The sequence below is a fragment of the Metabacillus sp. KH_069 genome (assembly GCF_057838075.1).
Genome location: NZ_CM174460.1, coordinates 3,951,670 through 4,007,453, shown reverse-complemented (window position 1 = coordinate 4,007,453; position 55,784 = coordinate 3,951,670). Strand labels below are relative to the sequence as shown.

Annotated in this window: 65 protein-coding genes, 1 tRNA gene and 1 other RNA gene (1 of these 67 running past the window's edge); 53 read left to right on the top strand and 14 right to left on the bottom strand. The window is 42.0% G+C overall.

Features of this window, described 5'->3' with window-relative positions:
* Positions 1-103: 103 nt before the first annotated feature.
* The 4 genes from AC3ISE_RS20235 (at position 104) to AC3ISE_RS20220 (ending at position 2,275) form a co-directional block, all read left to right on the top strand.
* Positions 104-424 carry a magnetosome magnetite crystal formation protein family gene (locus AC3ISE_RS20235; protein WP_489222361.1) on the top strand — a complete coding sequence of 107 codons (321 nt, stop codon included), beginning with the start codon at positions 104-106 and terminating at the stop codon, positions 422-424.
* Positions 425-610: 186 nt separating this feature from the next.
* Positions 611-1,699, top strand: a complete 1,089-nt coding sequence (locus tag AC3ISE_RS20230) for a DUF4097 family beta strand repeat-containing protein (protein WP_489222360.1) — start codon at positions 611-613, stop codon at positions 1,697-1,699.
* 5 nt (positions 1,700-1,704) lie between these two features.
* The gene (locus AC3ISE_RS20225) at positions 1,705-1,914 is read left to right on the top strand and encodes a PspC domain-containing protein (RefSeq protein WP_070876458.1); all 210 of its coding nucleotides are present in this window, start codon (positions 1,705-1,707) and stop codon (positions 1,912-1,914) included.
* The gene (locus AC3ISE_RS20220; RefSeq protein ID WP_070876457.1) at positions 1,907-2,275 is read left to right on the top strand and encodes a phage holin family protein; all 369 of its coding nucleotides are present in this window, start codon (positions 1,907-1,909) and stop codon (positions 2,273-2,275) included. The genes AC3ISE_RS20225 and AC3ISE_RS20220 overlap by 8 nt, the downstream gene beginning before the upstream one ends.
* A gap of 75 nt (positions 2,276-2,350) precedes the next feature.
* Here the strand turns inward: AC3ISE_RS20220 and mscL are convergent, their stop codons facing one another.
* The gene (mscL, locus tag AC3ISE_RS20215; RefSeq protein WP_070876456.1) at positions 2,351-2,740 is read right to left on the bottom strand and encodes a large conductance mechanosensitive channel protein MscL; all 390 of its coding nucleotides are present in this window, start codon (positions 2,738-2,740) and stop codon (positions 2,351-2,353) included.
* Between the two features lie 111 nt (positions 2,741-2,851).
* On the opposite strand from mscL, the gene AC3ISE_RS20210 reads away from it, so the two are divergent.
* Positions 2,852-3,757, top strand: coding sequence for a metallophosphoesterase (locus AC3ISE_RS20210; RefSeq protein ID WP_489222359.1), 906 nt, complete (start codon positions 2,852-2,854; stop codon positions 3,755-3,757).
* A 24-nt stretch (positions 3,758-3,781) separates the two neighbouring features.
* On the opposite strand, the gene AC3ISE_RS20205 is transcribed toward AC3ISE_RS20210, so the two are convergent.
* Complete coding sequence (locus tag AC3ISE_RS20205) at positions 3,782-4,474, bottom strand: N-acetylmuramoyl-L-alanine amidase (protein WP_489222358.1); 693 nt, start codon at positions 4,472-4,474, stop codon at positions 3,782-3,784.
* A gap of 391 nt (positions 4,475-4,865) precedes the next feature.
* On the opposite strand from AC3ISE_RS20205, the gene hprK reads away from it, so the two are divergent.
* From hprK to AC3ISE_RS20105, 20 genes are all read left to right on the top strand, one after another.
* The gene (gene hprK / locus AC3ISE_RS20200; RefSeq protein ID WP_070876453.1) at positions 4,866-5,801 is read left to right on the top strand and encodes an HPr(Ser) kinase/phosphatase; all 936 of its coding nucleotides are present in this window, start codon (positions 4,866-4,868) and stop codon (positions 5,799-5,801) included.
* A 24-nt stretch (positions 5,802-5,825) separates the two neighbouring features.
* Positions 5,826-6,644: a prolipoprotein diacylglyceryl transferase gene (gene lgt / locus AC3ISE_RS20195; RefSeq protein ID WP_489222357.1), complete on the top strand. Its 819-nt coding sequence runs from the start codon at positions 5,826-5,828 to the stop codon at positions 6,642-6,644.
* A 4-nt stretch (positions 6,645-6,648) separates the two neighbouring features.
* Positions 6,649-7,599, top strand: a complete 951-nt coding sequence (locus AC3ISE_RS20190) for a nucleoside recognition domain-containing protein (RefSeq protein ID WP_489222356.1) — start codon at positions 6,649-6,651, stop codon at positions 7,597-7,599.
* The gene (gene ppaX, locus AC3ISE_RS20185) at positions 7,589-8,230 is read left to right on the top strand and encodes a pyrophosphatase PpaX (RefSeq protein ID WP_489222355.1); all 642 of its coding nucleotides are present in this window, start codon (positions 7,589-7,591) and stop codon (positions 8,228-8,230) included. Before AC3ISE_RS20190 ends, ppaX begins: the two co-directional genes overlap by 11 nt.
* A gap of 2 nt (positions 8,231-8,232) precedes the next feature.
* Entirely contained in the window at positions 8,233-8,754 is a 522-nt protein-coding gene (locus AC3ISE_RS20180) for an acyltransferase (protein ID WP_489222354.1), read from the top strand.
* A gap of 1,067 nt (positions 8,755-9,821) precedes the next feature.
* The gene (locus tag AC3ISE_RS20175) at positions 9,822-10,997 is read left to right on the top strand and encodes an ATP phosphoribosyltransferase regulatory subunit (RefSeq protein WP_489222353.1); all 1,176 of its coding nucleotides are present in this window, start codon (positions 9,822-9,824) and stop codon (positions 10,995-10,997) included.
* Positions 10,990-11,628: an ATP phosphoribosyltransferase gene (gene hisG / locus AC3ISE_RS20170; protein WP_309193023.1), complete on the top strand. Its 639-nt coding sequence runs from the start codon at positions 10,990-10,992 to the stop codon at positions 11,626-11,628. Before AC3ISE_RS20175 ends, hisG begins: the two co-directional genes overlap by 8 nt.
* The gene (gene hisD, locus AC3ISE_RS20165) at positions 11,625-12,893 is read left to right on the top strand and encodes a histidinol dehydrogenase (RefSeq protein ID WP_489222352.1); all 1,269 of its coding nucleotides are present in this window, start codon (positions 11,625-11,627) and stop codon (positions 12,891-12,893) included. The genes hisG and hisD overlap by 4 nt, the downstream gene beginning before the upstream one ends.
* Positions 12,894-12,905: 12 nt before the next feature.
* Complete coding sequence (hisB, locus tag AC3ISE_RS20160; RefSeq protein ID WP_489222351.1) at positions 12,906-13,493, top strand: imidazoleglycerol-phosphate dehydratase HisB; 588 nt, start codon at positions 12,906-12,908, stop codon at positions 13,491-13,493.
* Positions 13,494-14,129: an imidazole glycerol phosphate synthase subunit HisH gene (gene hisH, locus AC3ISE_RS20155; protein ID WP_489222350.1), complete on the top strand. Its 636-nt coding sequence runs from the start codon at positions 13,494-13,496 to the stop codon at positions 14,127-14,129.
* Positions 14,126-14,863, top strand: a complete 738-nt coding sequence (gene hisA / locus AC3ISE_RS20150; RefSeq protein ID WP_489222349.1) for a 1-(5-phosphoribosyl)-5-[(5-phosphoribosylamino)methylideneamino]imidazole-4-carboxamide isomerase — start codon at positions 14,126-14,128, stop codon at positions 14,861-14,863. The genes hisH and hisA overlap by 4 nt, the downstream gene beginning before the upstream one ends.
* A complete protein-coding gene (gene hisF, locus AC3ISE_RS20145) occupies positions 14,860-15,618 on the top strand; it encodes an imidazole glycerol phosphate synthase subunit HisF (protein WP_489222348.1) in 759 nt (252 codons plus the stop codon). Before hisA ends, hisF begins: the two co-directional genes overlap by 4 nt.
* Positions 15,615-16,247, top strand: a complete 633-nt coding sequence (gene hisIE, locus AC3ISE_RS20140; RefSeq protein ID WP_489222347.1) for a bifunctional phosphoribosyl-AMP cyclohydrolase/phosphoribosyl-ATP diphosphatase HisIE — start codon at positions 15,615-15,617, stop codon at positions 16,245-16,247. The genes hisF and hisIE overlap by 4 nt, the downstream gene beginning before the upstream one ends.
* Positions 16,248-16,946: 699 nt before the next feature.
* Positions 16,947-18,416, top strand: coding sequence for a tetratricopeptide repeat protein (locus tag AC3ISE_RS20135; RefSeq protein ID WP_489222346.1), 1,470 nt, complete (start codon positions 16,947-16,949; stop codon positions 18,414-18,416).
* Positions 18,417-18,519: 103 nt separating this feature from the next.
* Positions 18,520-19,470 (top strand): thioredoxin-disulfide reductase, encoded by a 951-nt coding sequence (trxB, locus tag AC3ISE_RS20130; protein WP_133312656.1) that lies wholly within the window; start codon positions 18,520-18,522, stop codon positions 19,468-19,470.
* A gap of 382 nt (positions 19,471-19,852) precedes the next feature.
* A complete protein-coding gene (locus AC3ISE_RS20125) occupies positions 19,853-20,311 on the top strand; it encodes an 8-oxo-dGTP diphosphatase (protein ID WP_489222345.1) in 459 nt (152 codons plus the stop codon).
* A gap of 52 nt (positions 20,312-20,363) precedes the next feature.
* Positions 20,364-21,251, top strand: coding sequence for an RNase adapter RapZ (gene rapZ, locus AC3ISE_RS20120; protein ID WP_489222344.1), 888 nt, complete (start codon positions 20,364-20,366; stop codon positions 21,249-21,251).
* Entirely contained in the window at positions 21,252-22,211 is a 960-nt protein-coding gene (locus AC3ISE_RS20115; RefSeq protein ID WP_489222343.1) for a gluconeogenesis factor YvcK family protein, read from the top strand.
* Between the two features lie 128 nt (positions 22,212-22,339).
* Positions 22,340-23,290 (top strand): DNA-binding protein WhiA, encoded by a 951-nt coding sequence (whiA, locus tag AC3ISE_RS20110; RefSeq protein ID WP_309193010.1) that lies wholly within the window; start codon positions 22,340-22,342, stop codon positions 23,288-23,290.
* A gap of 25 nt (positions 23,291-23,315) precedes the next feature.
* Positions 23,316-23,573 carry an HPr family phosphocarrier protein gene (locus AC3ISE_RS20105; RefSeq protein WP_133312653.1) on the top strand — a complete coding sequence of 86 codons (258 nt, stop codon included), beginning with the start codon at positions 23,316-23,318 and terminating at the stop codon, positions 23,571-23,573.
* 100 nt (positions 23,574-23,673) lie between these two features.
* On the opposite strand, the gene clpP is transcribed toward AC3ISE_RS20105, so the two are convergent.
* Positions 23,674-24,273, bottom strand: a complete 600-nt coding sequence (clpP, locus tag AC3ISE_RS20100) for an ATP-dependent Clp endopeptidase proteolytic subunit ClpP (RefSeq protein ID WP_489222342.1) — start codon at positions 24,271-24,273, stop codon at positions 23,674-23,676.
* Between the two features lie 423 nt (positions 24,274-24,696).
* Between clpP and AC3ISE_RS20095 the strand changes: the two genes are divergently transcribed.
* Positions 24,697-24,772, top strand: a tRNA-Arg gene (locus AC3ISE_RS20095).
* A gap of 454 nt (positions 24,773-25,226) precedes the next feature.
* Here AC3ISE_RS20095 and yvfG read toward each other — a convergent pair.
* Positions 25,227-25,445, bottom strand: coding sequence for a protein YvfG (yvfG, locus tag AC3ISE_RS20090; protein ID WP_070878068.1), 219 nt, complete (start codon positions 25,443-25,445; stop codon positions 25,227-25,229).
* A 78-nt stretch (positions 25,446-25,523) separates the two neighbouring features.
* Between yvfG and rpoN the strand changes: the two genes are divergently transcribed.
* The 8 genes from rpoN to eno all read left to right on the top strand — a co-directional run bounded on the left by rpoN (position 25,524) and on the right by eno (position 34,377).
* The gene (gene rpoN, locus AC3ISE_RS20085) at positions 25,524-26,843 is read left to right on the top strand and encodes an RNA polymerase factor sigma-54 (protein ID WP_489222341.1); all 1,320 of its coding nucleotides are present in this window, start codon (positions 25,524-25,526) and stop codon (positions 26,841-26,843) included.
* A 14-nt stretch (positions 26,844-26,857) separates the two neighbouring features.
* Positions 26,858-27,115: a glutaredoxin family protein gene (locus AC3ISE_RS20080; RefSeq protein WP_489222340.1), complete on the top strand. Its 258-nt coding sequence runs from the start codon at positions 26,858-26,860 to the stop codon at positions 27,113-27,115.
* A 131-nt stretch (positions 27,116-27,246) separates the two neighbouring features.
* Positions 27,247-28,275, top strand: coding sequence for a sugar-binding transcriptional regulator (locus tag AC3ISE_RS20075; RefSeq protein WP_133312651.1), 1,029 nt, complete (start codon positions 27,247-27,249; stop codon positions 28,273-28,275).
* Positions 28,276-28,328: 53 nt separating this feature from the next.
* Entirely contained in the window at positions 28,329-29,336 is a 1,008-nt protein-coding gene (gene gap / locus AC3ISE_RS20070) for a type I glyceraldehyde-3-phosphate dehydrogenase (protein WP_070878074.1), read from the top strand.
* 134 nt (positions 29,337-29,470) lie between these two features.
* On the top strand, positions 29,471-30,655 hold the full coding sequence (locus AC3ISE_RS20065) for a phosphoglycerate kinase (RefSeq protein WP_309193002.1): 1,185 nt from the start codon (positions 29,471-29,473) through the stop codon (positions 30,653-30,655).
* A 114-nt stretch (positions 30,656-30,769) separates the two neighbouring features.
* Positions 30,770-31,531 (top strand): triose-phosphate isomerase, encoded by a 762-nt coding sequence (gene tpiA, locus AC3ISE_RS20060; RefSeq protein ID WP_489222339.1) that lies wholly within the window; start codon positions 30,770-30,772, stop codon positions 31,529-31,531.
* On the top strand, positions 31,524-33,059 hold the full coding sequence (gene gpmI / locus AC3ISE_RS20055; RefSeq protein WP_489222338.1) for a 2,3-bisphosphoglycerate-independent phosphoglycerate mutase: 1,536 nt from the start codon (positions 31,524-31,526) through the stop codon (positions 33,057-33,059). The genes tpiA and gpmI overlap by 8 nt, the downstream gene beginning before the upstream one ends.
* Positions 33,060-33,084: 25 nt before the next feature.
* Positions 33,085-34,377 carry a phosphopyruvate hydratase gene (eno, locus tag AC3ISE_RS20050; protein ID WP_070878081.1) on the top strand — a complete coding sequence of 431 codons (1,293 nt, stop codon included), beginning with the start codon at positions 33,085-33,087 and terminating at the stop codon, positions 34,375-34,377.
* 783 nt (positions 34,378-35,160) lie between these two features.
* On the opposite strand, the gene AC3ISE_RS20045 is transcribed toward eno, so the two are convergent.
* Positions 35,161-36,075 (bottom strand): nuclease-related domain-containing protein, encoded by a 915-nt coding sequence (locus AC3ISE_RS20045; RefSeq protein ID WP_489222337.1) that lies wholly within the window; start codon positions 36,073-36,075, stop codon positions 35,161-35,163.
* A gap of 95 nt (positions 36,076-36,170) precedes the next feature.
* The gene (locus tag AC3ISE_RS20040; protein WP_489222336.1) at positions 36,171-37,100 is read right to left on the bottom strand and encodes a DMT family transporter; all 930 of its coding nucleotides are present in this window, start codon (positions 37,098-37,100) and stop codon (positions 36,171-36,173) included.
* Between the two features lie 182 nt (positions 37,101-37,282).
* Between AC3ISE_RS20040 and secG the strand changes: the two genes are divergently transcribed.
* The 6 genes from secG to AC3ISE_RS20010 all read left to right on the top strand — a co-directional run bounded on the left by secG (position 37,283) and on the right by AC3ISE_RS20010 (position 42,444).
* On the top strand, positions 37,283-37,516 hold the full coding sequence (secG, locus tag AC3ISE_RS20035; RefSeq protein ID WP_070874455.1) for a preprotein translocase subunit SecG: 234 nt from the start codon (positions 37,283-37,285) through the stop codon (positions 37,514-37,516).
* Positions 37,517-37,684: 168 nt separating this feature from the next.
* Complete coding sequence (locus AC3ISE_RS20030) at positions 37,685-38,428, top strand: alpha/beta hydrolase (protein WP_489222335.1); 744 nt, start codon at positions 37,685-37,687, stop codon at positions 38,426-38,428.
* Positions 38,429-38,448: 20 nt separating this feature from the next.
* On the top strand, positions 38,449-40,833 hold the full coding sequence (rnr, locus tag AC3ISE_RS20025) for a ribonuclease R (protein WP_489222334.1): 2,385 nt from the start codon (positions 38,449-38,451) through the stop codon (positions 40,831-40,833).
* 115 nt (positions 40,834-40,948) lie between these two features.
* Positions 40,949-41,419, top strand: a complete 471-nt coding sequence (gene smpB, locus AC3ISE_RS20020; protein ID WP_070874458.1) for an SsrA-binding protein SmpB — start codon at positions 40,949-40,951, stop codon at positions 41,417-41,419.
* Positions 41,420-41,586: 167 nt separating this feature from the next.
* Positions 41,587-41,950, top strand: a transfer-messenger RNA (tmRNA) gene (ssrA, locus tag AC3ISE_RS20015).
* Positions 41,951-42,096: 146 nt separating this feature from the next.
* Positions 42,097-42,444, top strand: a complete 348-nt coding sequence (locus tag AC3ISE_RS20010) for a VOC family protein (RefSeq protein ID WP_489222333.1) — start codon at positions 42,097-42,099, stop codon at positions 42,442-42,444.
* Between the two features lie 44 nt (positions 42,445-42,488).
* Here AC3ISE_RS20010 and AC3ISE_RS20005 read toward each other — a convergent pair whose 3' ends face one another.
* Positions 42,489-43,607 (bottom strand): heparan-alpha-glucosaminide N-acetyltransferase domain-containing protein, encoded by a 1,119-nt coding sequence (locus tag AC3ISE_RS20005; RefSeq protein ID WP_489222332.1) that lies wholly within the window; start codon positions 43,605-43,607, stop codon positions 42,489-42,491.
* Between the two features lie 121 nt (positions 43,608-43,728).
* On the opposite strand from AC3ISE_RS20005, the gene AC3ISE_RS20000 reads away from it, so the two are divergent.
* The 12 genes from AC3ISE_RS20000 (at position 43,729) to AC3ISE_RS19945 (ending at position 50,117) form a co-directional block, all read left to right on the top strand.
* Complete coding sequence (locus AC3ISE_RS20000; RefSeq protein WP_489222331.1) at positions 43,729-44,463, top strand: PIG-L deacetylase family protein; 735 nt, start codon at positions 43,729-43,731, stop codon at positions 44,461-44,463.
* A 218-nt stretch (positions 44,464-44,681) separates the two neighbouring features.
* Positions 44,682-45,038: a rhodanese-like domain-containing protein gene (locus AC3ISE_RS19995; RefSeq protein ID WP_489222330.1), complete on the top strand. Its 357-nt coding sequence runs from the start codon at positions 44,682-44,684 to the stop codon at positions 45,036-45,038.
* A gap of 17 nt (positions 45,039-45,055) precedes the next feature.
* On the top strand, positions 45,056-45,316 hold the full coding sequence (locus AC3ISE_RS19990; RefSeq protein ID WP_070874466.1) for a metal-sensitive transcriptional regulator: 261 nt from the start codon (positions 45,056-45,058) through the stop codon (positions 45,314-45,316).
* An 84-nt stretch (positions 45,317-45,400) separates the two neighbouring features.
* The gene (locus AC3ISE_RS19985; protein ID WP_070874480.1) at positions 45,401-45,628 is read left to right on the top strand and encodes a sulfurtransferase TusA family protein; all 228 of its coding nucleotides are present in this window, start codon (positions 45,401-45,403) and stop codon (positions 45,626-45,628) included.
* A gap of 18 nt (positions 45,629-45,646) precedes the next feature.
* Complete coding sequence (locus AC3ISE_RS19980; protein WP_133312639.1) at positions 45,647-46,126, top strand: DsrE/DsrF/DrsH-like family protein; 480 nt, start codon at positions 45,647-45,649, stop codon at positions 46,124-46,126.
* Positions 46,127-46,153: 27 nt separating this feature from the next.
* A complete protein-coding gene (locus AC3ISE_RS19975; protein WP_489222329.1) occupies positions 46,154-46,513 on the top strand; it encodes a rhodanese-like domain-containing protein in 360 nt (119 codons plus the stop codon).
* Positions 46,514-46,526: 13 nt separating this feature from the next.
* Positions 46,527-46,814 carry a rhodanese-like domain-containing protein gene (locus AC3ISE_RS19970; protein WP_489222328.1) on the top strand — a complete coding sequence of 96 codons (288 nt, stop codon included), beginning with the start codon at positions 46,527-46,529 and terminating at the stop codon, positions 46,812-46,814.
* A 48-nt stretch (positions 46,815-46,862) separates the two neighbouring features.
* The gene (locus AC3ISE_RS19965) at positions 46,863-47,429 is read left to right on the top strand and encodes a sulfurtransferase TusA family protein (RefSeq protein WP_489222327.1); all 567 of its coding nucleotides are present in this window, start codon (positions 46,863-46,865) and stop codon (positions 47,427-47,429) included.
* A gap of 36 nt (positions 47,430-47,465) precedes the next feature.
* Positions 47,466-47,861 (top strand): DsrE/DsrF/DrsH-like family protein, encoded by a 396-nt coding sequence (locus AC3ISE_RS19960; RefSeq protein WP_489224395.1) that lies wholly within the window; start codon positions 47,466-47,468, stop codon positions 47,859-47,861.
* Between the two features lie 49 nt (positions 47,862-47,910).
* Positions 47,911-49,038, top strand: a complete 1,128-nt coding sequence (locus AC3ISE_RS19955) for an MBL fold metallo-hydrolase (protein ID WP_489222326.1) — start codon at positions 47,911-47,913, stop codon at positions 49,036-49,038.
* A gap of 25 nt (positions 49,039-49,063) precedes the next feature.
* Positions 49,064-49,291 carry a sulfurtransferase TusA family protein gene (locus tag AC3ISE_RS19950; RefSeq protein ID WP_489222325.1) on the top strand — a complete coding sequence of 76 codons (228 nt, stop codon included), beginning with the start codon at positions 49,064-49,066 and terminating at the stop codon, positions 49,289-49,291.
* A 49-nt stretch (positions 49,292-49,340) separates the two neighbouring features.
* Positions 49,341-50,117, top strand: coding sequence for a sulfite exporter TauE/SafE family protein (locus AC3ISE_RS19945; RefSeq protein WP_309192969.1), 777 nt, complete (start codon positions 49,341-49,343; stop codon positions 50,115-50,117).
* 401 nt (positions 50,118-50,518) lie between these two features.
* Here the strand turns inward: AC3ISE_RS19945 and AC3ISE_RS19940 are convergent, their stop codons facing one another.
* From AC3ISE_RS19940 to AC3ISE_RS19915, 6 genes are all read right to left on the bottom strand, one after another.
* Positions 50,519-51,133 (bottom strand): TlpA disulfide reductase family protein, encoded by a 615-nt coding sequence (locus AC3ISE_RS19940; RefSeq protein WP_489222324.1) that lies wholly within the window; start codon positions 51,131-51,133, stop codon positions 50,519-50,521.
* Positions 51,130-51,570 (bottom strand): hypothetical protein, encoded by a 441-nt coding sequence (locus AC3ISE_RS19935; protein WP_489222323.1) that lies wholly within the window; start codon positions 51,568-51,570, stop codon positions 51,130-51,132. The genes AC3ISE_RS19940 and AC3ISE_RS19935 overlap by 4 nt, the downstream gene beginning before the upstream one ends.
* A gap of 161 nt (positions 51,571-51,731) precedes the next feature.
* On the bottom strand, positions 51,732-52,133 hold the full coding sequence (locus AC3ISE_RS19930; RefSeq protein ID WP_489222322.1) for an OsmC family protein: 402 nt from the start codon (positions 52,131-52,133) through the stop codon (positions 51,732-51,734).
* An 85-nt stretch (positions 52,134-52,218) separates the two neighbouring features.
* Positions 52,219-52,911, bottom strand: coding sequence for a winged helix-turn-helix domain-containing protein (locus tag AC3ISE_RS19925; protein WP_489222321.1), 693 nt, complete (start codon positions 52,909-52,911; stop codon positions 52,219-52,221).
* Positions 52,912-52,925: 14 nt separating this feature from the next.
* Positions 52,926-53,636 carry a cytochrome c biogenesis CcdA family protein gene (locus AC3ISE_RS19920; protein WP_489222320.1) on the bottom strand — a complete coding sequence of 237 codons (711 nt, stop codon included), beginning with the start codon at positions 53,634-53,636 and terminating at the stop codon, positions 52,926-52,928.
* A gap of 59 nt (positions 53,637-53,695) precedes the next feature.
* Entirely contained in the window at positions 53,696-54,055 is a 360-nt protein-coding gene (locus AC3ISE_RS19915; protein ID WP_489222319.1) for a YidH family protein, read from the bottom strand.
* 199 nt (positions 54,056-54,254) lie between these two features.
* On the opposite strand from AC3ISE_RS19915, the gene AC3ISE_RS19910 reads away from it, so the two are divergent.
* On the top strand, positions 54,255-55,667 hold the full coding sequence (locus tag AC3ISE_RS19910) for an MBL fold metallo-hydrolase (protein WP_489222318.1): 1,413 nt from the start codon (positions 54,255-54,257) through the stop codon (positions 55,665-55,667).
* A 53-nt stretch (positions 55,668-55,720) separates the two neighbouring features.
* Here AC3ISE_RS19910 and AC3ISE_RS19905 read toward each other — a convergent pair whose 3' ends face one another.
* A protein-coding gene (locus AC3ISE_RS19905) for a DUF6944 family repetitive protein (protein WP_489222317.1) crosses the window boundary here: on the bottom strand, positions 55,721-55,784 show its final stretch. The gene runs 470 nt beyond the window's last position; only the last 64 of its 534 coding nucleotides appear in the window; the start codon falls outside the window, past its right edge — the gene reads right to left on this strand; the stop codon is at positions 55,721-55,723.

The window sequence follows — 55,784 nt, the reverse complement described above, 5'->3', positions numbered from 1 at the left end:
AAGATAAATTCCTGAAATAGGCCGGTACTTATACTCGCACAAAAATTTAATGAAACTTATCACTGCTTCAATCGTATAGTAGTTATAAGGAGTTGAAAATCAAATGAAAACAGATAAATTACTCTCATCATTATGCTATTTCAGTATTTTTTTCGCGCCGTTTTTGTTTCCCATTATCGTCTACTTTATTTCAGATGAGCGAGAAGTGAAGCAGCATGCGAAAAAATCATTGCTGTCACATATTATTCCAATCATAACGATCATTTTGCCGTTCTTTATGATTTTGTTTGCAGGCATGTCAGGTTCACCTGAAGCTTTTGCAGTAGGAGTGGTCATTTTTGGATTTATCTTGGTTGGAGTAGCGAACCTTGCTGCGTTTGTTTATAACATTGTGCAGGGGATAAAAATTTTAAAAACGGTGTAATTCCAAAGCTTTGGGTTTTTGCTCAAGGCTTTTTTTAAAAAGGCTATTTTCGTTAATATTGTTGCTAATGGATTAAATGTTAAAAGCCTTAAGTGGAACGGAAAGGAGCGGGCAACATTTAAAATGTAAAACAATAATCTATGCGAAAACAGCCTTTAAAAATACATATTCAGGGGGATGGGAAACGTGAAGGATCAAAGAAAGCGCATTTTGGATTTAGTTGAACAGGGTAAACTGTCGGCAAGTGAAGCACTGACTCTCATAGAAAAGCTGGAAGAGGAATACAATCATAAAGAAAATGAAATGCTGACGTCTTTATCTTCAGATAGTTTCTCAAAGGATCCTTTTGTAGAAAAAGAGAAAACCGCCGGTTCCTCTCTTTCTTCAAAGCTTGTCACCTTTATTGATACAGCAGTCAAGAAGGTAAAGGAGCTTGATCTCGATATAAATTTTGGCGGTGCTCTTAATGTTCAGCACATCTATCAGTTCAAGGATGCTGATATCCGTGACTTTGATATTCAATTAATCCACGGCAGTGTAAATCTGCAATCCTGGACTCAAAGTGATGTTCGGGTCGAGTGCGATGCAAAAGTTTACCGGGCAGAGAATCAGGAGCTTGCGAGAGAAACCTTTATGCAGAATGTTGATTGTTCAGTGGACGGTTCAAAGTTCCGTTTTTACACGGAAAAGAAAACTGTAAAAATCAACATGACTTTGTTTGTGCCGGAAGAACAGTATGAGCTTGTTAAAATTAAGCTGTTTAGCGGCCCAATCAGAGGGGAAGATTTAAACGTAAGGGATTTTAATGCGAAAACGGCAAATGGTGTCATTTCTGTCCTTAATTTTAAGGGTGAAAAAATAGAAGCTGAAACAGCAAATGGTCAAATCCGCCTGACAAATATTGAGGCGGCACATACTGAAGCAGAAACAATCAACGGTCTTATCCACTTGAACGGAAAAAGTGAGAGAATCGATGTTCAGAGCTTTAACGGAAATATCATCGTTAAGCTTGAAGACGAAAGATGCCACACTCTTTACGCGAAAACGGCTACTGGAAACGTAGACGTGTATGTTCCGGAAAATGTGAAAATAAACGGTGAACTGAAATCGAATTTAGGTTCAGTGGCTGCTGATTTAAAGGATCTTGAAGTGCTTTTTGAAAAGAATGAAACCGTTCAAAAGGAGCTTAGGTTCAAATCGATTGCAGCGTCAGAACAAACGATGTCTGTTTTTGCAGATTCTAAAACAGGCTCCATTCTATTAAAAGAGAGGTAATCCAAATGAAAAAGAAATTATATCGATCCAAATCAAAAAAAATGATTGGCGGCGTCATCGGAGGCTTGGCTGATTACTTAAATATGGACGTGACCCTGCTCAGGATTCTATTTGTGATTCTATTGCTCACCACTGCCTTTTTCCCATTCGGTCTCATCTACTTGGTGATGATCTTCCTGGTACCAAATGAGGGGGATGTCATTAAGCATGATTAGATGGGCCATCAGTATTTTGGTCAATGCCCTCATACTGATTGTCGTATCAGGGTACTTTGATTCTTTCCACATCAGCGGCGTAGGAGCCGCCATTCTCGCAAGTTTGCTCATTTCTGTATTAAATGTTCTGGTGAAGCCATTCCTTATCCTGCTGACTCTGCCTGTTACGGTGGTAACGCTTGGGCTTTTCCTGTTTGTCATCAATGCGATTACACTGATGATTGCACAGGGGATTATGGGAGATTCCTTTAACATTGATGGTTTTGGCACAGCCATCTTAGCTTCGATTGTTATTTCGCTGCTGCACTTGCTGATTCAAAAAGGCGTCGTTGAGCCGCTTAGAGAAAGTAAAAAGAAATAGACAAAAGGCGGAATCCCGGGGATTCCGCCTTTTTGGATGCCAAAAATTATATGGTTTTCAGCATCATGCCAGCTCTTAAAATTCTCTTTCCTGCTGAACATCCTTCTTCAGCAAATCACGAATTTCCGTGAGCAGCTTCTCTTCATTTGTTAATGTTGGGACAGGTTTTTGCTCATCTTTTCTTTTAAATCGTTCAAAGAATCGAATGAATAAAAACACGGAAAAAGCAATAATGAAGAAATCAAGAACGGTCTGCAGAAATGCTCCGTATTTTATAATGGCATCACCGAATGGGTATTGCAATTTTGAAAAATCGACTCCCCCAAGCAGGACGCCAAACAGCGGCATGACAATGTCATTCACAAGAGAAGTGACAATTTTGCCGAACGCTGTTCCGATGATAACCCCGACTGCCAGATCAATCACGTTGCCTTTGATGGCGAACTTTTTAAATTCCTTCAGCATATGTACGTCTCCTTGTTTTGGTTTCCATATCTAGTATAGACCAATGATGATAAATGTAAATCGGGAACATAAGGACACGCTAGATGGGTACGCTAAAAATGGGTGAAAGTTATGAAAAAAACGTTGTTTGCGGCAGTACTGCTGCTGATTTGTTTAACTGCATCTCCTGCGTACGCGAAATTTTCATTTGAAGAAGGCGACGCGACGATTGTATGGCTTACTGATACTCAATATTACGCGAAAACCTATCCGGAAATCATGATTAAACAAATACAGTGGATTATTGAAAATCGGGATAAATACAACATTCGATATGTTTTTCATACAGGTGATCTTGTCGATCAGCCGAATGATGATGTGCAATGGGAGAGGACAGATCAAATTTTAAAAATGCTTGATATGACAAGAATTCCATATGGCGTTTTGGCGGGGAACCATGATTTGGTTCATACTGAACAGCCCTATAAAGTGTTCACGGATCATTTCGGCTATCACCGGTTTATCCGGCAGCCTTTTTATGGAGGTTCTTTTGAAAATAACCGCGGACATTATGATCTTCTGACCATCCACAACCAGCCGTATATTATGATTTATATGGGATGGGATGTGAACCGGAGCGGTCTCAGGTGGCTGAACAAGGTTTTGAAGGACTACCGTGATCACACGGCTATTCTCGCTTTTCATGATTATTTGAACTATAAAAATGAAAGAAGTCCCGCAGGCGAGGAGCTGTATAACAAAGTTGTTTTAAAAAATCCAAATGTGAAAATGGTCTTATCCGGCCATTATTACGGAACAGGATTCTTGGAGACCAGAATTTCAGAAGATCAAAGAGTTTTTCAAATGCTTGCGAATTATCAGGCTGAAAAGCACGGGGGCAATGGCTTTATGCGTCTTCTGTTTTTTAAGCAGGACCAAACCGAAATTCAGGTCGATACTTACTCTCCCTACTTGAATAAATTCCGATCTAAGAAGCACCTGCCAAAAGAGAGATTTCTTTTGAAAATAAAAGAGTAGAGACAGATGACTGCCTCTACTCTTTTATTCGTACAAAACTATGACATTATATCCCTTATTTTTTAATTCATTGGCAAGGGCAACGGCATTTTCTTTTTTCGAGAAAGCACCGACTTGTACTTTGTACACCTTTCCTGGTAAGGATGGAGCGGATGGGGCATTATTTTTCAAATTGAAAAAGGATACAAGTGCTTCAGTAATCGCCGCTGCACATATTTTGCGGTAAGCTGCTGATTTTAAAGCCTGGGCTTCTTCTTGATTGGTCATAAATCCGCATTCAATTAAAATAGCGATCATTTTTGCTTCCCGCAGCACATGGAAGTTGGCAAGCTTAACACCGCGGTCATTCCGTTTTGTTTTTTCTATCAGCTTCCTCTGAACCGCTTCGGCAAGTGCAATGGCTTGTTGAGGTTTTGAATCATGAACATACGTCTCGATCCCCTTTGCATCATTCCATGCTGTGCCGTTTCCAAAGGCGTTGGCATGTATCGAGATGAATACATCTGCCTTTGCAGCATTGGCCTTATCGGTTCTCTCTTTCAGCGGGACATCACGTGTGTCAGAGTGAGTAAAAAGGATAGTGACATTTTCATACCCGGCCAGAAGGTCCCTCATTTCATTGGCAACAGCACGATTAAATTCATATTCTTTCATACCGTCTACGGTTCTCTTTCCGGATGTTGAATAGCCATGTCCGGCGTCAATTGCAATCTTCACGTACAGTCCTCCTTTTAAATGGTCTTTACCCTACTAATATATTGCCTCATGTGCGATAGAGTAGCGGTGATTGTCCTATGTTTTTGTGAAAACAGAGAAGAAAGTTTAAATGGCTGTGAAAGGATTCCCCGTTTCCGTTTAATAGGTAAAAGTGCTAAAATAAGAGAGGATTTTATACGAAAAGCGGAACCGACTGTTCAGACCCGAAAGACAGATAAGGATCAGCCAGTAAAGGCGCTTTTTGCCTTTGCTGGATGAGCCGTTCTGGCCGAGGGGCTAGGAGGTGGAGCTAGACACCACCGAAAAGCAAAAGCGCCTGGTTACGCGATGGAGCAAACATTTCGCAAAAATATCTACTTTTTTTAAAGCTTGATAAAGGAGGAGCAGAAAAATGGCAAAAGTCCGCACAAAAGATTTAATCGAAAAATTCCATTTAGAGCTGATCAGCGGTGAAGAAGGAATTAATCGTCCCATCACTACAAGTGATTTGTCCCGCCCAGGACTTGAAATGGCAGGCTTTTTTACATATTACCCGAAAGAACGCGTGCAAATACTCGGCAAAACAGAGCTGACGTTTTTTCAAAAGCTGACAGATGAGGAAAAGAAAAACCGGATGGATCAGCTTTGTACAGATTCAACCCCGGCTATTATTGTTTCCCGCGAAATGGAGATCCCGCAGGAATTAACGGATGCATCTGAGGAAAAATCAGTTCCGCTTCTGCGGTCCCCTTTAAAAACAACCCGTCTATCCAGTCATCTGACGAACTTTTTAGAAGGAAAGCTTGCACCTACAACTGCTGTTCACGGTGTATTAGTAGACGTATATGGTGTAGGGGTGCTGATAGTCGGAAAAAGCGGAGTCGGTAAAAGTGAAACGGCACTTGAGCTTGTCAAACGCGGCCATCGTTTAGTTGCAGATGACTGTGTCGAGATCCGCCAGGAGGATCAGGATACACTGATCGGAAATGCACCAGACTTAATTGAGCATCTTCTTGAGATCCGCGGTCTTGGCATCATCAATGTGATGACGTTATTTGGAGCAGGCGCGGTCCGCAGCTATAAACGGATTACCCTCATTATCGATCTTGAAATCTGGGATCCTAAGAAGCAATATGACAGATTGGGTCTTGATGAAGAGAAAATGAAAATCATCGACACAGATGTCCCTAAATTAACCGTGCCGGTCCGTCCTGGACGAAACTTAGCGGTCATCATTGAAGTAGCAGCGATGAACTTCAGATTAAAACGTATGGGACTGAATGCAGCTGAGCAGTTTACCAATAAACTAACCGATGTCATAACTGATACTGAGCATGACGACGCATAAACATCAATAGGGGGAGAATAGACAATGGAGGAGAATTTTACGCCGATCGATCCGATCTTTATTGAACTTGGACCGATTCAGGTTCACTGGTACGGGCTGATCATCGGGATAGGTGCTCTGCTTGGACTGTGGCTTGCAGTCCGTGAAAGTGAGCGGAGAGGTCTTCATAAAGATACATTCGTCGATTTAGTGCTGTTTGCGATTCCGATCGCGATTATTTGTGCGCGTATTTACTATGTGATTTTTCAGTGGGATTATTATTCTCAAAACCCGGGAGACATCGTAAAGATCTGGAACGGGGGCCTTGCGATTCATGGCGGATTAATCGGAGCATTTGTTACAGGCTATATTTTTGCGAAGGTAAAGGGGATTTCATTTTGGAAACTCGCTGATATTGGTGCGCCGAGCATTATCTTGGGGCAGGCAATCGGCCGCTGGGGAAACTTTATTAATCAAGAAGCCCACGGCGGCGAGGTAACCCGTCAATTTCTTGAGGGGCTGTACCTGCCTGAGTTTATCATCAATCAAATGTACATTAACGGTGCTTATTATCACCCGACGTTTTTATATGAATCATTGTGGAGTCTTGTTGGATTCGCCGGACTTATGCTTCTCAGAAAAGCCAATTTGCGCCGCGGAGAGCTATTCCTTACCTACATCATCTGGTATTCAATCGGCCGCTATTTCATTGAAGGAATGCGTACGGACAGCCTGATGCTGACGGAATCGCTCCGGATAGCACAAGTCATATCTCTAGTATTAATCGCGATTGCTGTTGCTGTATTGATTTTGAGGAGAGTCAAAGGTTATTCAAAAGAAAGATACTTAGAATCAGCCGAATAAGGGGATGTTTCTGATTAATAGCTTAAAAAAAGGACTTCAGGCAGGGCTTCAGACAACTTGGACTTTAGGCAAGGTTATTTTTCCGGTTACGCTGATTGTCAGTCTTCTTCAGCACACACCGGTTCTACCGTGGCTGATCAAGCTTATTCAGCCGGTAATGGGCATTTTGGGGTTATCAGGGGAAGCGGCAATTCCGCTTGTTCTTGGGAACATGCTGAATTTGTATGCGGGTATTGCTGCAATCCTGACGCTTGATTTATCCGTTAAGGAAGTGTTTATTTTAGCTGTTATGCTATCGTTCTCACATAACTTGATCATTGAATCGACAGTAGCTGCAAAGGTGGGAATCAAGCTTTGGATTATTCTCGCTGTAAGGGTAGGGCTTGCGGTCAGCTCTGCATTGATGATCAATTTATTATGGCAGGGCGGACAGGAAACGGCACAGTATGGGTTTATTCCAAAGGATACAGCTGATCCGGTTGGCTACCTTGAAATTGGTCTAAGCGCTGTTCAGAAAGCAGGCCTTGGTATTGTGCAGCTCGCTTTAATTGTCATTCCGCTGATGATTATTATTCAAGTGCTGAAAGATAAAGGATTTTTACTGGTTTTTTCAAGGTGGATGGCTCCAATTACAAGGATGCTTGGGATGAAAGAAAACACCTCGATGACATTGGTAGCCGGTTTAACGATTGGCCTTGCATACGGAGCTGGAGTTATGATTCAGGCAGTCGAAGAAGACGGCGTCAGCTATAAAGATTTAACGCTCGCCTTTATTTTTCTCGTCTCCTGTCATGCTGTGGTGGAGGATACTCTGATTTTCGTGCCGCTTGGCATTCCGGTACTGCCTCTGTTAATAATCCGGATTGTAACAGCGGTCGTTCTGACAATGGCGGTAGGAGCCATTTGGAGCCGATTTGAACATACAAGCAGAAAGGAAGCAACTTATGAGAATTAACACCGTACTGTTTGATTTGGATGGAACTTTGATAAATACAAACGATTTGATCATACAATCATTCCTGCATACACTGAATCTCTATTATCCGAATCAATATGGACGCGAGGATGTCCTCCCGTTTCTCGGACCTACCCTTCATGAAACGTTTGTGAAGATGGATCCGCTTCGTGTTGATGAAATGATCAGCACCTACCGGAAGTTTAATCATGATCAGCACGATCAATTGGTTACACAGTTTGAAACAGTCTTTGAAACGGTTCAGACTCTGCACGAAAAGGGCTATAAGTTAGGCATTGTCACAACTAAAATACGGGATACCGTCAATATGGGTCTTAAGCTTACTGGTCTTGGCCAGTTTTTCGGAACGGTCGTCACCCTTGATGATGTAAAGAATGCAAAGCCCCATCCAGAGCCGGTCTTGCTTGCTTTAGAAAAACTGAACAGTTCTCCTGAAGAAGCCATCATGGTTGGCGATAACCACCATGATATTGATTCAGGGAAGGCAGCAGGCACCAAAACGGCAGGTGTTGCTTGGACAATAAAAGGTGTGGAGTATTTGGAAGGGTTTAAGCCTGACTACATGCTGAACAAAATGAGTGATTTACTGAACGTGCTCGGAGACGAATAAGCGTGAGAAAAACGACGAGATACCCCGTTGAAGGCCCTAATTCGCTTTGGCATGTTTACAAAACCGTCCCTTTTTGGAAGGTCGTCCGCAACTTCATTGTCATTCAGCTTGCCCGTTACACCCCGTTTCTTTCAATGAAAAATTGGATGTACCGGAATTTTCTCGGAATGAAGGTGGGGCAGCACACATCCTTCGCCCTGATGGTCATGCTGGATGTGATGTTTCCTGAAAAAATCAAAGTTGGACGAAATACGGTGATCGGCTACAACACAACCCTGCTTGCACATGAATATTTGATCCGCGAGTACAGACTTGGTGACATCGTCATCGGCGACGAAGTCATGATCGGAGCCAATTCCACTGTCCTGCCAGGTGTTGAAATCGGAGACGGAGCCATCGTTTCAGCGGGAACGCTCGTTCATAAAGATGTTCCTGCGGGAGCCTTTGTGGGCGGAAATCCGATGAGGGTTATATTTACAAAGGAACAGATGGATTTGCGTGATGCAAAAGACACCAGCTTTTGAAGCTGGTGTCTTTTTGCATATGAATATAGATTGTATATTGCGGGAACTTGGCTGGGAAATTCGGAAAAAGCAGTTTTAGCGGTAAACAGGAATTTCACACGAGAAAACCTTTATATTTTTTGCAGAGTTATGAGATTTTTTAAAGACATTTTGGAATGGCTTCTAAATTAGATTGCATACTGTCGATACTGGGGAATTATGAAAAAATAGTTTGTTGGTTAACAAGAAGAGAAAATCTTTATATTAATAGCAGGATTATGAGGTGTCTTATTTGTGTGTAAAAAGATTGTACCTTGTGGGAACTTGGTTGGGGAATTCGAATCTTTTTGTGTGTGAAATAGCTTTCAAATCGTGCCGGTTACCTATGATTTCATTTGTTTTTTCTTACAGGTAGCTAGAAACGATATATCAAAAGGTTTTTAAAATCCAATAAACCTGCCATTAACAAATCAAATGATTCCTTTTGGTTTTCTCAACAAGGTTCCAATAATGTTCAGCTCATTTCATAAGGCTATTTTCGTAAATATTATTGCATTAAATGTTAAAAGCCTTTAGTGGATTGCAGCGGAAGGAACTTGACTCCTGCGGGAAACAGAGCAAATTGGGAGACCCGACAGGCAAAGCCGAGGAGGCTCCCATGCTCCCCGCGGAAAGCAAGTTCCTGGAGCGGAAAGGAACGGACAGGGTTATGAGGTGTTTTTTTGTAATAGCTTTCACTTCCTGAAGGTTATCTATGATTAGAAATGAGGCATGCCAAAGAGTTTTAAATATCTAACCAACCTGCCAATAAAATAAAGGTTTTCTCGTGTGAAATCATAAATTAACGCAACATATGATCTTATTCGAATTTCCGAACAACCTTCCAAAAAAATACTATCTGTTTTTACAATCAATAATAAACCTAATCAAACGTTTGTTTAAAGTTTTCTTTTTAGAGGAAATTCTTCAAATAAAGAGAATGATAAAGGAATATTCCTACTTGCGAACCTATCTTTATTTTGGTAGCATGTTACTATATTAGCGAGCTAAAGGATTCGGAACTTTTTGTGAAAGAGGTGCAAGTCAGCATGTTTATGTTTGAAAAACCTCTCGGGATGAGAGATACATTGCCATTATTGTATGAAACGAAAAAACAGCTTCGTCAAAAGATGACGGGTGCGATAGAGAAATGGGGCTTTCAATTTATTGAAACGCCGACGCTTGAATTTTACGATACGGTAGGTGTTCAATCAGCCATTCTGGAAGGCCAGCTTTTTAAGCTGCTTGATCAGGAAGGGCACACTCTGGTTCTTAGACCGGATATGACAGCGCCAATTGCAAGGGTGGCGGCATCCCGGTTTTATCAGGAAAATTATCCGCTCAGACTTGCTTATGATGCGAATGTTTTCCGTGCGCAGCAGCGTGAAGGCGGTCGTCCTGCTGAATTTGAACAAATTGGGACTGAGCTAATCGGTGATGCAACTACAAGCGGGGATGCAGAAGTCATTGCGCTTATGATTGCCGTTCTAAAAGAAGCGGGTCTTCAGGATTTTAAGGTCGCAATCGGGCATATTGGATTCGCGGATGCTTTGTTCAAAGAGATTCTCGGCAATCAGGAGCGCGCCGATGTTTTAAGAAGATACTTATATGAAAAGAATTACGTCGGCTATCGCGAGCATGTGAAGTCATTGCCGCTGTCGTCTATTGATAAAGGAAGATTGCTTCAGCTTCTGCAGCTGAGAGGCGGAGAAGATCAGCTATCGATTGCAGCAGACCTTGTTTCAAGTAGGGAAGGAAAAGAGGCTGCAGCAGAACTTGGCAAGCTTTGGTCACACCTTGAGGATTTCGGCGTGCTGGAATCCGTAAAGCTTGATTTAAATCTTGTCAGTCATATGAGCTATTACACAGGCGTTTTATTTGAGGTTTATGCAGGGAATGTCGGCTTTCCGCTTGGAAACGGCGGACGGTATAATCAGCTGTTTGAACAATTTGATACACCTGCAGCGGCTACTGGCTTTGGCATCCGCCTGGACAGACTGATCGAGTCTCTTGGAGAACAGGAAGAAACGCCTGATATACACTGTGTTCTTTACAGCCAGGAAAGAAGAACAGAGGCTCTAAAGTGTACGGCTGAGCTTCGCGGACAGGGAAAAAGAGTGATATTGCAGGATATATCCGGTGTAAATGATGTAGATGCCTATACAAAACAGTTTGCAGATGTGGCTTATTTTATTGGTTCGAGAAAGGAAGAGCAGGATGGGTAATATGCTTACAATCGCGATGCCGAAAGGAAGAATATTTGATGAAGCAGCGAACTTGCTCAGAAAAGCAGGCTATAAGCTGCCGCCTGAATTTGATGAGTCCAGAAAGCTTATTTTAGAAGTTCCGGCTGAAAACATGCGCTTTATTTTAGCGAAGCCCATGGATGTTACAACCTATGTTGAACACGGAGTTGCGGACATAGGCATTGCCGGCAAAGATGTCATGCTTGAGGAAGAGCGTGATGTTTATGAAGTGCTGGATTTGAAAATCAGCGACTGCTATTTGGCTGTGGCGGGTTTGCCTAATACGGGCACAACGGATGTTGCCCCAAAGGTTGCAACAAAGTATCCGGGTGTTGCATCTTCTTATTTCCGGGAGCAGGGGGAACAAGTGGAAATCATTAAGCTGAACGGGTCAATCGAGCTTGCTCCTTTAATTGGCCTTGCTGACCGCATTGTTGATATTGTCTCAACGGGAAGAACGTTAAAAGAGAACGGCCTGGTTGAACTCGAAAGAATCTGCAGTATTACTTCAAGGCTCATTGTGAATCCTGTCAGCTACCGAATGAAAGACGCACAAATTGATGAACTGGTCAGCCGATTATCAGAAGTTGTGGAGGGAGAAGCAGAATGAGGATTGAGAGACTTTCAGGAAATTTTGCCTCTCTAAAGCGTTCCATTGACTCTGGTACAGAAACACAGAGAGAGGCTGCTAAAAACATTATTGCAGAAGTTAAGCAAAAAGGGGATGCCGCTCTTTTCGCCTATGCGGAAAAATTCGATTCTGTCCGTCTATCAACTCTTAAAGTGACAGAAGCGGAAGTTGAGGCAGCTTATCAGGAGCTTGATCAGGAATTAGTTGAGGTTATCAGGGAAGCAGCTGAAAATATCCGTTTTTTTCATGAAAAGCAAAAGCGCGAGTCCTGGATTACATATAAAGAGGACGGAACAATGCTTGGACAGAAGATCACACCTCTGGATGCTGTCGGGGTATATGTACCTGGAGGCACTGCCGCTTATCCTTCTTCCGTTTTAATGAATGTCATTCCTGCACAAACGGCAGGGGTAAAACGGATTGTTCTGATTTCCCCGCCGAACAGGGAAGGTACGCTGCCGGCTGGTGTGCTTGTAGCGGCAAAAGAGCTTGGTATAGAAGAAATCTATAAATCAGGCGGTGCCCAGGCAGTAGCTGCCCTTGCATATGGAACGGAGACGATCAAACCGGTTGATAAAATTGTTGGTCCCGGGAATATCTATGTTGCTCTTGCAAAGCGGGAAGTATTTGGGGATGTCGATATAGATATGATTGCCGGCCCAAGTGAAATTGTTGTTTTAGCTGATCAGACAGCGAAGGCGAACGAAGTGGCAGCCGATCTGCTTTCACAGGCTGAGCATGATGTTCTTGCTTCAAGTGTGCTTGTGACGGATTCAATGGAGCTTGCAGAAGCTGTATCAGCAGAAGTCATCCGTCAGCTTGAAACTCTTCCGAGAAAAGAGATAGCTGGTCCATCAATTGATCAATACGGATTTATATATGTTGCCGAATCGCTGGATGAAGCGATTAACGCCGTAAATGAGCTCGCACCCGAGCATCTTGAGGTGTTAACAGAGAATCCGATGGAGCTTCTGAACAGCATTAGACACGCAGGCGCTATTTTCCTCGGAAGATACAGCTCAGAGCCTGTCGGAGACTATTTTGCAGGACCAAATCATGTGCTGCCTACAAATGGAACAGCCCGTTTTTCAAGTCCGCTGAACGTCGATGATTTTGTGAAAAAATCCAGCATCATTTCATACAGCGAAAAAGCGTTTCAGCATTCAGCCCATAAGATTGCAGCATTTGCCCGTTTAGAAGGCTTAGAAGCACATGCACGCGCCATCGAAGAGCGCTTAAAATAGGAGGAACTGAAAATGGAAAGAACATCAAGTCTGCAAAGAACAACAAACGAAACGGCCATCTCCCTTTCTCTTTCAATTGACGGAGAAGGGATTTCTGAATTAAATACAGGCGTTCCGTTTATGACACATATGCTTGATCTGTTTACTAAGCATGGCCAGTTTAATCTATCTGTTGCGGCGATTGGAGATACGGAGATTGATGGCCATCATACGACAGAAGATATCGGCATTTGTCTCGGACAGGCGTTCAGAGAAGCATTAGGCGATAAAAGAGGAATCAAGCGCTATGGTCAGGCAATGGTTCCGATGGATGAAGCTCTTGCTCAGGTTGTCGTTGATTTAAGCAACCGTCCTCACTTTGAACTTAAAGGTGAATTTCCAAGTCCTACAGTAGGAAACTTTGATACGGAGCTTGTGCATGAATTTCTTTGGAAGTTTGCTCTTGAAGCGCGGATCAATCTTCATGTCATCGTCCACTACGGCCGAAACACTCATCACATGATTGAAGCAGTTTTCAAAGCTTTAGGCAGAGCGCTTGACGAGGCATCAACAATTGATCCGCGGATTAAAGGAGTCCCGTCTACGAAGGGAATGTTATAAATGATCGGAATTATTGATTATGGCATGGGGAATTTGTACAGCGTGAGCAAAGCACTTGAGCGCTTGAACATCGGCTATTTCATTTCAGAAAACCTTGAAGAGCTTGAAAAAGCGGATGGCTATATTCTTCCCGGAGTTGGTTCCTTTAAGGATGCAATGGCGATTTTAAATGAAACAAAACTAACGGGTTATATTCAAAAGATTGCAAGCGAAGGAAAGCCGCTGCTTGGTATTTGTTTAGGGATGCAATTATTATTTGATTCCAGTGAAGAAAATGGTTTCACTGAAGGGCTCTCGCTTTTAAAAGGGAGTGTCGTGCATTTTCCTGCAGATCTGATGAAAAAAGAGCAGCTGAAGGTGCCGCACATGGGCTGGAATCGATTACTCATGCACCAGCAGAGCGATCTTCTAGAAGGTCTTGAAGAAGGCTATTCCTATTTCGTGCATTCTTACTATGTGAAGGCTGAAAAGAGCAGCACCGTCATTGCAAGTGCGGACTATGGCGTTGACGTTCCGGCAGTTGTTGGTGAGAAAAATATATTCGGCACGCAATTTCATCCTGAAAAAAGCAGTCACTTAGGCATAGGCATTTTGAGAAACTTCGTCAAAATCGTTGAAGAGAAGGTGAAATCATGAGTGAATTTATTATATATCCTGCAATCGATATGCGCGGAGGGAAATGTGTCCGGCTTATACAAGGCGATTATGCAAAAGAAACAGTTTACGGCGATTCACCTTACGAGATGGCAAAAGTATTTGCTGATAAAGGGGCGAAATGGATTCACATGGTGGATCTGGATGGAGCCAAAGCTGGTAAAAGAGTCAATGACAAGCATGTTCTTGAAGTCGCAGAAAAGCTGAATGTAAACGTTCAGATAGGCGGAGGGATCCGTACAGAGGAAGACGTGGAGTATTACATTTCAAATGGGGTATCTCGTGTTATTCTAGGAAGCTCAGCCATCTCAAATCCTGATTTTGTGAAAAAAATGCTTGTGAAATACGGAAGCAAAATAGCCATTGGGATTGATGCAAAAGATGGCTATGTTTCAACTGAAGGATGGATTGAGACGTCAACAGTAAAGGCTGCTGGTCTTGGCGTGGAGCTTGCTGCTGCAGGTGCAGAGGTGTTTATTTTCACCGATATCGCCACAGACGGCATGCTATCAGGACCCAATATTGAAGCTGTGCTCGAAATGGCGAAGGCTACCGGCAAAGAAGTGATTGCATCAGGCGGAGTCAGCTCTCTGAATGATTTGGTGGAGCTTGCTGCTTTTCAAAAAGAAGGGGTGGCAGGCGCGATCGTGGGAAAAGCGCTCTATACAAATCAATTTGATCTTGCACAAGCCTTAGAAGAGGTGGCGCGGGCATGATTACAAAACGGATCATTCCTTGCCTTGATGTAAAAGACGGCAGGGTGGTAAAAGGGATTCAATTTTTAGGTCTGAGAGATGCAGGAGATCCTGTAGAGCTAGCCACCTTTTATGACAAAGAGGGCGCAGATGAGCTTGTCTTTTTAGATATATCAGCTTCTCATGAAGGCAGAAAAACAATGGTGGATGTAGTGGAACGAGTTGCAGCGCAGCTTGCGATTCCATTTACAGTGGGGGGCGGCATCAATTCGCTTACCGATATGAAGAAAATCCTTCGTGCAGGTGCGGACAAAGTATCCGTCAATACATCAGCAGTGCTGCGCCCCCAACTGATTACAGAGGGTGCGCGATTCTTTGGTTCCCAGTGCATTGTTGTAGCCATTGATGCAAGGTTTGATGAAGAAAGCGGCAGTTATAAGGTATACACTCACGGCGGAAGAAAAGAAACAGAGTGGGAAGTGACAGAGTGGGCCAGGGAAGCTGTTAAGCGCGGCGCGGGCGAAATTCTGCTCACAAGCATGAACAGCGACGGTGAAAAAAGCGGATTTGATCTTGCTTTAAATAAAATGGTCAGTGGGTCTGTTTCCGTTCCTGTCATCGCTTCAGGCGGTGCGGGAAACGCTGAACATTTCGCAGAGGCATTCATGGAAGGCAAAGCGGATGCTGCTCTTGCCGCTTCGATTTTCCACTATAAAGAAACATCAGTGAAAGAAGTAAAAGACTACTTAAAAACGCAGGGAGTGAATGTCAGATGAATCTGCAATCCGTAAAGTTTGATCAAAATGGCTTAGTCCCTGCAATCGTTCAGGATGCCGTCAGCAAGGAAGTTCTGACTCTAGCCTATATGAATGAAGAGTCGCTGCAAAAAACAATTGAAACAAAAGAAACATGGTTTTACAGCCGTTCCAGACAGGAGCTTTGGAACAAAGGGGCTACTTCCGGCAATACCCAGGAGGTTGTTGGCTTAAAATACGACTGCGATCAGGATGCTCTGCTTGTATTGGTGAAGCCTGCGGGTCCTGCGTGCCACACTGGCGCGTACTCTTGTTTTTCAGAAAATGTGTTTGGCGATTCTAAGCAATCTAAAGCAGACCGCTTTGAAATCCTTAACACTTTGGAAAAATTGATCGCAGAACGTGAGGCAGAAATGCCTGAAGGCTCTTATACAACGTACCTGTTCACAGAAGGCGTCGATAAAATCCTGAAAAAAGTGGGAGAAGAAGCATCAGAAGTCATCATCGCCGCCAAGAACCGCGACGCGGATGAACTTAAATGGGAAGCAGCAGACCTATTGTTCCACTTAATGGTGCTGCTCCGTGAACAAAAGCTTCCGCTGGATGAAGTACTGGATGTTTTGGAAGAGCGTCATTTACCGAAAAAGTAGTGGAAGAGTCCTCGTTTTGAGGGCTTTTTTGTCGTTAAGGAAATTATAAAAGTTAATAGGTTTGGGTAATGAAAAAAAGTTATCTGCGTCAAGCGTAAGCGCCTGGATCCTCGCTCAGAACGAATTCCCAAAAAAAGTCGGGACCGAACCTTTCTGTCAAATTCTTATCTGCCTGCCGGAGCGGGCCTTGGCGTCTGTACTTTTGTTCTGTTTTGGCACTTGTTTAGCGATGGAATGTTAGGAATCTGTTTTGAATGGTGAAAAATTTCTACCTAGATTGGATAGTGAGCCGCAATTTTGAGTGAACTTAACAGTTACTTGCCAGAATCGCACTTTTACTTGCCGAAACAGCTTCTTTACTGTCGAAAACCAGTGAAATACTATCCGTTCTTGAGGATTTACTTTCTTTTTTCCAAATCACTCCCAGTGTATCGGATTAAGTTGTTATGTTCTCTCCTTGGAAAATTGTATCAATACTGAAAATGGACCTGATCTGTCAGTGTGCCAACCCCAAATCCAACACAACTATTTCCTTCCATCCCGTTTGCCGCACCGCCGATTTGCCTAAGCTAAGACCATGTGCATAAGGCAGTATTCTTGTTTTTTCAATCGGTTTAATAATTTTTACCATTCCTATTGTCGTACTTCCCCAGTGTGGTATACTAACCTACGGCAGAAGTAAAGAAATGGAGGATTTCAGTGGGAAAACAATCAAGTAACACTAAGCAAAAAGCGCAGATTGTCCCTTTCTTCCAAGACGGACAGTACTTTTACCGTAAGGGCATGAAAGCCTATCGGGAACGCGATCTTTTAAGAGCGAGCAAGTGGATACAGCGTGCGATTCAGCTTGAGCCGAATCATATTGTCATGCTCAGCCAGCTTGCAGCCATTTATACCGAGCTTGGAAAATACCAGCAATCTAATGAGCTTTTAACATACATTCTTAAGAATATTGATAAAGATTTGACAGAATGCCATTACTTTATGGCGAATAATTACGCACATTTAGGTCTCTTTCATGAAGCCTACAAATGCGCAATTGAATATCAGACAAAAGAGCCGAATGGCGAGTTCATTGAAGAAACAGAAGATCTCCTTGATTTGCTGACGATAGAAGGGGCAGATGAAGAGGATCCTTTTTTAGATTCAGATGAATTGATAGTTAAGCAGGATGCTGCAAAATCCCTTTTGGAAAATGGGAAATTAGAAGAGGCCATTTCCTTATTAAAAGAAATCGTCACGGATTTTCCGGAATTCTGGTCTGCTTACAACAACTTGTCATTAGCTTATTTTTATATGGGCGACGTTCAGAAGGCGAAAGATTATTTAGATATGGTGCTCGACAAAAATCCGGGCAATCTCCATGCACTATGCAATCTTCTCGTGTTCTATTACTATGAACGGCAGGATGATAAAGTGGAAGAATTGGCGCAAAGACTTGGACACATCTATCCGATCCTTTTTGAACACCGCTATAAGCTTGGTGCGACTTTTGCATTGGTCGGACAATATGAGCTTGCCTTTAAATGGCTTAGAGCCATCTACAGACAAGGTTTTGACGGGGATGATACCTTCTTTTACTGGCTTTCCTATTCGGCTTATTTTACCGGAAAAGAAGAACTTGCCAGAACAAGCTGGGATCGGGTGATTGAAATCAATCCGGAAAAAGCCGGTTCAGAACCATGGAAGCCGGATAAGAAATCAGTGGAACGTCCAATGACGATGCCGATTGAAGAGCGTCTGCTTGCGATTTTTTTGGCAGCTGAAACAAAGCAGCTTGATCAGATTCAATTCTTCCAATCAGCGAAAGTTCCTCAATCAGTCTTCGAAAGAGAGTTTATGGATCTTGCAATTGCGCATGTTAATGGAGAGATTAAAAAAAGTGTCTCTGAGAAATCAAAGTTCACTTACCAGGCAGCGCAAGTCCTGTTTGAAAACAATAAAACCCTGAACGAAGGACTTTATTTGTTCTTCTTTAAAACAGCGTTAAAAGCAAAAAGAGAAGAGATGCCGCTTAAAAACCACCTTGCATGGGCCGGAGCCCTGGAATATGTTTGGAAAAAAGAGAATGGCTATAAAGTGACGCAGACAGAGCTTGCGAAGCAATACTCCATTTCAGGCAAAACTCTTTCAAAGTACTCAGCTTTCATCAAGAACTTATGGACGTGAGCAAAAAAATGGCACGAAGCTCTATTCTTTTATAGGATATGAGTATGGGAAACGAGATCTCCCGTAAACAATCAATTGTTGTGAACACAAGGAGTGAAGAACGATGTCTGAGGAAAAAATTTACGATGTGATTATAGCTGGTGCAGGTCCTGCCGGAATGACAGCTGCTGTTTATACATCCAGAGCAAATCTTTCAACTTTAATGATCGAGCGCGGTGTTCCTGGAGGACAAATGGCCAATACAGAGGACGTTGAAAACTATCCTGGTTTTGACCATATTCTTGGACCTGACTTATCAACAAAAATGTTTGATCATGCGAAAAAATTCGGTGCTGAATATGCATATGGCGATATAAAAGAAATTATCGACGGCGAAGAATACAAAACCGTTGTGGCCGGAAGCAAACAATACAAAGCACGTTCTATCATTATTTCAACTGGTGCCGAGTACAAGAAAATTGGCGTTCCAGGAGAAAAAGAACTTGGCGGCCGCGGAGTTTCTTACTGTGCTGTCTGTGACGGCGCATTCTTTAAAAACAAAGAACTAATCGTTATTGGCGGAGGCGACTCTGCAGTAGAAGAAGGCGTTTATTTAACACGATTCGCATCTAAAGTAACAATTGTCCACAGACGAGATGAGCTTCGTGCACAAAAAATTCTTCAGCAGCGCGCATTTGATAATGAGAAAGTAGATTTCATCTGGAATCATACGATTAAAGAAATCAACGAAAAAGACGGCAAGGTCGGCAGTGCAACACTTGTAAACACTCAAACAGGCGAAGAGACTGAAATGAGTGCGGACGGCGTATTCATTTATATCGGAATGCTGCCTCTTTCAAAACCGTTTGCATCTATCGGCATTACAAACGAAAACGGATATATCGAAACGAATGAGCGCATGGAAACGAAGGTGCCTGGCATCTTTGCAGCAGGCGATATCCGCGAAAAATCATTGCGTCAAATCGTCACAGCTACAGGCGATGGCTCAATTGCAGCACAAAGTGCTCAGCATTTTGTGGAAGAGTTAATGGAAAAAATTAAAGCTGGTAGCTGATTTTCGCTAATGCTTTAAAGAGTTAACAAAAACGTAACTCGGTTTTAACTAACCTGTAACACCACTGAAATAATAATGGGGTACTATATAAATAGTAATTGACCCCCTTTTATAAATAAACTTTTGAGTACGGGCGCCCTTTCCCGTACTCCTTTTTTTGTTATAAGATAATCCACCATGCCTGCGCTTCCGCTTTTCTAGTGTTTATTTTCCTTTGAAACTTTTATCCGAGCAAACACGTATATAAACCACACACATCATTCCATTAAAAAATAAGTCTGTAAGCAGCCTCCGTTCATTGTGAGGTTGTCTTTGAAATAGTATAATAAAAGGTGAGAAAATATGTTTAGACTACCCGAACGAACCCAGAGGTGAAAGACTTTTGCAAAGAGTAACGAATTGCGTTTTAGTACAGGACAATAAAATTCTTCTCCTGCAAAAACCGAGAAGAGGATGGTGGGTGGCGCCTGGCGGAAAAATGGAGCAAGGTGAATCGATTAAAGACACTGTCATCCGAGAATATCGCGAAGAAACAGGCATATATTTAAAAAACCCAAAAATTAAAGGGATCTTCACCTTTATTATTAAAGATGGAAATGAAATTGTATCAGAGTGGATGATGTTTACATTTTTTGCAACGGAGTTTACAGGTGAGAATGTAGCAGAGTCTGAGGAAGGAAAGATCAAGTGGCATTCATTAGATGAAGTAAGCGTTCTTCCAATGGCTCCCGGCGATCATCATATTCTTGAATTTATGATGAAGGGTGCAGGGCTGATTTACGGCACCTTTACTTACACACCTGATTTTGAACTGCTGGCATATCGATTAGATCCGCAGTAAGCGATCCATTCATTTATATAAAAGCGTGATAATGAGAGAGGAGGCAATCTGCATGAGTACAGGCAGTGTTCAGGATATTAAGATGGTAATTATTACAGGCATGTCAGGAGCAGGCAAAACGGTTGCCATTCAAAGCTTTGAAGATCTTGGTTATTTTTGTGTAGATAACCTGCCGCCTAATCTGCTTCCGAAGTTTCTAGAGCTGATGAAGGAATCCGGCTCTAAAATGAACAAAGTTGCACTTGTGATGGATTTGCGGGGACGCGAATTTTTTGAAAGCCTGTTTCAGGCACTGGATGATATGGCGGAAAAGACTTGGATTAATCCTCAAATTCTTTTTCTGGATGCTAAAGACGCTACCCTTGTTACAAGATACAAGGAAACGCGCAGATCTCATCCATTAGCTACAACAGGCTTGCCTTTAGAAGGCATTAAAAACGAAAGAGAATTGCTTGAGGAGCTGAAAGGCCGCTCGCAGATGATCTTTGACACATCTGAATTGAAGCCTCGTGAACTGAGAGAAAAAATACTGAAGCAGTTTGCGGAAGATGCTGAGCATACTTTCTCAGTAAATGTGCTCTCGTTCGGTTTTAAATACGGAGTCCCGATCGATGCTGATTTAGTATTTGATGTCAGATTCTTGCCGAATCCGCATTATATCGATCATATGAGACCGAAAACAGGCCTTGAAGAGGAAGTTTCCTCATATGTTCTAAAATGGACAGAGACTCAGAAGTTTTTAGAAAAGGTCCTGGATTTGCTTACCTTCATGCTGCCTTATTATAAAAGAGAAGGAAAAAGCCAGCTTGTCATTGCAATAGGATGCACAGGCGGCCAGCACCGTTCGGTTACACTGGCGGAACACATTGCGAAGCACTATAAAGATGATTATCAGACGCACGTATCACATCGTGATATAGAGCGCAGAAGCCGTCATTAAATGACTGAAACTGCATATAGGCCAAAGGTTGTCATAATCGGCGGAGGTACCGGTTTGTCTGTACTTTTGCGGGGGTTAAAAGTATACCCTGTAGATATTACAGCAATTGTTACAGTTGCAGATGATGGCGGGAGCTCAGGCCGGCTCCGTGATGAACTCAAAATACCGCCGCCAGGTGACATTCGCAATGTGTTAGCTGCGCTTTCAGATGTTGAGCCGTTAGTAGAAGATTTATTTCAGCATCGTTTTAATAAAGGAAACAGCCTTACAGGCCACTCTCTTGGAAATCTTATCTTGGCAGCGATGACGAATATTACAGGCGACTTTTTCCATGCTGTGAGGGAAATGAGCAAAGTCCTTAATGTGCGCGGAAAAGTTCTGCCTGCTGCAAATCGAAGCGTCGTCCTTCATGCTGAAATGGAGGATGGAACGATTGTTTCAGGAGAATCGAAAATTCCATACTCCGGCAAGAAGATTAAACGGGTCTTTTTATCACCTGAATCCATTGAGCCTCTTGAAGAGACGATCGAAGTGATTCGCCAGGCTGATTTAATTCTCCTGGGTCCTGGAAGCTTGTACACGAGCATCCTGCCGAACCTTCTCGTTCCAAAAATCGGTGACGAGGTCTGCAAGGCGAAAGCGAAAAAGGTTTATATTTGCAATGTTATGACTCAGGCTGGTGAAACCCTTGATTTCACTGCAAGCGATCATGTAAAAGCTTTGAATGAACATATGAAATGCACGTTCATCGATACAATATTAGTGAATGATGAAGAAATTCCTGATATGATGAAAGCATTATATGCAGAAGAACTGGCTAAACCTGTTTATTATGACATAGAAGCACTGCGGGGTTTAGGACTCGAAATTGTTCATGACAAGATTGTTTCCTATGAAAATAACGTAATCCGTCATGATACAGTGAAAGTTGCCAAGCTGCTGTATGATATGATCACTTAATAAATTAGGCTTTTTCAGGGGAATTACTGCTTTTATAGCCTTAAGTCCAGCAGCAATTTTTGCGAAAAAGCCAAAAAAAATAAAGAGTGCAAACGAATGCATTCATAAGGATTGGAGGGTGCAGAAAGATGTCCTTTGCTTCTGAAACAAAGAAAGAATTAACCAACATAGAATCTAAAGCCTGTTGTTTAAAAGCGGAGTTATCTGCACTCATCCGAATGAACGGCTCTCTTTCTTTTTCGAATCGAAAATTAATCCTGGACATTCAAACCGAAAATGCAGCAATAGCTAGAAGAATATATACTCTCTTAAAAAAGCAGTATGACGTTTCTGTCGAGCTGCTTGTGCGGAAGAAAATGCGTTTGAAAAAGAATAACGTCTATATCGTTCGGCTGATAGAAAAAGCACGTGAAATATTAGAGGATCTTGGAATACTCGGAGAGAACTTTACATTTGAAAGAAGTATTTCCGAGGAGCTTGTTAAAAAGAAATGCTGCAAGCGATCCTATATAAGGGGTGCCTTTTTGGCAGGAGGATCGGTTAATAATCCGGAGACTTCATCCTATCATTTAGAGATTTTTTCATTATATAAAGAGCACAATGACTCTCTGTGTGAACTAATGAATTCCTTCCATTTGAACAGCAAAACGCTCGAACGGAAAAAAGGATACATTACCTATTTGAAGGAAGCAGAAAAAATATCTGATTTTCTCAGCATCATCGGGGGACACCAGGCGCTTCTCCGCTTTGAAGATGTACGGATTGTCCGCGATATGAGAAACTCCGTCAACCGTCTCGTCAATTGTGAAACCGCTAACTTAAACAAAACAATTGGAGCAGCCATACGCCAAGTCGAGAACATTAAATTCATCGATGAAAAAATGGGTCTTGAAGCACTGCCCGACAAATTAAGCGAAATTGCACGTCTTCGGGTAGAGTATCAGGATGTAACGCTTAAAGAATTGGGTGAAATGGTTTCAAGCGGCAAAATCAGCAAGTCAGGCATCAATCACCGCCTGAGAAAGCTTGACGAAATTGCAGAACAACTAAGAAATGGCCAGCCGGTAACGATCAAATAACAAGGGGAAAGAAGAGGGGATCCACATGGTTGAGAAACAGGTCGAAGTTCGTTTGAAGACAGGCTTACAAGCCCGTCCAGCAGCACTATTTGTACAAGAGGCTAATCGTTATTCATCAGACATCTTTTTAGAGAAAGACGGGAAAAAGGTGAACGCGAAGAGCATCATGGGTTTAATGAGCCTTGCAATCAGCACGGGCTCAGTAGTTACTCTTATCGCAGAAGGCCATGACGAGTCAGAAGCTTTAGAAGTTCTATCTCAATACGTAAAGCAAGAAGCATAAAAAACGGCCATTGGCCGTTTTTTTTGCATAATTAGCGTAGAGGAAATCAGCTTCACTACATAAAAAACAGAACGACCCTAGGCCGTTCTGCTGTATCTGCTTATTTTTTATCAGGCAATGTATTGCGGTTCATCACTTTATCAATCAAGCCGTACTCAAGGGCACGTTCTGCCGTCATGAAGTTGTCGCGGTCTGTATCGCGTGCGATTACTTCGATTGGCTGGCCAGTGCGGTCAGCAAGAATTTGATTCAGCTTATCACGCAAGAACAAGATGCGTTTTGCAGCGATCTCAATTTCAGTTGCCTGACCTTGAGCTCCGCCAAGCGGCTGATGAATCATGACTTCACTGTTTGGGAGAGCATAGCGTTTGCCTTTAGCGCCTGCTGCAAGGAGGAATGCTCCCATAGAAGCGGCCATACCGATGCAGATTGTTGATACTTGCGGTTTAATGAACTGCATTGTATCGTAAATCGCCATACCGGCTGTAATTGAACCGCCAGGGCTGTTAATGTAGATAGAGATGTCTTTCTCTGGATCTTCAGCTTCCAAGAATAAAAGCTGTGATACAATTGAGTTTGCCACGTTATCGTCAATTCCGCTTCCAAGCATGATAATGCGGTCTTTTAAAAGACGTGAGTAAATGTCGTATGCACGTTCACCGCGGTTCGTTTGTTCAATAACTGTAGGGATTAAATTCATCGTATTTCCTCCTTTTAATAAAGGTAAATTTTATGTACTCTCATCATACAACTATGGTCAATAAAGGTCAAACGAAACGCTGTTCTTTGATGCTTTTTCTTGCACTTAATATGTATATGTCTAAGAAGCTGACTGTAACCATGTTACCCAATTTTTCTTTTTTTCAAACGGGAGGAGCGCGGCTTGCAGGCCTTCTTTAGCAAGGTTCATTATTCAGAGTTCTCCCGAAACTTTTGTAAGTATGTATTCGGCAGGCTCTTCAAAAAACCCTTTATATTTTCGTTCAGCTGCCTGCCGACTTTTAAGGATAAGTAAGCTATATCTTTGATTTTCTTCAGGAATTTACTCAGGTCCAAAAATACCGCTTGATACATGTGCTGGTTTTATCGTATAATAGCGCTACTGACTAATAAACATTTATATGCGCTCGTAGCTCAGTCGGATAGAGCGGTGGTTTCCGGTACCACGTCTGTCGGAGGTTCGAATCCTCTCGAGCGCGTCACTTAAAGAAGGAGCTGGTTTTTTGACCAGCTCCTTCTTATTTTATAGCTCTATTCGTAAACTTTGTTGCTGTTAGACTAGATATTTAAAACCATAAGTGGATTGCAGCGGAAGGAACTTGACTCCTGCGGGAATTAGAGCGAAATGGGAGACCCCGCAGGCATGCCGAGGAGGCTTCCACGCTCCCCGCGGAAAGCAAGTTCCTGGAGCGGAAAGGAACGGACAACATTTACAATCGAAAACAACACTCTATGCGAAAACAGCCTTTTTTATTAATGTTAAGAAAAAAAGCCCCGCCAGATTAACCTGGCGGGGCATGTTTGAATGGAATTAGAAATAATATGTAAGAGTCCAGTAAGCCGCACTGGACAAGAAGTGTATATTGCCGTGCTTGACGACTCAACAATTCTTATTGTAAGGCATGAATCCCATTTTGTGAACAGGTAAATTTTTCAATTATTTATAGATTTGATCGTATTGTAGGCCTCGTCCAAATTCTGAATCCGTTTTAAAACCACTGAGTTTTTTGTAAGCTGATCCTGGACCAGTGCGGATACGACTGATCGATAATAACGGTTCATGGCGTCAAGCTTCGGAACATGGCCTTCATTCTGTTTAATGTGCTCTTTAAAATTTTGCTCAAAGTAGGGCACTGAAAATAACTCACTCATTGATATCTCTCCTTTGAAGTTCTTTCCATACAATGATGGACCGTTTTCGTGTAAAATGAGAAGCAGGGGGAACGAACTATGGATATGAAAGTCGGTTTATTTCAAGAGCAATCATTAAAACTCAATATGACTCAAGAATTAAAGCAAGCGATTACTCTCCTTCAATATTCTTCTATGGAGCTTGCCTCCTATATAGAGGACCTTACCCTTGAAAATCCCCTCATCGAATTAAAAGAAAAGCCTGAATCAGGCGTATTGTATCATACCTCATCACGGACAAAAATGACAAGTTCATCAAAGAACAGCGATATGATTGAAAACGTATCGAATCTTGGGACAACACTTCAGCAGCATTTGGAAGCACAGCTGCTTGGCATGAAGCTGACTCCATCAGAAAAGCGCGCTCTTCATATTCTGATTCAGGCTCTTGATCCTAACGGATACATAGAAGCGGACCTTAGTGTGCTTTCCGACAAATTCAATTTAAGTGCCGAAGAGTTAAATCAGCAGCTGGCTGTCTTGCAAAAGCTTGACCCGGCAGGAGTAGGAGCAAGAAATCTTCAGGAATGCATTTCCATTCAGCTTGCAAGACTGCCCAAACGAAATAAAACAGCCGAATTAATCGTGAACGACTATTTCTACTTATTCGCGGAAAAATCATGGAAAGAGCTAGCGAAAATAACAAAACTTGATTTGAAAGAAATACAAAGCGTCCAGGATTTCATAAAAACGCTGCATCCGCGCCCTGGCCTTGCCTATCATCACGCTCATGATAACTATATTGTTCCTGAGCTGACCGTAGCTAAAGTTCAAGGGGAATGGCAAGTTATGTACAACGATGACATTTCTCCTAAGGTTGCCGTTAACTCTGCCTATGAATCTAATTTTACTTCTATAGAAGATTCAGAAGTAAAGCATTATCTGTCTGCTAAGCTCAATCAATGCAGATGGCTGATTAAAACGCTCAATCAGCGGAAAGAGACCATGATGAAAGTAATGAAAGAAATTGTCCGGAGACAGACGGACTTTTTCGAAAAAGGCGAATTATTCATGAAACCGCTGACATTAAAGGTGGTTGCAGATGCCATTGAAGTTCACGAATCTACTGTCAGCCGGACAGTTAGGGAGAAGTATGTTCAGACTCCCCATGGACTATATGAGCTGAAGTTTTTTTTCTCAAATGGTTTAGAGCAATCATCACAGGAGATTACTTCTTCAACGGTAAAAACGATCATAGAGCAAATGATCGAAAAGGAAGATAAGCTTGCGCCGCTGTCCGATCAGAAAATTGTATCCAAGCTTGCTGATGATCATAAAATCGATGTTTCAAGAAGAACGGTGGCCAAATACAGGGATCAGTTAGGCATTGCCTCGTCTTCTGCAAGAAAACGATATTAGGATGTGTATATAGGATGCTTTTAAAAATATATTCGAGAAAGAGCTGTCCTCTTTGTGTGGAAGCTCTAGAGGAACTTGAAAAGCTGAAAGAGAGCATGAATATAGAAATCGAGGTCGTTGATATTTACAGTGACGATGCTCTGCTTGAACAGTATCAGCTCATGATTCCTGTCGTTGAATATGACGGAATGGTGCTTGGGTACGGCAAAATTAAAAAAGATTTTATAAGAAAGCGGTTACTTGATAAAAAGCAAGAAACAATAGTTGAATAAGCTTTTTCACCCTGCTAAAATGAAAATATAGCAGGGATGATTTTTTTTAGGAATAGTGGGACATATTACGTCATATAGGGACGTTTTTCGTCCCGTAGGATCCGCTTTTCTATTTGAAAGGGAATTTGTACATGAGGTCAATTATAGAAGTCCAAAAAAAATTATTGCCTGATCTGCTTCAAGTTATGCAAAAACGTTATCAGATCCTTCAGTATATACGACTAATGCAGCCAATCGGACGTCGAAGTCTTTCATCTAGTCTTGGGATCAGTGAACGGGTTTTAAGAGGGGAAGTACAGTTTTTGAAAGATCAGAATCTGATCGATATTTTTTCCTCTGGCATGACATTAACGAAGGAAGGATCATCTCTGTTAAGAATTCTCGAAGAAACGATGAAAGATGTTTTAGGTTTAACGTTTTTGGAAAATACATTAAAGGAACGTTTAAATCTTAAAAACGTTATCGTCGTATCCGGAGACAGCGATCAGTTTTCATGGGTAAAGAAAGAAATGGGCAGAGCCTGTGTCGCATGCATAAAAGAGCGGCTTACAGGGGAAAATATCGTCGCTGTCACTGGTGGCACAACCATTGCCGCTGTCGCTGAAATGATGACGCCGGACAGTAAAAATCGCGAACAGCTGTATGTACCTGCCAGAGGCGGGCTTGGGGAGAATGTAGAAAACCAGGCCAATACAATCTGTGCAAAGATGGCTGAGAGAGCGATGGGAAACTACCGTCTGCTTCACGTTCCAGATCAGTTAAGCAAGGAAGCCTATCTCTCTATTATTGAGGAACCGTCGATTAAAGAGCTGCTCATGCTCATCAAATCTTCAAGTATGGTTGTTCATGGAATAGGAGACGCTAAGACAATGGCGGAACGCCGCAAAACGAAGCCTGATGATTACATAAAAATAGAGCAGGGTCAGGCAGTTGCAGAAGCGTTCGGGTATTATTTCAACCAGGAAGGCGAAGTTGTTCATAAAGTGCAGACAGTAGGTATGCAGCTGAACGATCTGGAAAAGATTCAAAACGTCATCGCAGTAGCTGGCGGAGCTTCAAAGGCCAAGGCAATCCGGGCTTACCTGAAGCAGGCAGCCGATTCCATTCTTATTACGGATGAAGGCGCCGCGAAAGAGTTAATAAGGGATCTTAATCCCTAATTATATAGTTTTCAAAAAAAATCTCTCACTTATTTAAAGGAGGAAATTTCAACATGGCAGTAAAAATTGGTATTAACGGTTTTGGACGTATCGGACGTAACGTATTCCGTGCAGCACTTAAAAATCCTAACGTGGACGTTGTAGCGGTTAACGACTTAACAGACGCTAACATGCTTGCTCACCTTTTAAAATATGACTCAATTCATGGCAGATTAGATGCTGACGTGAAAGTAGACGGAAACAACCTTGTTGTTGACGGCAAAACAATCCAAGTATCAGCAGAGCGCGATCCTGCGAAATTATCTTGGGGCGAGCGCGGAGTAGAAGTAGTAGTTGAATCAACTGGTTTCTTCACTAAGCGTGCAGATGCTGCTAAGCACTTAGAAGCTGGCGCTAAAAAAGTTATCATCTCTGCTCCTGCAACAGATGAAGACATCACAATCGTTATGGGTGTTAACCATGACAAATATGACGCTGCAAGCCACGATGTTATCTCAAATGCATCATGTACTACTAACTGCTTAGCGCCATTCGCTAAAGTTCTTAACGACAAATTCGGCATCAAACGCGGTATGATGACAACTGTTCACTCATACACAAACGATCAGCAAATTCTTGACTTGCCGCACAAAGACTACCGTCGTGCTCGTGCAGCAGCTGAAAACATCATCCCTACTTCAACTGGTGCAGCTAAAGCAGTTTCTCTAGTATTGCCTGAACTTAAAGGTAAATTAAACGGCGGAGCTATGCGTGTTCCAACTCCAAACGTTTCTTTAGTAGACTTAGTTGCTGAGCTTGACACTAACGTAACAGCTGAAGAAGTAAATGCAGCATTCAAAGAAGCTTCTGAAGGCGCATTAAAAGGAATTCTTAACTACAGCGAAGAGCCATTAGTTTCTGGTGACTACAATGGCGACCCAGCTTCTTCTACTATTGATGCTTTATCAACAATGGTTATGGAAGACAGCATGGTAAAAGTAATCTCTTGGTATGACAATGAGTCTGGCTACTCTAACCGTGTAGTAGACCTAGTTGATTACATCGCTTCTAAAGGTCTTTAATCCATAAGTCTCCCGAGACTTGGATTACAACCAAAACTAAGGTTATAATGAGTGCAAAGGGGAAGGGGAATACAGGCCCCCTCCCTTTTGCTTTGTATGCCATACCATTCCAATTAAAGGAGGAATTCCTGAAGATGAACAAAAAGTCAGTAAAAGACATCGAGGTAAAAGGGAAAGTTGTCTTCTGCCGTGTAGACTTCAACGTGCCGATGAAAGATGGCCAAGTAACAGATGACACACGCATTCGTGCAGCTTTACCTACAATTCAGTACTTAACAGAGCAAGGTGCAAAGGTTCTATTAGCAAGCCATTTAGGCCGTCCAAAAGGACAAGTTGTTGAGGAGCTTCGCTTAAACGCAGTTGCAGAGCGTCTTCAAGAATTACTTGGCAAAAATGTAGCGAAAGCAGACGAAGCTTATGGCGACTCTGTAAAAGCTGAAATCTCTAAAATGCAGGAAGGCGACGTACTTCTATTAGAAAACGTTCGTTTCTACCCTGGTGAAGAGAAAAATGATCCTGAGCTTGCAAAAGCATTCGCTGAGCTTGCTGATGTCTATGTAAATGACGCATTCGGAGCAGCACACCGTGCACACGCTTCAACTGCAGGCATTGCAGACCACATTCCGGCTGTAGCAGGATTCCTTTTGGAAAAAGAATTAGAAGTATTGGGCAAAGCATTATCAAACCCGGAGCGTCCGTTCACAGCAATTATCGGCGGAGCTAAAGTAAAAGACAAAATTGGTGTCATCGATCACCTCTTAGATAAAGTAGACAACATCATCATCGGCGGCGGACTTGCTTACACATTCATTAAAGCATTGGGCCACGAGGTTGGAAAATCTCTTCTTGAAGAAGATAAAGTTGAGCTTGCTAAATCGTTCATGGATAAAGCGAAGAAAAATGGCGTTAACTTCTACATGCCTGTTGACGTAGTTGTCGCGGATGATTTTTCAAATGATGCAAACATTAAAGTTGTGCCGATCGACAGCATTCCAAGTGATTGGGAAGGCTTAGATGCAGGTCCGAAATCCCGTGAAATCTATGCAGATGTTATTAAGAATTCAAAGCTAGTGATCTGGAACGGACCGCTTGGCGTATTTGAATTAGATGCATTTGCAGAGGGTACAAAATCTGTGGCTGTAGCACTTTCAGAAGCAAAAGATACATACACAGTCATCGGCGGAGGAGATTCTGCTGCTGCAGTTGAGAAATTCAACATGGCAGACAAAATGGATCACATTTCAACAGGCGGCGGAGCATCTCTTGAATTCATGGAAGGCAAAGAGCTTCCAGGAGTTGTCGCTTTAAACGATAAATAAGTTCTTTTACAAAATAAAAGCTGTGTGCACCAATCTGATGGTTTTTCCATTGCATGCAGCCCTGTTAGCAAAAGAGCCTAAATAAATTCTTGTTTTGTAAGGAAGGTGTGCGTGATGAGAAAGCCAATTATCGCTGGTAACTGGAAAATGAACAAAGTAATGGGCGAAGCAGCAGCATTCATCGAAGAAGTAAAAGGATTGGTTCCTTCTGCTGACAAAGTTGATGCTGTAGTTTGTGCACCTGCACTCTTCTTAGACCGCCTTGTAGAGGCTTCTAAAGGAACAGATGTTAAAATCGGCGCCCAAAACATGCATTTCGAAGAAAACGGTGCATTTACAGGCGAAACAAGTCCTGTAGCACTTAAAGACTTAGGCGTAAGCTACGTGATCCTTGGTCACTCTGAGCGTCGCGAAATGTTTGCTGAAACAGATGAAACAGTTAACAAAAAGACGGCTGCTGCTTTCAAACATGGTCTAGTGCCGATCGTTTGCTGCGGCGAAACGCTTGAAGAGCGTGAAGCAGGCAAAACAAATGATCTTGTAGGAGATCAAGTAACAAAAGCACTTACTGGTTTGACAGAAGAGCAATTAAAAGAAGTTGTCATCGCTTATGAGCCAATCTGGGCAATCGGCACTGGCAAATCTTCTTCTGCAAAAGATGCAAATGACGTTTGTTCACACATCCGTTCAGTTGTGGCAGAGAAATTTTCAAAAGAAGTGGCTGAAGCAGTCCGCATTCAATACGGCGGCAGCGTAAAGCCTGAAAATATCAAAGAATACATGGCTGAGTCTGACATCGACGGTGCTTTAGTCGGCGGAGCAAGTCTTGAGCCTCAATCTTTCTTACAGCTTTTGGAGGCAGGAAAACATGAGTAAGAAACCGGTAGCCTTAATTATCCTTGACGGGTTTGCACTTCGCAGCGAAGAGAAGGGTAATGCGGTTGTTCATGCAAAAAAACCAAACTTTGACCGATACTGGAATCAGTATCCTCACGCTACTTTAACGGCAAGCGGCGAAGCAGTCGGCCTGCCAGAAGGACAGATGGGGAATTCAGAGGTCGGGCATTTAAACATCGGTGCCGGCCGCATCGTTTATCAAAGCTTGACGCGCGTGAACGTAGCCATCCGTGAAGGTCAATTTGAGAAAAATGAAACCTTCCTTTCAGCAATGAATCACGTGAAAGAAAACGGCACAAACCTTCATGTTTTTGGATTACTTTCTGATGGAGGCGTCCATAGCCATATTAATCACCTTTTTGCTTTGCTCAGACTGGCAAAAGAAGAAGGCGTCAAAAATGTTTATATCCATGGCTTCCTTGACGGACGTGATGTTGGTCCGCAAACAGCAGAAGGATATATTAAGCAATTGAACGAAAAAATTGAAGAGTATGGTGTTGGTGCAATTGCAACCCTCTCAGGCCGTTATTACTCTATGGACCGCGACAAGCGCTGGGATCGTGTTGAAAAAGCGTACCGCGCAATGGTATACGGCGAGGGCCCAGCTTATACGGATCCGCTTGACTTAGTGGAGGATTCATATAAAAATGGAATCCACGACGAGTTCGTTCTTCCTTCTGTTATGACAAAAGAAGACGGCTCTCCTGTTGCAACAATCAGTGAAAACGATGCGGTTATTTTCTACAATTTCCGCCCGGATCGCGCAATTCAGATTTCGAACACATTTACAAACGAAGACTTCCGTTCATTTGACCGTGGACCAAAGCATCCGAAAAACCTGCATTTTGTATGTTTGACTCATTTTAGTGAAACTGTTGACGGGTATGTTGCATTTAAAGCAACGAACTTGGATAACACACTAGGTGAAGTTCTTTCGCAAAACGGGTTAACCCAGCTTCGGATTGCTGAGACGGAAAAATACCCTCATGTAACATTTTTCATGAGCGGGGGACGTGAAGCGGAATTCCCTGGTGAAGAACGCATTCTGATTGATTCACCAAAAGTCGCAACCTATGACTTGAAGCCTGAGATGAGTGCCTACGAAGTAACGGACGCGTTGCTTGGCGAAATCGAAGCGGACAAGCATAACGCGATCATTCTGAATTTCGCCAACCCAGATATGGTTGGACATTCAGGCATGCTTGAACCAACGATTAAAGCGATTGAAACAGTTGATGAATGTCTTGGCAAAATCGTTGATGCGATTCTTGCAAAAGGCGGAACAGCTATTATTACAGCGGACCATGGAAATGCTGATGAAGTGACAACCTTAGAAGGTACACCAATGACAGCACATACAACAAATCCAGTTCCTGTAATCGTAACAAAGGAAGTTTCAGGCTTAAGAGAAGATGGAATTCTTGGCGACTTAGCGCCAACCATGCTCGACTTGCTTGGAGTAGACCTTCCGAAAGAAATGACAGGTAAATCATTACTTAAAAAATAACCATTTAAAAGGAGAGAAATAAATTATGCCATACATTGTTGATGTATTTGCTCGCGAAGTATTAGACTCACGCGGTAACCCGACAGTTGAAGTAGAAGTACACACAGAAACAGGTGCTATGGGACGTGCATTGGTTCCATCTGGCGCATCTACTGGTGAATACGAAGCAGTAGAACTGCGTGACGGCGACAAATCCCGTTACCTTGGAAAAGGCGTATTAAACGCTGTTAAAAACGTAAACGAAGTAATCGCTCCTGAATTATTAGGTTTCGACGTAACTGAGCAAGTTGCAATCGATCACCTTCTAATCGAACTTGACGGCATGGAAAACAAAGGTAAATTAGGTGCTAACGCAATCCTTGGCGTATCTATGGCAGCAGCTCGTGCAGCAGCTGAATTCCTAGGTCTTCCACTTTACCAATACCTTGGCGGATTCAACGCTAAAACATTGCCAGTACCAATGATGAACATCATCAACGGCGGAGAGCATGCTGATAACAACGTTGACATTCAAGAATTCATGGTTATGCCGGTTGGAGCAGAAGATTTCCACGAAGCACTTCGCATGGGTGCTGAAATCTTCCACAGCCTGAAATCAGTTCTTCAAGGCAAAGGTCTTAACACAGCTGTAGGTGACGAAGGCGGATTCGCTCCAAACCTTGGATCTAACGAAGAAGCTCTTCAAACAATCATCGAAGCAATCGAAAAAGCCGGCTACAAACCAGGCGAGCAAGTAAAACTTGCTATGGACGTTGCAGCTTCTGAAATCTTCAACAAAGAAGACGGCAAATACCACTTATCAGGCGAAGGTGTTGTAAAAACATCTGCTGAAATGGTAGACTTCTACGAAGATCTAGTTTCTAAATACCCAATCATCTCAATCGAAGACGGTTTGGATGAAAACGACTGGGAAGGCCACAAACTATTAACTGAGCGCCTTGGCGACAAAGTTCAATTAGTTGGTGACGATCTATTCGTTACAAACACTAAGAAGCTTGCTGAAGGTATTGAAAAAGGAATCAGCAACTCAATCCTTATCAAAGTGAACCAAATTGGTACATTAACTGAAACATTTGATGCAATCGAAATGGCTAAACGCGCTGGCTACACAGCTGTAATCTCTCACCGTTCAGGTGAAACAGAAGACAGCACAATTGCTGACATCGCTGTAGCAACAAACGCTGGCCAAATCAAAACAGGTGCCCCATCACGTACTGACCGTGTTGCAAAATACAACCAGCTTCTTCGCATCGAAGATCAGCTTGGTGACACAGCTCGTTACGATGGAATCCACACTTTCTACAACATTAAAAAATAATGAATGAATAAGAAACCGCCCGGGATTTTGATCTTGGGCGGTTTTTTTGTGTTGGTACGGGTGGTGTTACGCATTGATGATGGTTAGTTAGTATACAGCACCAAATGAAAATGTCGATCTGTAGAAAGTACGCAAAACCTGGGTTAACAGCACGAACTGAAGATACTGCAACGCGGGAAGAGCGCTAACCCGGAGTTAACAGCCAAAATGATGAAGCTGCCCCGCGGGAAGTGCGCTAATCTGGAGTTAACGGCACAAAATGAAGAAGCGGCCCCGTCGGAAGAGCGCTAAACCGGGGTTAACAGCACGAACTAAAGATATTGTTCAGCTTGTAGTGTGATAAACCAGGTATAACAGCACAAAGTGAAGAAGAGGCCCAGCGGGAAGTGCGCTAAACCGGGGTTAACAGCACGAACTAAAGATATCGTTCAGCTTGAAGTGTGATAAACCAGGGATAACGGCACAAAGTGAAGAAGCGGCCCCGCCGGAAGTGCGCTAATCTGGAGTTAACAGCACAAAGTGAAGAAGAGGCCCAGCGGGAAGTGCGCTAAACCGGGGTTAACAGCACGAACTAAAGATATCGTTCAGCTTGAAGTGTGATAAACCAGGGATAACGGCACAAAGTGAAGAAGCGGCCCCGCCGGAAGTGTGCTATACCTGGGTTAACAGCACAAAGTGAAGTAGCGGCCTCGCCGGAAGTGCGCTAAACCGGGTTAACATCACAAAGTGAAGAAGCGGCCCCGCCAGAAGTGCGCTAAACAAGGTTTTCCAGTACAAAACTGATTATTTTACCTCTTCATAATGATTACCCCTAGCATGACCAACTTTTACAAAATTCTCTTTTAGTATTTTTTGAATGGATCTGCTATTTTTTATGTTTCCACACCAATCGTGTATTTGTTCAGAAGTTATCTTTACTTCTGGAAAAAGCAGCCTGAACTCATTCACGCTTCTTAAAACAGCAGTTTTATATCTTTCCATCTGCCTGCACCTTCCACATATCAGCTGATTCTTACTAAGCACCTCCATCCCCAGCTTCCCGCATCCGCCGCATACAATCCCCTTCTGCAGATCCTCATAATTAAACTCAGGCTGCCGTTCATACGGGGATTTTTCCACATGAAGTGACAATAGCTTCTCCGCAAGCTTCGAGTTAAAACCATTATGCATGCGGACATTTTTAAGTCTTTGAGAAAAACGATTCCATTGGGAAGGGAAAATCAGAGGGGAGCCTAAAGGAGCATGATACAAGTGAAATTCGGGGTTTACAAATACAACATAGGCTTCAACCGGCAGTGAACATTTTAAAATTTGAAGCTGCCTCCTGAGGAGAGATTCGCATCTTTTAAGCTGCAAAATGGGATTTTGAATCTCTGATTTTTTGGCGCAGGAGATCCATTCTTCTTTTTCAATGGAATGGTCTCCTGACAGGTTTTTCACTTCAAAGAGATAGATTTTTTGCGGCGCGATGTATAAGGAATCCATTTGATAGTGGCTACCGCCTGTGAGAAAGAGGAGATCATTTAAAATCAGTCCATCTCCTGCGTGCTTTATCCACCCATCGAAGATTTTTTCTCCCTCATAGCCGCTTTCAAGGTATTGGAAGAGTTTCTGGTCTGCTCCCGCTAGCTCCATTCGTGCATTTAAACTTCTGTACGTTCTCAGTTCCGCAGATTCTGTTCTTTCTTTTAAAATCAATAAACTCACCTCCTTTGCCCCATCATCATAAAACCCTCACATCCATCAGGCAAATGACGAAAATCAAATTGTGTCTGCAAAAAAAAGCACCTCCCTCACCCGGAGGAAGATGCTTCATTCTTATGATGACGGTGCCGGTATCGAAACTCCTCATACGCTCCCGAGCCCAAAATAACTCCGGATACAATAAACAAGAGCCCTATTAGATGTGACGGATAAATTGCCTCATGCAGGATCAGAGCCGATCCTGCGAGTGCAAAGAATGTACTTAAATTCATGAAAATTGACGTTTCGGCCGGACCAACCATTCCGATGGCAAAGTTATAGGTCATGTGTCCAATCGCTGTAGCAAGAATGGCGGAGGTGAAAAAGACTCCCCAGACTGCAGGCGTTCCGTGAAACAGGCTCTCAATACCTCCAGGCTCTGTGAACAGACTGATGATAAATAAAACAAGAGATCCAAAGAACAGCATATAGCCTGTCATTAAGCGCGGATCGAGCGTTCGGCACGCTTTTTTTATAATAATGAAGCTGCAGGCCTGTGTGAAAATGGAGATGAAGATGTAGATATCTCCCGTATTCATGCTGCTGATGCCTTTGCTTCCTGCTAAAATGGTGAATCCTACTCCTGTCAGGCCCAGCACAAATCCTGCAAAACGGATGATGGTCAGTCTTTGATTAAGAAAGAGAATCGATAAGATAGCTGTAAGCATTGGACCGAGGCCGAGTATTAAGCCGCCATTTGTAGAAGTAGTCATTGTAAGTCCTACAGAAAGGAAATAATGATGACACACAACGTTCAGCAGGCCGCCACCTGTAATAAACATGGTTTCCTTAAGAGTCGGTTTGCGGAGGAGTTTAAAAAAAGATAAGATAATCAGTACACAAATACTTGCTGTGAAAATTCGTACGGCTGTTACTGTAACGGGCATAAAGCTGTCAACGATGATTTTGAGTAAAGGCACGTTAAGTCCCCATATGAGCATAACACCGATCAAGATAAGATAGATGCGTGTGTTTTTCAAGGTTTTCCCTTCTTTCTGCAAAACTATCTAAGTAGCATATCATAAAGGAAGCTTTTCCCTCAAAGGAATTGTTTCGGAATGCTAAGAATAAAGATTGGACAAACATTCGAATGATAGTGACATTTGACCGTCAATATGGTAAATTGAAAATAATGCTAACCGGGTTCTAGGAGGTGTCGTCCATGCACATTTTATTAATCACATTACTTGTAATCGTAAGTATTGCTCTTATTACTGTTGTTTTACTTCAGTCAGGCAAAAGTGCTGGTTTATCAGGTGCTATCTCCGGAGGAGCTGAACAGCTTTTCGGAAAACAAAAAGCACGCGGAATGGATTTGGTGCTTCATCGTGCGACAGTCGTGTTATCAGTTCTCTTCTTTATACTGACGATTGCGGTTTCGTACGCTGGATTTTAATACATGACATTGATCGAACGGGGGTCTGATTCTTATCAGACTCCTTTTGTCATTTATCCAGAATCCCTTGCCGAATCAACATTTTTGCCCATTAATCAAACGTTTGTTTAAATAGAAACAGATGATGGAACCTTATAAATAGATGCTTACATAAAAGGAGTTTTTTATATGAAGAGAGTTTTGCCGAAACCATTTACATTTGAAGGCGGAGACCGTGCCGTGCTGCTGCTTCACGGTTTTACGGGCAACACGGCTGACGTCAGGATGCTTGGACGCTATTTAAATGAAAGAGGATATACATGCCATGCCCCGCAATACAAAGGTCATGGCGTGCCGCCTGAAGAGCTTGTGCACACTGGTCCTGAAGATTGGTGGAAGGACGTGATGGACGGCTATAATCTGCTGAAAGAGCGCGGCCATGAATCGATTGCAGTTGCCGGCTTATCCCTTGGCGGTGTGTTTTCTGTGAAATTGGGTTACACTGTACCTGTAAAGGGTATTGTTCCGATGTGCGCCCCTATGTATATCAAGAGTGAAGAAGTGATGTACAAGGGTATTTTAGAGTATGCCCGCAACTTTAAGAAATTCGAAGGAAAATCAGAGGCAGAGATCGAAGAGGAAATGAAGCAATTTGAGAAAACGCCGATGAATACACTGAGGGCTCTCCAGGAACTGATTGCAGATGTGAGGAACAATGTGGATATGGTTTATTCGCCGGCATTTGTCGCTCAAGCGAGACACGACCACATGATTAATACAGATAGTGCAAATATTATTTATAACGAAGTAGAATCTGATAACAAGCATTTAAAATGGTACGAAGAATCAGGACATGTCATCACACTGGATAAAGAGCGCGATCAGCTCCATGCAGATGTTTTTGAGTTTTTAGAAAGTCTTGATTGGCAATAATCCCAAAAGGAGGGACGCAAATGGATAATAATATGAAGATACATATTGATAAACTGCTTTCTTTTATGAAAGAAGAGGCATACAAGCCTTTAACCGTCCAGGAGCTTGAAGAAGCGTTTGGAATTGAGGATTCTTCTGAATTCAAGGAGTTTGTAAAAGCTCTGGTCATGATGGAGGAACAAGGTCTGGTTGTGCGCACAAGAAGCAACCGCTATGGTTTGCCAGAACGAATGAATTTAATCCGCGGAAGAGTCAGCGGACATGCGAAAGGATTTGCCTTTGTCATTACAGAGGATCCAAATCAGGGAGATGTGTTTATTCCGCCTAGCGAGCTCAATAACGCTATGCACGGGGATACGGTCCTGGTCAGAGTCAGCACAGAATCCAGCGGAAGCAGGCAGGAAGGCACAGTCATCCGCATCGTTGAGCGCGGTCTGAAAGAGGTTGTCGGAACCTATACGGAAAGCAAAAACTTCGGTTTTGTCATTCCTGACGATAAAAAGATTCCAAATGATATTTTCATCCCTAAAAAAGCTTCAAATGGAGCGATTGAAGGTCACAAAGTGGTCGTTCACCTGACAACATACCCAGAAGGAAGAATGAGTGCAGAAGGCGAAGTTATTGCGATTCTTGGACATAAAAACGATCCAGGCGTTGATATCTTGTCTGTCATTCATAAGCATGGGCTGCCTCAGGCTTTCCCGGTGGAGGTTCTGGAACAGGCAAATGATGTTCCTGAAACGATCAGTGAAGAGGATATCAAGGACCGCAGAGATCTTCGCAATGAAGTCATTGTCACAATTGACGGTGCGGATGCAAAAGATCTTGATGATGCGGTTACAGTGACAGAGCTTGAAAATGGTAATTACAAATTAGGTGTTCATATTGCAGATGTCAGTCATTATGTAACAGAGAACTCGCCAATTGATAATGAAGCGTTAGAGCGCGCAACGAGCGTTTATTTAGTTGACCGCGTAATTCCAATGATTCCGCACCGTTTATCGAACGGCATTTGTTCTCTTAACCCAAAAGTAGACCGTCTGACGCTTTCTTGTGAAATGGAGATCAACAGCCAAGGGGAAGTCGTAAAGCACGAAATTTTCCAAAGCGTGATCAAAACGACTGAACGCATGACGTATTCTGATGTAAAGGAAATTTTGGTCGATCAAAAACCTGAACTGCTTGAGAAATATGAAGCGCTTGTGCCGATGTTCCAGCGGATGGAGAAACTTGCGCAAATTCTCCGCAGCAAACGGATGACCCGCGGGGCAATTGACTTTGATTTTAAAGAAGCGAAAGTGCTGGTTGATAAAGAAGGAAAGCCTCAAGATGTTGTTATACGTGAAAGAACAGTCGCAGAACGCCTGATTGAAGAATTTATGCTGCTTGCCAACGAAACAGTTGCAGAGCATTTCCATTGGATGAATGTACCGTTTATTTACCGCATCCATGAGGAGCCAAATGCTGAAAAACTGCAGAGGTTCTTAGAATTTGTGACGAACTTTGGATACTCCGTAAAAGGAACAGCAAACACGATTCACCCTCGTGCCCTGCAGGATATCCTTGATGGTGTAGCGGGACAGCCTGAGGAAATGGTCATCTCAACTGTCATGCTGAGATCGATGAAGCAGGCTAAGTATGATCCGGAAAGTCTGGGGCATTTTGGCCTTTCGACTGAGTTCTATACTCATTTCACATCACCGATCCGCCGTTATCCGGATTTAATTGTCCATCGCTTAATCCGCACCTACTTAATTGAAGGCAAGGTGGATGAAGCAACGAAAACAAAATGGGCAGAAAAAATGGATATGATCGCTGATCAGTCATCGAATATGGAGCGCCGTGCAGTTGATGCAGAGCGTGAAACAGATGACCTTAAGAAAACAGAATACATGCTTGATAAGGTCGGAGAAGAATATGACGGCATTATCAGCTCAGTAACAAACTTCGGAATGTTCGTTGAGCTTCCTAACACCATCGAAGGTCTTGTTCACGTCAGCTATTTGACCGACGATTATTACCGTTATGATGAGCGCAATTACGCAATGATCGGCGAACGGACAGGAACAGTCTACCGCATTGGTGACGAGATTACAGTACGCGTAGTCAATGTAAACAAAGATGAACGCGCTGTTGATTTTGAAATCGTCGGGATGAAAGGGACAAGACGCCGTCAGCCGAATGATGCTCCTAAAGTGATTAAAGGAGACCGCGGCAAACGAAGCGGTGCTAAAGAGGGCAGAGGCAGAAGAAAATCATCAGATGACAGAAAAGCACCTGCAGAGCGAAGCGGCAGTGTTGATGATGGCTGGAGCAATCAAAACCCGAACAAAAAGAAGAAGAAGAAAAAATCGTTTCAAAATGCTCCTGCAAGCAAACGAAAAGTGAAAAAGAAAAAACGTTAAGCTTTAGTATGCTGAATAGAAAACGTGAAGGATGGGAGCCTCTCAGGCTTCCTTTTCCATTCATATTTTGATAAAATAGAGCCTATCGCTATAGAGAGAGAAAGGGGGATGCAGCATGCCAAAAGGAGCCGGAAAAGTCGTTGCTCAAAATAAAAAAGCAAACCATGACTATTCTATTGAAGAAACGTATGAAACAGGCATTGTTTTGCAGGGAACGGAAATCAAAGCGATTCGTGCTGGACGCGTGAACTTAAAGGATGCTTTTGCAAGAGTGCAGCAGGGAGAGGTTTTCCTTCATAACATGCATATCTCGCCGTACGAACAAGGCAACCGCTATAATCATGAGCCCCTGAGAACTAGAAAGCTTTTGCTTCACCGCAAAGAAATCAGCAAGCTGATCGGACTTACAAAAGAAGAGGGCTATGCGCTTGTTCCTTTGAAAGTTTACCTGAAAAACGGCTTTGCCAAGGTTTTGCTTGGACTCGGTAAGGGTAAAAAGAAATATGACAAACGTGAAGACTTAAAGAAAAAAGAAGCGAAACGCGAAGTGGAACGAGCTTTCCGCGATCGTCAGAAGGACTATTGATTGACAATAACTTACAATTGATTTCTTGTCCCTATCTGATATAATAGAACTTGTAAGACAAACAACAATTTCATATCCGCTCTGATCTTTCATGAGCGTTTCCGTTTCCCTTTAAGGGACTTCCCATAGTGAAGCTGGATTAACTTCCACGCTGAACTTATTATCATGGGGACGTTACGGATTCGACAGGGATAGTTCGAGCTTTAGTTGCGAGTCGAGGGGATCGTCCTCGTTAAAACGTCACGCCAATAATAACTGGCAAAACTAACAACAACTTCGCTTTAGCTGCTTAATAACAGACTATAGCGGTTCCTCCCTCCATCGCCCATGTGGTAGGGTAAGGGACTCACTCTAAGTGGGCTACGCCTGATGCCTCCGTCTGGGGATAAAGGAAGAGACCAATCAGACTAGCTGCTCCGACGCCCGTTGATAGGCATAAGAGTTAGCGAATCGCGAATATATCAACTACACTCGTAGACGCTTTAGTGGCGATGTTTCTGGACGTGGGTTCGACTCCCACCGTCTCCACCATACATATTTTGGTGACTAATTATTATACGATATAAATAACGGACTTGCCGATGAGGCAGGTCCGTTTTTGGCTTCTCCGAAAAGTTTGTTATCAATCTTAAAAGTGTTAATATGGAATAAAATTGGCAATTTAGGAAGGTGCGAAAATGAAAGTAATAGGCTATCGATATGTTTCAGTCTCTGAACTTAGTATGGATATGGCAGACTTTTTTGAAAATAAGCTCGGCATTCCAAACGACTGGAAAGATACAGAAGAGCACCAGGGCGGGGTTTTCAAAAGCGGTCAAAGCGCCCTTGAGTTTTGGAGGAAAAGTGAATGCATGCCAGAGTCGGTCATGCTGCAGCTCCTTGTTGATGATGCAGATGAGTTTGCTCAGTTTGCGTCATCTAAAGGGGTAAGGCTGGATGGTCCAATGATTGAGAATGGTGAAAAAATCTACTCATTGACTGCTCCTGACGGGATGCAGGTAACTTTACATTCATCAGCTGAATAAAAACCAGTAAAAAAAGCCAGAATCATCGCGATTCTGGCTTTTTCCTACACTTTTATATACCGCCCCTTCTTATGTAAAACCATCGCAACAAATGTCCAAAACAAGAGCATGATCAAAGCATAAGTAATCTGCGGGAAAGGACTGAGTGTGTATACCCATTCAAGAAGGTACGAGTTTAAGGTGCGCGCATCCGCTGTGATTGTAACATGTGTCAGCACCGCAGCAATGATAAACTTCCCAAAGTAAATTAAAAAGCTGTTTCGTCCATACGCTTCGAGGAACCAGACAAATGGTTTCAGCCCAGTATGTTTAGCATCGACTTCCCGTTTATCGAATATGAGATAGAAAACGGAAATCATGATTGATACAGTGCCAGCGGCAAGCATTGCGAATGCAGGTGTCCACATTCTTTTATTGAAGGGAAGAAAGTGATCCCATATTAGTGAGAATAGAATTAAAACTCCACCTAAAACTAATAATTCCTTCCAGGCGCCTGTTTCTTTTTTGGTCAGGATGAGTCTGCCGATTGCATATCCCATTAAAACATTTCCAAGTGCAGCAAAACTGGTGACCATTCCTTCAGGATCGAATCCTCTTTGGCCCTGCTGGTAAATATGATTTTCACCGAATATAGCTCCATCAATCGGACCCGAGAGATTACACTGCTCCTGCGGGAGTCCCCCTTCACAGGATTGTGCTGCATATAAGAGAATTCCTCCGTACAGGCTCCATAGAAAAAGAGCGGAAAGAATGAGCTGGATTGGAGATTTAATAAATCTAGTAATGAATACAGCGGAGATGCCTAAAAAAGCAAACATCTGCAAGACACCTGTAAATCGCATGTTTGATAAATCGAAGCTCCAGGAAACAATGATTGTAAAAAGCAGTCCATAGATAACTAACCGGATGGTGCGTTTTGTGATTTTTTCCCAGGATACGCCTCTTTGATAAGCAATCGCCATACTCGTTCCGAAGATTGTGATAAATGAAGGCAAAATAAGGTCAATAATTGTTACTCCGTACCAATCTGCATGACGTAAATATTCATAACCCCCATATGGGATTGTGCTTAAAAAAACAGACAGCATAACAATGAATCCTCTCGACATATCAAGAGAATACACTCTTTTTTTATTGATTTTCTTTTCTTGAAGCTGTTCCATATTAAGTTCCTTTCATCACGTCTTAATAGTAATCCTACTAGCAAAGTATACATGAGAACGGGAATCTTTGGTACAATACATTTATCAAAAAAGGAATGCTTATCTATATATGGGGGATTTTATGAAAATTGTACATTTGCTGCTGTTCATGCTTCCGCTGTCAATGATAAGCGGCTGTATGCCTTTGGGTGATGAGCCTGCTGCTGCCGTCTATTATTCACCGCATGCAGATGATGAGGCACTCAGTATGGGCGGTTCGATGCTTGCGTCTTTAGAAAAGGGAGATCAGGTTGCAGTTGTCTTATTGTCTAAAGGAAAAGCAAGCGGAGCGAGAGATCTTGTGAACAGCCGTCTTGAAAAAGAAGCTAAACCTGTCCTTTCCACAGAAGAATTTGGGGAAGCCAGAGTAAAAGAATTCAAAAAATCAGCTGAAGCCCTTGGGGTTGATCCTAAAAACATTTTCATTTATGACCTGCCGGATGGGGACATTAGGCCAGAAGCTGTTTCGAAGATTATGGAAAAAATGAACAAGAGGTTCCCTAATGCTTCACACCATGCCATGTCTTATAAGGATCCTCATCGTGATCACGCTGCCTCTGGCATGGCGCTGAAAGCTTTAGTAGAAAAAGGTACGATTACTGCAGGGTATTTCTATCTTCCTATTCAGGAACACCAGACGATCGACTTTAAAGATGCTTTTGCTGTTCCGAACGATCTTGCAGAAAACTATAGAGAAAGCCTGGACAGCTATAAGATCTGGGATCCGGAAAATGGACTTTATGCAATCGGATATACGTCTGTAGATTCCTATTTCCATTCTGCCGAAGAGATTTTGGAGAGCAAATGGCATCAATAATTCATTCGGTACTCATCTTCGTGATGAGTTTTTTTTCATTTGTATGAAGTCCTCTTCTCTTCCTAATAAGCGTTATCTAAGCAGCAAAAAGTTCATTTTTACAGGAATTTATTTCTAGAGGTAAAAATAAATCTATACCGTTGACAAAATACCCTAATGGGTATAATATAAGTGTTGTTCACATCAATTCCTTCTTCAAGGAAAATTGGAGGGTATAGATGATTTATTTTATTACAAGTATAATAGTACTTACATTTATTTTTATATATAATCGGTATTTTCCGGTACGGGGAATCCGCTGCAGCAAGATGCCTGAGCAGGAATTAAGCAAAATAGATGTTGTAGACTTAAGAGACTACAATGAGTCATATAAAGATCCGATTCCTGGTGCGATGAATATTCCGATTGCTTATTTAAACAGATACTACATGGAGATCCAGCATAAGAAGATCCATGTGATTGCGTCGGATAAAATGCAAAGAAATTTTGGCATCCGCGTTCTGAAGCAAAAAGGATTTCAGGTCACTGGATGTACGATTGCAAATACACAGTGTGCTGAGATGAAATCAGCATAAGGGAAAGGAGAGTCAATATGGAGTATAACGATCAAATGAAAAACCGGGTGAAACGGATTGAAGGCCAGTTAAGAGGCATTTTACGTATGATGGAAGAAGAAAAAGACTGTAAAGATGTGATTACACAGCTTTCTGCCACTAGAACAGCCATTGACCGTACAATTGGAGTTGTCGTCAGCTCAAACTTGGTTGAATGCGTCCGTGCTGCAAATGAGGAAGGCGAAAACACTGAAGAACTTGTGAAAGAAGCGGTGAATCTGCTTGTGCGAAGCAGATAAAATAAAAGGGTTGACACCCTCTTTATTTTTAACTAGTATTATACCCATAGGGGTAAAGGTAATTACGAAAGGGAGGAAGAAGAAATGAATATTGATAAGGTTTTAGATGCAAAAGGATTAGCATGTCCGATGCCGATCGTCAAAACAAAAAAAGCGATGAATGATCTTGAAACAGGCCAGATCTTAGAAGTTCTTACAACAGATAAAGGCGCAAAAAATGATTTAACGGCATGGGCTGCTTCTACAGGCAATGAAATGGTTGATATGAAAGAAGAAGACAATGTTTTTGTTTTTTATATAAAAAAAGGATAACCAAGGAGGAAAAACAACATGACTGAAACTAAAAAAACAACAATCGTTCTATTCAGCGGTGATTATGATAAAGCAATGGCAGCTTATATTATTGCAAATGGTGCAGCTGCTTACGACCATGAAGTAACAATCTTTCACACATTCTGGGGCTTGAATGCTCTTCGAAAAGATGAACCTATTACAGTTAAAAAAGGCTTCATGGAGAAAATGTTCGGCAAAATGATGCCAAGAGGCGCAGATAAAATGGGGCTTTCAAAAATGAATTTTGCGGGAATGGGTCCAAAGATGATTAAAGATGTCATGAAAAAACACAATGCCATTCCGCTTCCGCAGCTTATTGAAATGGCGCAGGAACAGGACATTAAGCTTGTTGCTTGTACAATGACTATGGATCTGCTTGGACTTCAGGAAAAAGAGCTTTTGGACAATATTGAATATGCAGGTGTTGCTGCTTATTTAGCAGATGCAGAAGACGGCAATGTCAATCTGTTTATCTAAGATTAATCCAGAAAGGCGTGAACATGCTTGGAGATCGTTAATTATATTCTGATTGGCCTGCTGCTTCTTTTCATCATCAAACGTTTCATTCCTGCTAAAGGAATCAAAACAATATCAGCTGAGCAGATGAAATCAGAATTGAAAAATAGAAACAAACAGCTTATTGATGTGCGTACACCAGGGGAGTTTAAAGGGAATCATCTAAAAGGATTCACAAATATTCCTATCCACCAATTAACACAAAAAGCAAACCAGCTTTCGAAGGATAAAGAGGTTATCGTCATCTGCCAAAGCGGAATGAGAAGCCAAAAAGCAAGCAAAACACTGAAAAAGTTAGGATTTAAAGAGGTAACTAACGTAAAAGGCGGAATGAACGCCTGGAATTAAGGAGGAAATGAACATGAAACAATTGACTGCAAAAGAAGTTGAAAATACTTTAGATTCTTTAAATGTCATTGATGTGCGTGAAGCGGATGAAGTAGCGTCAGGGAAAATTCCTGGAGCAGTAAACATTCCATTAGGCCTTTTAGAATTCCGTATGCATGAGCTTGATAAATCAAAGGAATACACAATGGTTTGCCGTTCTGGAGGAAGAAGCGGACGTGCCGCACAATTCCTTGAAGGCCAAGGTTTTAAGGTCATTAATATGACAGGCGGTATGCTTGATTGGGATGGAAAAACGGAATAAATTTTTTTACTTAAATATACCCCAGCAGGTAAATAGGAGGAATTATTCATGAACTCATTAAAAACAGATATCACTTTAGATGCAAAAGGACTTGCATGTCCAATGCCAATCGTAAAAACGAAAAAAGCAATGAAGGAATTAGACGCGGGCCAGGTTCTAGAGGTTCTAGCAACAGATAAAGGATCAAAGGCTGACTTGAAGGCATGGGCAGGAAGTTCAGGCCACCAGTATTTAGGCACGATTGAAGATGGAGACGTTTTAAAGCATTATTTAAGAAAATCATCAAGCGAAGAAACAGCTGAAAGAAAGTATCCAAATGTAAGCAGCAATGAAGAACTTGAACAAAAGCTTGAATCTGGGAACATTGTCGTGCTTGACGTGCGTGAAGCAGCAGAATATGCATTTAATCACATTCCAAATGCAGTCTCTATTCCGCTTGGAGAACTTGAAGACCGTTTGGGCGATTTAAATAAAGAAGATGAAATCTACGTAGTATGCCGTACAGGAAGCAGAAGTGATTTTGCTGCTCAAAAGCTTGCTGACAATGGATTCACGAACGTAGTAAACGTTGTGCCGGGCATGAGTGAATGGTCTGGAAAAACGGAAAATATCTAAAAATAATCGATAAATTCTACATTTGGAGGAATTATGATGGCTAAAAAAACGGCAATTATCGCAAGCAACGGCGGATTATTTGACGCTTATAAAGTATTTAATATTGCAACAGCAGCAGCTGCTACAGATCAGGAAGTAGCGATATTCTTCACATTCGAAGGGTTAAATTTGATTCATAAGGAAGCATATCAGCAGCTTCCAATGCCTGAAGGCAAGGAGCATTTTGCAGAGGGATTTGCAAAAGCTAATGTGCCTGCTATTCCTGAGCTTGTTTCAATGGCGAAGGAAATGGGTGTAACATTTATCGGCTGCCAAATGACAATGGATGTTATGGGCCTTGAAAAAAAAGATTTTGTAGATGGCATTGAAGTGGGCGGAGCGGTAACCTTTTTGGAATTTGCTAAAGATGCAGAAGTCACATTAACATTTTAAAAAGCTAAATTTTTTTAATAAAAAATATACCTCAGGGGGTAAAATAAAAATGACTTTACAAGCTATGACTGCAAAAGAAGTAACAAAAAAAGTGTTTAACAAAGAACCATTATTTATTTTGGATGTGCGCAACGAAAGTGATTTTCAGGATTGGAAAATCGAAGGTGAAAATTTCAGCTATCTGAATGTCCCTTATTTTGATTTGCTTGATGGCGTAGAAGAAATTATGGGCAGCATTCCTGCAGATCAAGAAGTGTTAGTTGTGTGTGCTAAAGAAGGGTCATCCATTATGGTAGGCGAGATGCTTGCAGAGGAAGGGCTGTCTGTATCTTATCTAAAAGGCGGAATGAAAGCCTGGAGTGAGCATTTAGAGCCTGTAAAAGTTGGAGATTTAAAGGATGGCGGCGAAATTTATCAATTCGTGCGCATCGGAAAAGGCTGTCTTTCTTATATGATTATCTCAAATAATGAAGCAGCAATTATTGATTCTACGCGTATGACAGATATTTACCTTGAGTTTGCAAAGGAAAATGGTGCGGAAATTAAGCATGTATTTGACACGCATCTTCATGCCGATCATATTTCGGGCGGCAGAATCATCTCTGAAAAAACGAATGCAGCATACTGGCTGCCTCCTAAAGATGCAGGAGAAGTTACATTTGAATACAAGCCATTAGAAGGCGGAACAGATGTCACAATCGGCCGTACAACAATTAACATTCATGCTTTGTATTCTCCTGGCCACACGATCGGATCGACATCATTTGTAATTGATGAGAAGTTCCTGCTTTCAGGAGATATCCTATTCATTGATTCAATTGGAAGACCTGATCTTGCCGGTATGGCAGAAGACTGGGTGGGTGATTTGAGAGAAAGTCTTTATACACGTTATAAAGAGTTATCTGAAGAGTTAATCGTCCTTCCGGCACACTTTATGATCATTGATGAACTGAATGATGATGGAAGTGTTTCTGAAAAATTGGGTGTCCTGTTTGCAAAGAACCACGGTTTAAACATTGAAGACGAAAACGAATTCAGAAAGCTTGTTACTGAGAATTTACCGCCTCAGCCAAATGCATATCAGGAGATCCGTGAAACTAACATGGGAAAAATCAATCCTGATGAGGAAAAACAGCGTGAAATGGAAATTGGTCCAAATCGCTGTGCAGTACGATAATTAAACAAATAGGAGGAAATTAGACATGGAATCAGCAAAAGTATTAGATGCAAAAGGACTTCCTTGTCCGATGCCGATCGTGAAAACAAAGAAAGCAATGACTGACCTTGAAAGCGGCCAGGTGCTTGAAATTCATGCAACAGATAAAGGGGCTAAAAATGACCTCGCTGCATGGGCAAAATCTGGAGGACATGAGCTTGTAAAACACGAAGAAGAAAACAATGTATTCAAGTTCTGGATTCAAAAAGGATAAAAAGAAGGGAACCATGTAAGGTTCCCTTCTCTTATAAGGAGGTATAACCATGGATTTTGCATTTATCATAACCATTTTCTTAATCGGTTTTATCGGTTCTTACATTTCCGGTATGCTCGGGATTGGCGGTTCCATCATCAAATATCCGATGCTTCTTTATATACCCCCGTTGTTTGGTTTAGCAGCTTTCAGCGCACATGAGGTATCAGGCATCAGTGCGGTTCAAGTTTTCTTCGCCACTATAGGCGGGGTATGGGCCTACAGAAAAGGCGGATACTTAAATAAAACGCTGATCATTTATATGGGTGCAAGCATTCTGATCGGAAGCTTTATCGGAGGATTCGGTTCGAAGACGATGTCTGAGGAGGGAATCAACCTCATCTATGGTATCCTCGCACTAATTGCGGCTATTATGATGTTTATACCTAAAAAGGGGATTGATGATATTCCTCTTGATCAGGTTACCTTTAATAAATGGCTTGCAGCTGTCCTTGCATTAATCGTAGGTGTCGGGTCTGGAATTGTAGGTGCAGCCGGAGCATTCTTATTGGTGCCAATCATGCTTGTAGTACTGAAGATTCCTACACGCATGACGATTGCGTCGTCTCTCGCCATCACATTTATATCATCGATTGGCGCGACAGTCGGAAAGATCACTACAGGACAGGTTGACTACTACCCTGCACTCATCATGGTTGTGGCAAGTTTAATTGCTTCTCCTCTTGGAGCGATTGCAGGGAAAAAAGTAAATACGAAAGTGCTTCAAATCATCCTCGCTGTCCTGATTTTTGCTACTGCAGTGAAGATTTGGATGGACATTTTATAAGATGCAAAAAGAGTCTGGGACGTAACGATCATCTCCTGAATGAAAGCCGAACATTGAATAGTGCGAAAACCATTAAAAGAAAGAGCTATTTTAGCATAAATTGTTGTTTTTCATGATAAATAATGTCCGTTCCTTTCCGCTCCAGGAACTTGCTTTCCGCGGGGAGCATGGGAGCCTCCTCGGCGTTGCCTGTGGGGTCTCCCACTTTGCTCTATTTCCCGCAGGAGTCAAGTTCCTTCCGCTGCAATCCACTTAAGGTTTCTATCATTTAGCCTGCAGCAACAATATTTATGAAAAGAACCAAAGAAAAAAATCCGAACTAAAACGAAATTCAAGTTGGAATTTCACATAATAGTTCGGATTTTTCTTTGGCTGAAAACCTTTTGTCCCAGCCTCTTTTCTTATTTTTTGATAAGGGAAGATACCATGTCATTCATCATATCCTTACTCATTGGGCCAGTTATCTTATGAATGATAACTCCTTTTTGATCTACGATGTAGCTTGTTGGAATCGCATGGGCCTGATATTCCGTCCCTGTCTTTCCGTCTTGGTCAAGCAAGATAGGAAACGTAAGCCCGTAATCGTTGACAAATGATTGAATTTCATCCATGCCCCGGTCCATATTTGTAAGATTGACGGCCAATATTGTAAATTGCTTCTCTTTGTTTTCTTTGTAGAATTCTTCCATGTGCGGCATCTCTGCTTTGCATGGAGGACACCAGCTTGCCCAAAAATTTATCAACACAACCTGTCCCCGGTAATCAGAAGGCTTCACCGTTTCACCACTTAGAGTTTCTAACTTGAAATCAGGGGCGGTTTTCCCTTCCTCGAGACCAATACTATTTTTCACACGTTCACTATTAGATTCTGTGTCGGCCGCAACCGAAGCACCGTCCTGATAATCAGCCGGGTTTAAATCGCTTTTTTCATCGTTTCCAAATTCTTTGCTAATATTAACAACTAAAATGGCAGTTAATAAAAGCACCGTTATGATAGGAAACCAGGCTTTTTTCATGCTTTTTCCTCCTTGCTTGATACCATTAACAGGGTAATTGTCATCCAGATATGAGTGAAGGTATTCAGAGAAATCATTTCATCCTTTAATGAGTAAATAAGTATGTTCCATAAGGCGAAAAGAATAAAAGCTTTATATACGGTTTGTTTTGACAATGATTTGATGTTTTTAATCGCATAGACGAGCCAAGTGAGATTGATTGAAATTTGAGCAAAATCAATCATGGCATCAGGATTGAAACCAAAAAGAATGAGCTCAAAAAAAGTCATTAATGCAAGGTAAAGAATCAGTAAAAACTGTGCTTGGGGCATCATGTTTTTCTTTACACACAGATAGACAGAAATGCCGAGTGCTCCGATCATATACCCAAGCGCTCCGCCGTTAAAATAAAGAAGGGAATACATAGATTTGTTGTTCATATCCCATTCAACAAGCAAGAAGCTGACCTTCCAGATGAAAATCAAAAGAAACAGAGCAGTAAACATCCAGTCGAGACTTGTTTTAAAATAAATTTTAAAAAGGAAACTGGCCAGAAAAACGGATCCTAATAAAGCGATCCATTCTATTGGGAGGGTGAGAGCTCCTATTTGAATATAATTCATGTGTCTTTATCAGGGCTGATTTTTATCAGAAAGCAAATATCCACGCTTTCCGAAATGGTTTGCAGCATCCCGCAATTCTTTATGACTAGCTCTGATAGACGGTCTGTTTGTTCTGAAGATAGAAGGGCATCAGATTGAACAACAGCTGAAATGAAAAGTTTGGAAATTCTGTTTGCAGCTTTTTCATCGCGCTCAACTTCAGCAGACAGATGGAGGTCGCTAAAGGGGATTCTTTTCTTTTTAAGAATGTTTACCAGAATGGTTCCGCTGCAGCCTATCATTGATGAAATAAAAAGCTCCAGCGGTTTAAATCCGGCCGTTTCATCTGTTGAGATGCTTAACTTCCCATATTTAAGTGAACTGTTAAATACCTTCTCCTCATACAGTGAAAATTTCACGATATCACTCCCTTACCATTATCATGAAGCTCTTATGTTAAGAGCTGATTAATTTTTTATTGAAAAATAGCTCATTCATTAAACCTTAAAAAGGATCAAATTTATACCCTGCACCTCGTATCGTCTTAATGAATTCCTTTGCTGAAACGCAGAACAATTTTTCCCTGAGATTGCGAATATGTACGTCGATGGTTCTTTCAGTAACTGACTTCTCATTGTGCTGATAGATGAAACCAAGCAGCTGTTCACGTGATAAGATTTGCCCGGGATGCTTCATGAGAGTCAGCAGCAGGTTAAATTCAAACACGGTAAGATCGAGTTCAATCCCTTGATATTTTGCTATTTTCTTCAGAGGCTTTATAGTTAAACCCCGGTAACTGATTTTGTTGCAGCGGTTAGAGGTTCTTCTCAGGACGGTGGCAACTCTGGCTGTCAGCTCATTTGGACTGAACGGTTTTGTCACGTAATCATCTGCTCCTATTAATAAACCATTTATCCTGTCTTTTTCTGAGGATTTAGAGGTCAGGATAATTAGCGGAACATCGCTTTTGAGATCCTCCCTGAGCCATTTGCATACTTCTTCGCCATTGGAGTCTGGAAGGATCAGCTCCATGATGATAAAACAAGGATCAAGTTCTACAATCATTTTTTTGCCTTCACACCCGCCAGCAGCTTCCAGAATTTCATATCCTGCATTTTTTAAATGAACTGCAACCAATGATCGAATTTCCTTATTTTCCTCTATAAGCAATATCGTTTTCCCATTTAAACGGTTCATTTACATCACTTTCCTTAAAAAGAAAATAAGCTATAGGCAGACAGCCATCCACTGATTACTTGCATTTTGCCGGTAAATACTAAAAAACCAAGCATAAGCATAATTACACCATTCACAATCGACAACTTCCTTAACTGTTTATTTATCACTTTCATCACTTTCAAAGAATGAGAAATAACCAATGAAATCATCAAGAATGGTACAGCAAGGCCAAGAGAATAAACAGATAAAAGCATAATCCCGTGATTTAGGGTGTCAGATGATCCTGCAAGCAGCAAAATGGAGGATAAGGCAAGACCTACACAAGGTGACCATCCGCTGGCAAATGCCATGCCAAGTAAAATCGAACCAAACATTTTTTTGCCTTCATGCGGTGTACTTATCTTCTTTTCCATCATGAGGAATTTGAATTGCAGCAATCCAAGCATCTGCAGACCAAATATGACAATTAAGATCCCGGCTAATTGTTCAAATAATGGCCTGTACTCAGAAAAAAATTGTCCTAAATAGCTCGCAGAAGCTCCCATGATGATAAAAATCAGACTGAAACCTGCGATAAAGCCTAACGATTTCAAAAGAAGCAGTTTCTTGTTGACCTTGAGTTTTTTCTGATGAATCGTTCCTCCCGTTAAATGCGTAATATAAGCAGGCAATAGAGGAAAAACACATGGCGAAAAAAACGAGAGAATTCCTGCTGCGAATGCAAATCCAATACTGATATCCATAGTATGAACCCTCCTTTTTCCACCATTATTTCAGCTGAATGTTAATAAATGATTAAGAATTAGATGATGATAAAGAAGTAAAAGGTAAATCCAAGAATCAGCACTAGAATAATAATTGATAAAAATATCACAATATGCTTAGAGGGCTGAAACGTTTGAGCATCAATCTGTTTGGTTTTCTTAATATAATCATAAGTAGAAAAAACGACAATGCTAATACCGGAGATGATAGAGACAATGCCGGTAATTGTTGTGATCATGTCTGCAAGTGCTGACAGCTTTGACAAAAAAGTGAAGTGTATGTTTGTCATCAAAAAACCAATTCCAATTATTGCAATGGACGTTCTGATCCATGCAAGATAGGTTCTTTCATTCGCAAGATGCTGCTGTATGTAATTTGAACTTATGGTTTTATTCATTTTACTCACCTCATCATTTAAGCTTCTACCTTTATTAAATACTATATAGGGTATTTATACAAATGAATTTATCTTATAAAAGTATTCCCTGAATATGAACGTTCCGCACAAAAAATGTTTTGTAAGTAAAAAGAAAGGAAATAAGATATATACAGAGGGGGGTATTTATCCCCCTGAAAAATGCCTAGGAGGCTTCAATATGTTTTTTCGTTCATTTTTTGATGAAAACCTTGCACACATGTCCTATTTAATCGGGTGTCAAAAAACAGGTGAGGCTTTAGTGGTAGATCCTGCGCGCCACATTGCTCCTTATCTTGAAACAGCAAAGAACGAGGGATTTGATATATCGGCCATAACTGAAACTCACATTCACGCGGATTACGTCTCTGGTTCCAGGGAGCTTGCTAAAGCGACAAATGCAAAGTTATTTTTATCAGATGAAGGCGATGAAAACTGGAAGTATGCGTTCGCAGATGAGTTTGATCATCAATTAATCAAAGACGGTTCGCACTTCATGATAGGCAAAATCGAGATGAAAGTGATACATACACCTGGCCATACTCCCGAGAGTCTTTCATTTCTGCTGACAGATAAGGGCGGAGGCTCAAATGTTCCAATGGGAATTTTTACGGGAGATTTCGTTTTTGTCGGAGATGTCGGGAGGCCTGATCTCCTTGAAAAGGCAGCGGGTGTGTCTGGAACTGCTGAAACAGGCGCGGCTTCGATGTTTGATTCTATTCGGAATTTCAAAGAACTGCCTGACTACTTGCAGGTATGGCCCGCCCATGGAGCAGGCAGTTCCTGCGGTAAGTCGCTTGGAGCGGTGCCGGTTACAACAGTTGGATACGAAAAGATGAACAACTGGGCCTTTCAGATTGATAATAAGGACGAGTTTGCAGAAGAACTGCTGAAAGGACAGCCAGAGCCTCCAAAATATTTTGCTCTAATGAAAAAAGTAAACAAAGAAGGACCGGAGTTTCTGAAGGAAAAGGAACTGCACAAATTAACTTCCGTAAAAGAGCTTGATGAGCGCGAAGGAATTCAGATCATCGATCTAAGACCTTCTGAATCGTTCAAGAAGAAGCACTATAAAGGAAGCTTGAACATTCCTTTCGCTAAAACCTTTGCTAATTGGTCAGGGTGGTTATTAAATTATGATCAGCCCGCCATTTTAATCTGTGAAAGCACCCAGCTGGAACAGGCTGAAAGAATGCTTGAATCAGTGGGGTTTGATGGGGCTGAAGCTTATATTGAGCCGGATGCGGTTGAACAGCTGGATCAGTATGAATCCTATGATGAGATTTCTGCAGCAGAAGCTGATGAAAAACTTAGGATGAACCCTGATGAGTACGCAGTGATTGACGTCAGAAATGATGCAGAATGGAAACAGGGGCATATACTGGAAGCCAAACATATTATGTTAGGCACAATCAGCGATCGAATCGATGAAATTCCTAAAGATAAAAAGCTGCTTGTCCATTGTCAATCTGGTGTTCGATCTGCGATTGCGATGAGTCTTTTGCAGGCGAAAGGGTTTAAAAATGCCATCAATATAAAAGGCGGATACGCATCGTGGGAAAACGGAAATCTTCCAACGACAAAAGGGGAGTAAATAAGAAAGGGCAGTGTCAAAATTGACGCTGCCCTTCTTTCCTTAGCAGGTATTCAGTATTTCGTTTCTACAATGGCTGAGATAATGGACCCAATCGCCTGAATCCAGCTTCCGACT

What these genes read in the sequence shown, in the direction of transcription:
- AC3ISE_RS20235 (WP_489222361.1), top strand. Translation starts at nt 104, where the DNA reads ATGAAAACAGATAAATTACTCTCATCATTATGCTATTTCAGTATTTTT.
- AC3ISE_RS20225 (WP_070876458.1), top strand. Translation starts at nt 1,705, where the DNA reads ATGAAAAAGAAATTATATCGATCCAAATCAAAAAAAATGATTGGCGGC.
- AC3ISE_RS20220 (WP_070876457.1), top strand. Translation starts at nt 1,907, where the DNA reads ATGATTAGATGGGCCATCAGTATTTTGGTCAATGCCCTCATACTGATT.
- mscL (WP_070876456.1), bottom strand. Translation starts at nt 2,740, where the DNA reads ATGCTGAAGGAATTTAAAAAGTTCGCCATCAAAGGCAACGTGATTGAT.
- AC3ISE_RS20210 (WP_489222359.1), top strand. Translation starts at nt 2,852, where the DNA reads ATGAAAAAAACGTTGTTTGCGGCAGTACTGCTGCTGATTTGTTTAACT.
- hprK (WP_070876453.1), top strand. Translation starts at nt 4,866, where the DNA reads ATGGCAAAAGTCCGCACAAAAGATTTAATCGAAAAATTCCATTTAGAG.
- lgt (WP_489222357.1), top strand. Translation starts at nt 5,826, where the DNA reads ATGGAGGAGAATTTTACGCCGATCGATCCGATCTTTATTGAACTTGGA.
- AC3ISE_RS20190 (WP_489222356.1), top strand. Translation starts at nt 6,649, where the DNA reads ATGTTTCTGATTAATAGCTTAAAAAAAGGACTTCAGGCAGGGCTTCAG.
- ppaX (WP_489222355.1), top strand. Translation starts at nt 7,589, where the DNA reads ATGAGAATTAACACCGTACTGTTTGATTTGGATGGAACTTTGATAAAT.
- AC3ISE_RS20175 (WP_489222353.1), top strand. Translation starts at nt 9,822, where the DNA reads ATGTTTATGTTTGAAAAACCTCTCGGGATGAGAGATACATTGCCATTA.
- hisG (WP_309193023.1), top strand. Translation starts at nt 10,990, where the DNA reads ATGGGTAATATGCTTACAATCGCGATGCCGAAAGGAAGAATATTTGAT.
- hisD (WP_489222352.1), top strand. Translation starts at nt 11,625, where the DNA reads ATGAGGATTGAGAGACTTTCAGGAAATTTTGCCTCTCTAAAGCGTTCC.
- hisB (WP_489222351.1), top strand. Translation starts at nt 12,906, where the DNA reads ATGGAAAGAACATCAAGTCTGCAAAGAACAACAAACGAAACGGCCATC.
- hisH (WP_489222350.1), top strand. Translation starts at nt 13,494, where the DNA reads ATGATCGGAATTATTGATTATGGCATGGGGAATTTGTACAGCGTGAGC.
- hisA (WP_489222349.1), top strand. Translation starts at nt 14,126, where the DNA reads ATGAGTGAATTTATTATATATCCTGCAATCGATATGCGCGGAGGGAAA.
- hisF (WP_489222348.1), top strand. Translation starts at nt 14,860, where the DNA reads ATGATTACAAAACGGATCATTCCTTGCCTTGATGTAAAAGACGGCAGG.
- hisIE (WP_489222347.1), top strand. Translation starts at nt 15,615, where the DNA reads ATGAATCTGCAATCCGTAAAGTTTGATCAAAATGGCTTAGTCCCTGCA.
- trxB (WP_133312656.1), top strand. Translation starts at nt 18,520, where the DNA reads ATGTCTGAGGAAAAAATTTACGATGTGATTATAGCTGGTGCAGGTCCT.
- rapZ (WP_489222344.1), top strand. Translation starts at nt 20,364, where the DNA reads ATGAGTACAGGCAGTGTTCAGGATATTAAGATGGTAATTATTACAGGC.
- AC3ISE_RS20115 (WP_489222343.1), top strand. Translation starts at nt 21,252, where the DNA reads ATGACTGAAACTGCATATAGGCCAAAGGTTGTCATAATCGGCGGAGGT.
- whiA (WP_309193010.1), top strand. Translation starts at nt 22,340, where the DNA reads ATGTCCTTTGCTTCTGAAACAAAGAAAGAATTAACCAACATAGAATCT.
- AC3ISE_RS20105 (WP_133312653.1), top strand. Translation starts at nt 23,316, where the DNA reads ATGGTTGAGAAACAGGTCGAAGTTCGTTTGAAGACAGGCTTACAAGCC.
- clpP (WP_489222342.1), bottom strand. Translation starts at nt 24,273, where the DNA reads ATGAATTTAATCCCTACAGTTATTGAACAAACGAACCGCGGTGAACGT.
- yvfG (WP_070878068.1), bottom strand. Translation starts at nt 25,445, where the DNA reads ATGAGTGAGTTATTTTCAGTGCCCTACTTTGAGCAAAATTTTAAAGAG.
- rpoN (WP_489222341.1), top strand. Translation starts at nt 25,524, where the DNA reads ATGGATATGAAAGTCGGTTTATTTCAAGAGCAATCATTAAAACTCAAT.
- AC3ISE_RS20080 (WP_489222340.1), top strand. Translation starts at nt 26,858, where the DNA reads ATGCTTTTAAAAATATATTCGAGAAAGAGCTGTCCTCTTTGTGTGGAA.
- AC3ISE_RS20075 (WP_133312651.1), top strand. Translation starts at nt 27,247, where the DNA reads ATGAGGTCAATTATAGAAGTCCAAAAAAAATTATTGCCTGATCTGCTT.
- gap (WP_070878074.1), top strand. Translation starts at nt 28,329, where the DNA reads ATGGCAGTAAAAATTGGTATTAACGGTTTTGGACGTATCGGACGTAAC.
- AC3ISE_RS20065 (WP_309193002.1), top strand. Translation starts at nt 29,471, where the DNA reads ATGAACAAAAAGTCAGTAAAAGACATCGAGGTAAAAGGGAAAGTTGTC.
- tpiA (WP_489222339.1), top strand. Translation starts at nt 30,770, where the DNA reads ATGAGAAAGCCAATTATCGCTGGTAACTGGAAAATGAACAAAGTAATG.
- gpmI (WP_489222338.1), top strand. Translation starts at nt 31,524, where the DNA reads ATGAGTAAGAAACCGGTAGCCTTAATTATCCTTGACGGGTTTGCACTT.
- eno (WP_070878081.1), top strand. Translation starts at nt 33,085, where the DNA reads ATGCCATACATTGTTGATGTATTTGCTCGCGAAGTATTAGACTCACGC.
- secG (WP_070874455.1), top strand. Translation starts at nt 37,283, where the DNA reads ATGCACATTTTATTAATCACATTACTTGTAATCGTAAGTATTGCTCTT.
- AC3ISE_RS20030 (WP_489222335.1), top strand. Translation starts at nt 37,685, where the DNA reads ATGAAGAGAGTTTTGCCGAAACCATTTACATTTGAAGGCGGAGACCGT.
- rnr (WP_489222334.1), top strand. Translation starts at nt 38,449, where the DNA reads ATGGATAATAATATGAAGATACATATTGATAAACTGCTTTCTTTTATG.
- smpB (WP_070874458.1), top strand. Translation starts at nt 40,949, where the DNA reads ATGCCAAAAGGAGCCGGAAAAGTCGTTGCTCAAAATAAAAAAGCAAAC.
- AC3ISE_RS20010 (WP_489222333.1), top strand. Translation starts at nt 42,097, where the DNA reads ATGAAAGTAATAGGCTATCGATATGTTTCAGTCTCTGAACTTAGTATG.
- AC3ISE_RS20005 (WP_489222332.1), bottom strand. Translation starts at nt 43,607, where the DNA reads ATGGAACAGCTTCAAGAAAAGAAAATCAATAAAAAAAGAGTGTATTCT.
- AC3ISE_RS20000 (WP_489222331.1), top strand. Translation starts at nt 43,729, where the DNA reads ATGAAAATTGTACATTTGCTGCTGTTCATGCTTCCGCTGTCAATGATA.
- AC3ISE_RS19995 (WP_489222330.1), top strand. Translation starts at nt 44,682, where the DNA reads ATGATTTATTTTATTACAAGTATAATAGTACTTACATTTATTTTTATA.
- AC3ISE_RS19990 (WP_070874466.1), top strand. Translation starts at nt 45,056, where the DNA reads ATGGAGTATAACGATCAAATGAAAAACCGGGTGAAACGGATTGAAGGC.
- AC3ISE_RS19985 (WP_070874480.1), top strand. Translation starts at nt 45,401, where the DNA reads ATGAATATTGATAAGGTTTTAGATGCAAAAGGATTAGCATGTCCGATG.
- AC3ISE_RS19980 (WP_133312639.1), top strand. Translation starts at nt 45,647, where the DNA reads ATGACTGAAACTAAAAAAACAACAATCGTTCTATTCAGCGGTGATTAT.
- AC3ISE_RS19970 (WP_489222328.1), top strand. Translation starts at nt 46,527, where the DNA reads ATGAAACAATTGACTGCAAAAGAAGTTGAAAATACTTTAGATTCTTTA.
- AC3ISE_RS19965 (WP_489222327.1), top strand. Translation starts at nt 46,863, where the DNA reads ATGAACTCATTAAAAACAGATATCACTTTAGATGCAAAAGGACTTGCA.
- AC3ISE_RS19960 (WP_489224395.1), top strand. Translation starts at nt 47,466, where the DNA reads ATGGCTAAAAAAACGGCAATTATCGCAAGCAACGGCGGATTATTTGAC.
- AC3ISE_RS19955 (WP_489222326.1), top strand. Translation starts at nt 47,911, where the DNA reads ATGACTTTACAAGCTATGACTGCAAAAGAAGTAACAAAAAAAGTGTTT.
- AC3ISE_RS19950 (WP_489222325.1), top strand. Translation starts at nt 49,064, where the DNA reads ATGGAATCAGCAAAAGTATTAGATGCAAAAGGACTTCCTTGTCCGATG.
- AC3ISE_RS19945 (WP_309192969.1), top strand. Translation starts at nt 49,341, where the DNA reads ATGGATTTTGCATTTATCATAACCATTTTCTTAATCGGTTTTATCGGT.
- AC3ISE_RS19940 (WP_489222324.1), bottom strand. Translation starts at nt 51,133, where the DNA reads ATGAAAAAAGCCTGGTTTCCTATCATAACGGTGCTTTTATTAACTGCC.
- AC3ISE_RS19925 (WP_489222321.1), bottom strand. Translation starts at nt 52,911, where the DNA reads ATGAACCGTTTAAATGGGAAAACGATATTGCTTATAGAGGAAAATAAG.
- AC3ISE_RS19920 (WP_489222320.1), bottom strand. Translation starts at nt 53,636, where the DNA reads ATGGATATCAGTATTGGATTTGCATTCGCAGCAGGAATTCTCTCGTTT.
- AC3ISE_RS19915 (WP_489222319.1), bottom strand. Translation starts at nt 54,055, where the DNA reads ATGAATAAAACCATAAGTTCAAATTACATACAGCAGCATCTTGCGAAT.
- AC3ISE_RS19910 (WP_489222318.1), top strand. Translation starts at nt 54,255, where the DNA reads ATGTTTTTTCGTTCATTTTTTGATGAAAACCTTGCACACATGTCCTAT.